This window comes from Pseudomonas resinovorans NBRC 106553 (assembly GCF_000412695.1).
In the GTDB taxonomy this organism is placed as follows: domain Bacteria; phylum Pseudomonadota; class Gammaproteobacteria; order Pseudomonadales; family Pseudomonadaceae; genus Metapseudomonas; species Metapseudomonas resinovorans_A.
In genome coordinates this window covers 2,031,373-2,089,043 of sequence record NC_021499.1, presented here as the reverse complement: position 1 = coordinate 2,089,043, position 57,671 = coordinate 2,031,373, and the positions used below count along the sequence as shown (strand labels likewise).

Here is a 57,671-nt window from a genome sequence, read left to right as displayed (position 1 = left end):
CGACGCCGTGCTGCTGGAAACCCTGCCAGCCCCGCTGCGTCCCAAGGACGACTGGCGGCTGTCACGGACCACCAGGCCACTGCGTAGCTGGAGATTGAGCAAATGAGCTGGATCAGCGCCCTCGCCGACCTGCAGCAACGCGGTGAACCCTGCGTGCTGGTGACCATCATCGAAGAGCGTGGCTCCACGCCGCGCAACGCCGGTTCGAAGATGGTGGTCACGGCCGAGCGGATCTTCGAGACCATCGGTGGTGGACACCTTGAGTTCAAGGCGATGGAAATCGCCCGGCAAATGCTCGAAGAGCGCACCCAGGACACCCGCCTGGAACGTTTCAGCCTGGGCGCCAGCCTCGGCCAATGCTGCGGCGGCGCCACCGTGCTGCTGTTCGAACCCATGGGTCAACCCCAGGCGCACATCGCCGTATTCGGCGCCGGCCATGTCGGCCGCGCCCTGATGCCGATCCTCGCCAGCCTGCCGTGCAAGGTGCGCTGGATCGACTCGCGGGAGAACGAATTCCCCGAGCAGATCCCGGCCGGCGTGGAAAAGGTGGTCAACGAAGAAGTGATCGACGAGATCGCCGGGATGCCCCGGGGCAGCTACTTCATCGTCATGACCCACAACCACCAGCTGGACCTGGAACTGACCGCCGAAATCCTCAAGCGCAACGACTTCGCCTACTTCGGCCTGATCGGCTCGAAGACCAAGCGCGTGAAGTTCGAGCATCGCCTGCGCGAGCGCGGCTTCGCCGCGGATACCGTGCAACGCATGCGCTGCCCCATGGGCATCAGCGAAGTCAAAGGCAAGCTGCCGGTGGAGATCGCCATCTCCATCGCCGGCGAGGTGGTCGCCACCTATAACGCCAGCTTCGGCAACGAAGTGAAGAAAGGAGAAACGGTGGCCAGACTGCTGCCCTCCTCCCGCCGCGAACAGGCCTGAACAACGCGTTCCCGGAACGAGGCAACGAGCAGTGCCGGGTGGGGGGAGCCGGTGACAGGGCGCCCCCCATTCCGGCCCCTTCCGGGAGCCAGAAGCCGCAACATCAATGAACGAGACTGATATGACCAGCCACGTAACCGCCTACCGCTCCGCCATCCTGCACAGCATCGCCGACCCCGCCCTGGTGGGCGTCGAGCAGTCCTATCAGTATTTCGAGGACGGCCTGCTGGTGGTGGAAGATGGGCGCATCAAGGCCCTGGGTGACGCCAAATCGCTGCTGCCGAGCCTGGATTCCGGCGTCAGGGTGCAGGAGTACCGCGACGCCCTGATCACCCCTGGGTTCATCGATACCCACATCCATTTCCCCCAGACCGGCATGATCGCCTCCTACGGCGAGCAGCTGCTGGACTGGCTGAACACCTACACCTTCCCCACCGAGCGGCAGTTCGCCGACAAGGCCCACGCCGCCGACGTCGCCGCGATCTTCCTCAAGGAACTGCTGCGCAACGGCACCACCACCGCCCTGGTGTTCGGCACCGTGCACAAGGAGTCGGTGGACGCCTTCTTCGAAGCGGCCCACGCCCTCGACCTGCGCATGATCGCCGGCAAGGTGCTGATGGACCGCAACGCCCCGGACTACCTCACCGACACCGCCGAATCCGGCTACGCCGACAGCAAGGAACTGATCGAACGCTGGCACGGCAAGGGCCGCCTGCACTACGCGGTGACCCCGCGCTTCGCCCCCACCAGCACCCCGGAACAGCTCGAGCTGGCGGGCAAGCTCTATGGCGAGTACCCGGGCCTGTACATGCACACCCACCTGTCCGAGAACCGCAAGGAAATCGAATGGGTCAAGGCGCTGTTCCCCGAGCGCACGGGCTACCTGGACGTCTACGACCACTTCAAGCTGATCGGCCAGCGTTCGGTCTTCGCCCACGGCGTGCACCTGTGCGACGAGGAGTGCAAACGCCTCGCGGAAACCGGCTCGGCGGTGGCCTTCTGCCCCACCTCCAACCTCTTCCTCGGCAGCGGCCTGTTCGACCTGGAGAAACTCGAGGCGCACGGCGTGCGCGTGGGCCTGGGCACCGACGTGGGTGCCGGCACCAGCTTCTCCCAGCTGCAATCCCTGAACGAGGCGTACAAGGTGATGCAGCTGCAGGGCAAGAAGCTCGACCCCTTCAAGTCCCTTTACCTCGCCACCCTGGGCGGCGCCCGCGCGCTCTACCTGGACGAGCGCATCGGCAACCTGCAGGTCGGCAAGGACGCGGACTTCGTGGTCCTCGACTACAAGGCCACGCCCTTGCTGGACTACCGCCTGCAGCAGGCCAGCACCCTCGCGGAGAAACTCTTCGCCCTGACAATCCTCGGCGACGACCGCACCGTGAAGGAAACCTTCGCCGCCGGCCGCAGCGTGCATCAGCGCGGTTGAACCGCAAGATGGATAGAGACCGTAGGATGGGTAGAGCGAAGCGAAACCCATCGCTTGCGCCGTCGGGTTGATGGGTTTCGCAGGCTCTACCCATCCTACGAGTTCCATCGCGCCCAGCCTCGCAAAACAAAAAGCCCCGCATTCGCGGGGCTTTTTTCATCCGAGCCGATCAGGCGCTGCGGGGCGTGCCGCGGCCGGGCTTCTTCTTGGTCTGCAACAGGTGCGAGAACACCGCGTGCAGGTCGTCCGAAGCGCCGCCTTCATCCAGGTTCAGCTTGTCGTCGATGTGGTCCATGTGATGCATCATCAGCATCACCGCGCGCTCGGCATCGCGGGACTCGATGGCGTCGATCAGGCGATTGTGCTCGTCGAAGGAACAGTGGGAGCGGCTTCCGCTCTCGTATTGGGCGATGATCAGCGAGGTCTGGGACACCAGGCTGCGCTGGAAGCTCACCAACGGCGCATTCTTCGCGGCCTCGGCCAGCTTCAGGTGGAACTCGCCGGACAGACGGATGCCCGCGCCTCGGTCGCCACGGGAGAAGCAGGCCTGCTCCTCGAGGACCATCTGCCGGAGTTCCTGCAGCTGCTCGGCGGTGGCGTGCTCGACCGCCAGCTCGGTGATGGCGCGCTCCACCAGACGGCGGGCGTAGAAGATCTGTCGGGCTTCCTCGACGCTGGGGCTGGCCACCACGGCGCCGCGATTGGGCCTCAGCAGCACCACGCCTTCATGGGCGAGGCGCGACAAGGCACGGCGGATGATGGTGCGGCTGACGCCGAAGATCTCGCCCAGGGCCTCCTCGCTCAGCTTGGTGCCGGGCGCCAGGCGCTGCTCGAGGATGGCATCGAAAATATGCGCATAGACGACGTCGTCCTGCGTGCCGCTGCGGGTGCTTTTGGCGGTGCGCGGCTGCTTCTTGAGTGGCTGCAACTGTTCGTTCATGAGGGCTCGCGTCAGTGGGGTCGGCGGTCTTCCTGGGCCCTTTTTGCCCTTCTCCGCCGCACGGAACGGGTAGCTCAGCGAGGGAAAACAGGTAAAAAGCAACGGATATTGTACACAATCATCCCATCTTGAACAGTTTCGCTGCAGCTCAATGCCCATTCCTGACCAGTTGAACAGGTTTCAAGTCGATTGGTTTTCGCCCGGTCCCAATAGAGGAAACAGGACCAAAGGCCGAATCTCCCTACATTTTTTTGGCATAAACACGGCTTTCTCTGCTCCATCAGGTGCTTTAGGCACCCCGCCTCGGTTTCCCCGCGACTTCCTGCAAAAAACTTAACTCATTGTTTTTAAACAAATTACCAGATGAAAATTTCTGAAAATTGTCTCGCCAAAAGCTGTCTTTATGGTCAGATTTTTCCGATTGGTGCGTTTTATCGAACATTTAAAACATTATTTGTTTTTTTTGTATACAAAGGCATAATCGCGCCGTGACTTCCTGACCCATAGGTCAAGTATTTGGGGAGTGCACCACTCACGCCATCCGCCTCAGTCAGTCCGGAGCCCACTCCAGGCCCTGGGTGAACAAAACAAAAGAGATGAGGAGTACCACGCTGTGGAAAGCATCAAACAACAAGAACAAGGAACGTACGCCGCAACACCGCCCGCCAAGGGCCTGCTGGAACGTCTCTTCAAGCTCAGCCTTCACGGCACCACCGTGAAAACCGAGCTGGCTGCAGGCCTGACCACCTTCATCACCATGGCCTACATCATTTTCGTCAACCCGAACATCATGGCCGATGCCGGGATCGATCATGGCGCGGCCTTCGTTGCCACCTGCCTTGCCGCCGCGTTCGGCTGCTTCCTCATGGGGCTCTACGCCAACTGGCCGGTGGGCCTCGCCCCAGGCATGGGCCTGAACGCCTTCTTCACCTACACCGTGGTCAACACCATGGGCTACAGCTGGCAGATCGCCCTCGGCGCGGTGTTCCTCTCCGGCGTGCTGTTCATGATCCTCACCTTCTCGCGCATCCGCGAATGGTTGCTCAACAGCATCCCCAGCAGCCTGCGCTTCGCCATGGGTGCGGGTGTCGGCCTGTTCCTCGGGCTGATCGGCCTGAAGACCGCCGGTATCGTGGTTGCCCACCCGGCCACCCTGGTGCACATCGGAGACCTGACCTCCCCCGGCCCGCTGCTGGCCGCCATCTGCTTCCTGATGATCGCGGTCCTCGAATACCGCCGCGTCTTCGGCGGCATCCTCATCAGTATCCTCACCGTGACCCTGGTCGGCGTGGGCCTGGGCATCGTCAAGTTCGGTGGCGTGTTCTCCATGCCGCCGAGCCTGGCCCCGACCTTCATGGCCATGGACATCACCGGCGCCTTCAACGTGACCATGGTCAGCGTGATCCTGGCCTTCCTCTTCGTGCACATGTTCGACACCGCGGGCACCCTGATGGGCGTGGCCCAGCGCGCCAACCTGGTCCAGGAAGACGGCCGCATCGAGAACCTCTCCCGGGCCATGAAGGCGGACAGCGCCTCCAGCGTCTTCGGGGGCGTGCTCGGCGTGCCGCCGGTGACCAGCTATGTGGAAAGCGCCGCAGGCGTGGCCGCCGGTGGCCGTACCGGCCTGACCGCGGTGACCGTGGGCGCGCTGTTCATCGCCGCGATGTTCTTCGCCCCGCTGGCCGGCATGATCCCCGCCTATGCCACCGCTGGCGCGCTGATCTACGTCGCCATGCTGATGATGGGCGGCATGGCCCACATCGACTGGAAGGAACACACCGAGACCATCCCGGCCATCGTCACCGTGATCATGATGCCGCTGACCTTCTCGGTCGCCGACGGCATCGCCCTGGGCTTCGTGACCTACGTGGCGATGAAGGCCTTTACCGGCAAGTACAAGGAAGTGTCGGTAAGCCTTTACGCACTCTGCGCGATCTTCGTGGCCAAGTTCATCTTCCTCTGATCCCATCCCCGCTCCACCAGGGCCCTGCCGCTATGCGGCGGGGCCTTTTCGTTTTTGGGGTTTCGCGGAAAGACTGGGAGATAGTGTTCATGCCGGAGTGGCGATGCGTTGCAAGGAACGGGCCTGGCGTTCTCTTTCAGCTCATTGCCGAGTGCGCTGAGGAGTTCTGTTTCGCCCCCCCCGTGCGACTTCCTTTGGCAGTCGTCGGAATGCCGCACCACCCAAAGGAAGCAAAAGGCTTGCCCCGACATCCGGGTTTGGCTACGCCAAACTCCCCTCCTGAAGGGGCGGTTTGCGCGGCGTCATCTTCTCTGTTTCGTTTCAGGCCAGTTTGGGCATCAGCCCGTAGGATGGGTTGAGCTTGCGATACCCATCAGCTCTGCCCGCATGGGGGATCGCTTCGCCCAGCGGAACGCCACCCACCCTACCCTACGCGGCTCCCAAAGCTACTCGCCCGGGAAGGCGAAACAGAAACCCGCAGCCCACTCGGCATTGAGCCAGGCTTCCAACCCCCCACCCCAGCTAGCCACTTTCCCGCAGGCATAAAAAAGGCCCGCAGTGTGAACGGGCCATAAGGACTCAGTGAGTCGAGGGTAACGAGAATCGGAAAACTAGCTGCCGCGATAGGTGGAATAGCTGTAGGGAGAGATCAACAGCGGCACGTGGTAGTGGTCCTGCTCGGCGGAGATGCCGAAGCGCAGCACCACCACATCGAGGAAAGCCGGCGCGGGCAGCGCGACGCCACGGGCGCGGTAGTAATCGCCGGCGTGGAAATGGATCTGGTAGACGCCGCTCTGGTAGTCGGCGCCTTGCAGCAACGGCGCGTCGCAGCGGCCGTCATCGTTGGTGGTGGCGGTGGCGACCAGCTCCAGGCCCGCGCCTTCCACGCGGTAGAGCTCGATCTTGATGTCACGGCCAGGGCAGCCGTGGGCGGCATCCAGTACATGCGTGGTCAAACGTCCCATTGCTCGCTGGGCGCCCGCCGGGCCGTTGTACTGGCCGCGTTCGGAACGCCACACCTCCTCTGCTTGTTCATATTGGTGCGTGGTAGGGCCTGGGCCCCGGTATGGAGCGCAGAATAACATGCGACCGGAAGAATGTAAGACATAAACACTAGAAATTGTACACAATATGCAGGACGCATTCGTCGACGATGGCCAGAAGCCAGGCCTGACGCTGATTTGTACACCAGCCTGCCACCGGGCCTTCCGTGGTTTTTACTTGACCGAATGGGCAGATTTCTTGCTTGGCCGCGTAATGATGATCCAGGCAATTTTTTGATTTACAAAGTGCACGACGTTTTGTATACAATTGCCCCATCCCCGGTCGCGCACCATCTCCCAGGCTGTCGCAGATCGCCCAACACACAAGAAGGAAGACTGCAGTGAGCGCTGAGTACCCACGCGACCTGATCGGTTACGGCAACAACCCTCCCCATCCGCACTGGCCGGATGATTCCCGCATCGCCCTGTCGTTCGTCCTCAACTACGAGGAAGGCGGCGAGCGCAGCGTGCTCCATGGCGACAAGGAGTCCGAAGCCTTCCTCTCCGAGATGGTCGCCGCCCAGCCCCTGCAGGGCGTGCGCAACATGAGCATGGAATCCCTTTACGAATATGGCAGCCGCGTCGGCGTATGGCGCCTGCTGAACCTGTTCAAGAAGCACGATATCCCGATGACCATCTTCGCCGTGGCCATGGCCGCCCAGCGTCATCCGGACGTGATCCGCGCCATGGTCGAGGCCGGCCACGAGATCTGCAGCCACGGCTACCGCTGGATCGACTACCAGTACATGGACGAGGCCCAGGAACGCGAGCACATGCTCGAAGCCATCCGCATCCTCACCGAACTGACCGGCGAGCGCCCGGTGGGCTGGTACACCGGCCGCACCAGCCCCAACACCCGGCGCCTGGTGATGGAGGAAGGCGGCTTCCTCTACGATTCCGACACCTACGACGACGACCTGCCCTACTGGGAGCCCAACAACTACACCGCCAAGCCGCACCTGGTGATCCCCTACACCCTGGACACCAACGACATGCGCTTCACCCAGGTGCAGGGCTTCAACAAGGGCGACGACTTCTTCGAATACCTCAAGGACGCCTTCGACGTGCTCTATGCAGAAGGTGCCGCCGGCGCCCCGAAGATGCTGTCCATCGGCATGCACTGCCGCCTGCTCGGCCGCCCGGCACGCCTGGCTTCCCTGGCACGCTTCCTCGACTACGTGAAGGGCCACGAGAAAGTCTGGTTCGCCCGCCGCGTCGACATCGCCCGCCACTGGCAAGCCACCCACCCCTTCAAAGAGCAAGCGAAATGAGCCGCTTCCAGACCCTGACCCCGTCCACCCTGTCCCGCGCGGCCTTCGTCGAGTCCTTCGCCGATATCTACGAACACTCGCCCTGGGTCGCCGAGAAAGCCTTCGACCTGGGCCAGGATGACGCCATCAACGAAATCGACGGCCTGCACCAGCGCATGGCCGACATCCTGCTCAGTGCCAGCCACGACGCCCAGCTGGCACTGATCAACGCTCACCCGGACCTGGCCGGCAAGGCAGCGGTACGTGGCGAGCTGACCGAAGCCAGCACCAACGAACAGTCCGGTGCCGGCATCCATGAGTGCACGGCTGAAGAGTTCGCGCGCTTCACGGAGCTGAACGACGCCTACAAGGCCAAGTTCGGGTTTCCCTTCATCATGGCGGTGAAAGGCAGCAACCGGCACCAGATCCTGGCGGCCTTCGAGGAGCGCATCCACAACGCCCCCGAAGCCGAGTTCACCCGGGCCCTGGCCGAGATCAACAAGATCGCGCTGTTCCGCCTGCAGCAGCTGTAAGCCGCAGGCACACCGCCGAATCGCAACGACCGAACGGCTAGCCCCGTCCATCGGCGCCCCACCGATCCGGAGCGCCAGGGGGGAGGATGGAACGACCACCTCCCCGCACGGCCCCTCCCCTCGCGGGACGGGAACCAGCAACGAACAAGTAGAACAGCCATGCGTACCCTGAAGATCGAGCCCCTGACCAAAGAAGCCTTCGCCCCCTTCGGAGATGTGATCGAAACCGACGGCAGCGAGTACTTCATGATCAACAACGGTTCCACCCGCCGTTACCACAAGCTCGCCACCGTCGAGACCGCCCAGCCGGACGACAAGGCGATCATCAGCATCTTCAGCGCCGAATCCCTCGAGATGCCCCTGCGCATCCGCATGCTGGAACGACATCCGCAGGGCAGCCAGGCTTTCATCCCGCTGCTCGGCAACCCCTTTCTGGTCGTGGTCGCGCCCGTTGGCGACGTACCTGTACCGGGCTTGGTCCGCGCCTTCATTTCCAATGGCAGGCAGGGCGTTAATTACCATCGCGGCGTCTGGCACCACCCGGTGCTGACGATCGAAAAGCGGGATGACTTCCTGGTGGTTGATCGCAGCGGTTCCGGCAACAACTGCGACGAACATTACTTCACCGAGGACGAGCAGCTGCTCCTCGCCCCCAACCACTAATAAGAGAAGCCCAACGATCGGCGTGCCGGTCGGCGGGAAAGAGGTAAGAAACTGTGGAAGCACATCTGACCGAATGGCTGAACCTGGGCATTCGCTGGGTTCACATGATCACCGGCATCGCCTGGATCGGCGCGTCCTTCTATTTCGTCTGGCTGGAAAACAACCTCAACCGCAGCAACCCGCGTGACGGGCTGTCGGGTGACCTCTGGGCCATCCACGGTGGCGGCATCTACCACCTGGAGAAATACAAGCTCGCCCCGCCGAAAATGCCGGACAACCTGCACTGGTTCAAATGGGAAGCCTATTTCACCTGGCTGTCGGGCGTCGCCCTGCTGACCGTGGTGTTCTACCTGAACCCGAGCCTGTACCTGATCGCCCCCGGCGTGGACATCTCCCCGGCCGCCGCGGTCGCCATCGGCATCGGCTCCCTGATCGCCGGCTGGTTCATCTACGACTTCCTCTGCGACTCGCCGCTGGGCAAGACGCCCGCCCTGCTCGGCCTGGTGCTGTTCGTGCTGGTGGTCGGCGCCGCCTGGGGCTTCACCCACGTGTTCAGCGGCCGTGGCTCCTACATCCATGTCGGCGCCCTGATCGGCACCATCATGGTCGGCAACGTGTTCCGCATCATCATGCCGGCCCAGCGCGCCCTGGTTAAGGCCATCGAAGAGAACCGCACCCCGGACCCGGTCCTGCCGGCCAAGGGCCTGCTGCGTTCGCGCCACAACAACTACTTCACCCTGCCGGTGCTGTTCATCATGATCAGCAACCACTTCCCGAGCACCTACGGCAGCCAGTACAACTGGCTGATCCTGGCCGGGATCGCGGTGATCGCGGTACTGGTGCGCCACTACTTCAACACGCGCCACGACAGCAACAAGTACGCCTGGACCCTGCCGGCCGGCGCCCTCGGCATGATCTGCCTGGCGTTCGTCACCGCGCCGAACTACAAGGCCGCCGAACCCACCCTGGCAGTCGAACCCGCTCACCAGGAGCAGGCCGCCCCCGCCAGCACCGCTTCGTCAACCGCGCCGGCCACCAGCGAAAGCAAGCCTGCCGCCACCGAACCGGCCGCCGCCCCGGCGCAACCCGCCCAGGCCAGCGCCGCCGGCGGTTTCGACAAGGTCCACAGCGTGATCCAGGAACGCTGCACCGTCTGTCATTCCGCCAAGCCCACCAGCCCGCTGTTCACCGCGGCGCCGGGCGGCGTGATGCTCGACACCCCGCAGCAGATCCAGATGCTCGCACCCAAGATCCAGGCCCAGGCCGTCGCCAGCCAGATCATGCCGCTGGGCAACATCACCCAGATGACCCAGGAAGAGCGTGACCTGATCGGCCGCTGGATCGCCCAGGGCGCGAAGACCAACTGAGCATCGGCGAGGGCCCAGCACCCGCTGCCCCTCGCGCACGCCCACGGCGGACGGTGCCCCCAAGCACCGTCCGCGTTCAAGCCTGCCACCAGGTGGGCTTTTTTTTCATCCAGGCATTACCCGGTCGAGTGTCCCGACCCGACCCGCAACATGAATACCCGGCAGGCCGCGCCCACGAGGTGCGGCATTGCCAAGCGACTTACAAGAACAAAAGCGCCCGAGGTGTTGCATGACCACTCCGACAGAGCGGACTACCGCCCTTTCGCCCGCTGACCAGCGCCTGCCCCTGATGCAATTGCTCCTGGTCGGTTTCCAGCATGTCCTGTTGATGTACGGCGGCGCCGTTGCCGTCCCCCTGATCGTCGGCCAGGCCGCCGGTCTCTCCCGTGAAGAAATCGCCTTCCTGATCAACGCCGACCTGCTGGTGGCCGGTATCGCCACCATCGTGCAGTCCATCGGCATCGGCCCGGTGGGCATCCGCATGCCAGTGATGATGGGTGCCAGTTTCGCCGCCGTGGGCAGCATGGTGGTGATGGCCGGAATGCCCGGCGTCGGCATCCAGGGAATCTTCGGCGCCACCATCGCCGCCGGCTTCTTCGGCCTGCTGATCGCCCCCTTCATGTCGCGCGTCGTGCGCTTCTTCCCGCCTCTGGTGACCGGTACGGTGATCACCTCCATCGGCCTCACCCTGTTCCCGGTCGCGGTGAACTGGGCCGGCGGCGGCAACGGCGCGACCCACTTCGGCGCCCTGGAGTACCTGTCCATCGCCGCACTGGTACTGGGCACCATTCTCCTGGTGAACCGTTTCCTCAAGGGTTTCTGGGTGAACGTCTCGGTGCTGCTCGGCATGGCCCTGGGCTACCTGCTGGCGGGCGCCAGCGGCATGGTCGACCTCACCGGGCTGGATGAGACGCCCTGGTTCCAGCTGGTCGAACCCATGCACTTCGGCATGCCCAGGTTCGAGCTGGCCTCGGTGCTGTCCATGTGCCTGGTGGTGGTGATCATCTTCGTCGAGTCCACCGGCATGTTCCTCGCCCTGGGCAAGATCACCGGCCGCGAGATCTGCCCCAACGCCCTGCGCCGCGGCCTGATGTGCGACGCCGGCGCGTCCTTCCTGGCGGGCTTCTTCAACACCTTCACCCACTCGTCCTTCGCCCAGAACATCGGCCTGGTGCAGATGACCGGCGTGCGCAGCCGTTACGTGACGGTCGCGGCGGGAAGCCTGCTGATCATCCTCAGCCTGCTGCCGAAGGCGGCCTTCCTGGTGGCCTCCATTCCGCCGGCGGTACTGGGTGGCGCGGGAATCGCCATGTTCGGCATGGTGACCGCCACCGGCATCAAGATCCTCCATGAAGCGGACATCACCGATCGCAGCAACCAGTTGCTGGTGGCGGTGAGCATCGGCATGGGCATGGCGCCGGTGGTACGGCCCGATCTCTTCGCCCAACTGCCCCACTGGATGGAGCCGATCACCCACAGCGGTATCGCCATGGCCACGGTCAGCGCCCTGACTCTCAACCTGCTGTTCAACATCTTCGGCGAGAAGAACCGCAGCCAGCAGTGCACGGCGCATTGAATCGGCTCTGACCCGTTTTGCTCCCATCCGGCCCCGCCCAAGAGGCGCGATCGGAATTCCACAGCCCGCCTATCCGGCGGGCTCTTTTAAACCCGCCCCCAGGACGGCCGACTCCGCGCGCAGCCGTTCAGGTCGCGCTCATCCGGCTTTTTTTGCACAACAACAAGAAGGAGTACCTGATGCTTCGCCGCACCCACCTGGCGCTCGGCGCCGCTCTGATCACCCTCGGCACTTCGGCTTCCGCCGCCGAGGACGGCAAAATCTTCGAGTGGATGAACAACAGCGTCGGCTTCCGTTATGGCCAACAGTTCACCAACCCCAACAACCCGGACAAGTTCGCCAAGCGGATCTACAGCTTCACCCACGCCAACGGCTATCGCTACGGCAGCAACTTCTTCAACCTCGACGTGTTCCTCTCCGACAGTCGCGACCCGCGCAAGGGCACCGACAACGGCGGCAGCGAGGTCTACGCGGTCTACCGCCACCAGCTGTTCGCCTCGCGGGTATTCGACCAGCCCCTGGGCACCGGCCTGGTCAAGGACTACGCCTTCACCTTCGGCTTCGACGCCAACCGCAACAACAACCTGGCCTCGGCGAAGAAGCGCGCGCTGGTGTTCGGCCCGACCTTGAAGCTCAACGGCGCCGCCGTGCTCGATCTCAGCCTGATGTACTACCGCGAGCGGAACCACTCGGGCATTCCCAACGCCAAGCACCCGAACCACACCTTCGACGCCACCTACATGCTCAACCTGACGTGGCTCAAGCCCTTCCAGCTGGGCGACCACGACGCCAAGCTCCAGGGCTTCGTGAACTACGTCGGGGAAAAGGGCGAGGACTACTTCGACAAGGACACCGCGCCGGAAACCCTGATGCGCACCTCGCTGATGGTCGCCGCGATGCCGGGCGCCAAGCGCAAGCCGAACCTCTGGCTGGGGGTGGGCTACGAGTACTGGCACAACAAGTTCGGCGTCGACGGCGGCCGTGGCAGCCGCACCTCGACGCCGACGGTGAACCTGGAATTCACCTTCTGACTTCACTCGCAAGAACACTGTAGGGGCGAATTCATTCGCCAAGCAGGCCGGAGGCGTGCCCGTCATGCCGTGGCAATCGCGAATGAATTCGCTCCTACCTGACATGCACTACCTCCCCTTCTAGCCGTGGGGAGGGCGGTTTGCGCCCGCCCTCCCCCGGCCTTTTTCCGCTGGATCAGAAGTGCACCTTCACCAGCAGGCTGGCGGTGTTCTGGTTGGTGCCATCGAGGATCTCGTCGCCGAGGAAGCTGTCGTTGTCGATGCCGTACTTGTTGCGCCAGTAGTCGTACTCGAAACCGACATAGAGCTGTTTCTCACCCCAGCCCATGGCCTTGCCCAGGTCGTACTTCACCTGCGGGTTGAAGTGCAGGTTGGCGTGGTAGGTGCCACGACGGTTCTCGTCGTTGTCCACGACCCAGTCCATGAAGCCGTCGATGCGGATGTCGGAATTGCCCACCGGAATCGTGTAGCTCCACACCGGGGTGATCTGCCAGACGTTGTCGCCAGGGCGGCTGCCGTCGGTGCGGCGGTTGTAGAAGTTCAACTGGAAGAAGTCGAAGCCGGGGATCGCCAGGTCGAAGCCCGGGCCGATCAGGTAGGACTCCACGTCACCCTCGCCGAACTCGTAGGTCATGGCCAGCAGCACGTCGGTCACCGGGCCGAACTGGATCTTCTGGTCGAAGATCTTGCCAACCGACAGGCGCGGCTGGAACTCGCCGTAGTAGGTGTTGCTGCCCACCTGCGGGTCGTCGGCGCCGTTGAAGAAGGTCTTGTCCACGAAGAAGAAGGTATCGCCGTACTTCCAGCCGTTGGCGTGCTCGAAGGTGACGGTCTGCTGGATAGGCGGGTTGATCTTGTAGTTCTTGCCGTAGAGGTAGCTCAGGCTGTTGTCTTGCCAGAACAGCAGGTCACCGGCGCCGGCCTGCCCAGCCGCGAGCAGGCCGGTCGAGAGGGCGAGGCAGTGCGGCAGATACTTGGCTTTCATGGTTTTTCCTTGTTGTAGTGGGTTTCAGGTTTTTCCGTCTCGCGCCCACCGGCAACCCGCCCGGTATCGGGGCAGGTAACAGAAGGGCTCGGGAGTGGAGAGCGGTGCGCGCCAGGCCTCAGCCGGTCAGGCCAAGGCAGCTCTGACGGGCGGAACTGGACGGGCTGTCTTCAGCGTTGCGCTGTTCGGCTGCATCCAGGAGGCCCTGCAGGACCTCGACGAGAGAAATGGCTGTGGGTTGTGCAGTGGATACCGACGCGGCGGTCGGCGCCGGGTGGAGTCGGAACGTCTCGGGACGGGTCCCGGGGCTGTCGAATGAAGTCATGCTCAAAGCCTGCCTGTTGTTCTTGTAGGTCGTGGGCTCGCAGGGTGGCGTCATGCACCCCTTGCAGTTGCTTCGCCGGAAAAGCTGATCCAGCGGTCAGGATTTTCCGAATTATATACACCCTGTAAACAGCGGTAACAACACTTTCTTTCAGAATTGTGTACAAAGTTTCAGGACGATTCCTACGCACCCGTACCCGACGGCTCTGCCATGGGGTTCAGGGCCAGCACCGTCACTGCTGGGCCTTGGCCTTCTGCCGCTCGAGGAAATCGATCTTCCACTGCTCCATGCCCAGGTACTCGGAATCCAGGTTGGCCTCCACCCGGTAGCGCGCCTTCAGCGCCTCGACTTCCTGGCGATGTTCGGCGAGGAAGCGGTCGAAGCGGGCGATCAGCTCCGGGTGACGCAGGCTGGACAGGTTGAAGGTGCCACGGGTGTGCGGCAGGGACGGATCGAACACCAGGGCGCCGGGACGGGCGCGGATGTTGTCCAGGTAGTAGGTGGCGACCACCACGTTGTAGTAGGCGCCATCGGCCTCCTGCTTCAGCGCCTGCCTGACCATCCGTCCCAGGTCGTCGCTGCCCACCACTTGGGTCTGGCCGTCATCGATGCGCTCCTGGTAGGTCCAGGGCGTCCAGCCATCCACCACCGCCAGCCGTCGCAGCTGCTCGACGCCCTGCCCCAGGCGCTTGGGCGCCACCAGCACGCCGTCGACGTAGTTCACCACCGGCTGGCTGTAGACGATGTCCTTGCCCGCCTTGAGGTCGCCGGCCCAATTGGCGTTGTCCGGGTACTTGAAGTCGATGCCGCCGTCCAGCAACTGCCCGGTGAGCTGGTTGACCGGCAAGGGCCGGTACTGGATGTCCAGGCCGGCATCCCGGGCGAACAGGTCCAGCAGGTCGCGGGCGAAGCCCTGGTACTCCCCCTGCTCGCCGAGCCAGTAGTGGGGCTGGAAGGACTGCTTCTCCACGCCGACCACATAGCTCTGCGCCAGGGCGCCGTTTGCACACAGCAGGCCGGCAGCGAGCCAGCCGAAAACCCGAGGCTCCATGACCTCCTCCTTGTTCTGCGTTGGAACGGGGGGAACGGAGCGGGATCGCCCCGCTCCACTGACCACTTACTCGCCGGTGACCAGCTGGCGCGCCAGCTGGTTGTGGCGCTCCAGCACCCGTGGCAGGTCGATGGTCACCAGTTGGCCGTCGCGGACCACCACCTTGCCGTTGATCACGCTGGTGGAGACCTGGGTCGGGGTGCAGAAGACCAGCGCCGCCAGGGGGTCGTGGTGGGCGCCGGCATAGGCGATGTGGTTCAGGTCGAAGGCCACCAGGTCGGCGGCCATGCCCGGCTTGAGGGCACCGATATCGTTACGGTTGAGTACCTTGGCGCCGCCCAGGGTGGCGATCTCCAGGGCCTCGCGGGCGGTCATGGCGTCCGGACCGAAGCCGACCCGCTGCAGCAGCAGCGCCTGGCGCACTTCGCCGATCATGGTGGCTCCGTCGTTGGAGGCCGAGCCGTCCACCCCCAGCCCTACCGGTACCCCGGCATCGCGCATGCGCCGCACCGGGGCGATGCCCGAGGCCAGGCGCATGTTCGAGCAGGGACAGTGGGCGACGCCGGTGCCGGTACGGGCGAACAGCTCGATCCCGTGCTGGTCCAGTTGCACGCAGTGGGCGTGCCAGACGTCATGGCCGACCCAGCCCAGGTCTTCGGCATATTCGGCCGGGGTCATGCCGAACTTCTCTCGGCTGTAGGCGATATCGTTGACGTTCTCCGCCAGGTGCGTGTGCAAGGACACACCGTACTGGCGCGCCAGCACCGCCGCCTCGCGCATCAGGTCGCGGCTCACCGAGAACGGCGAGCACGGCGCCACCACCACCCGCAGCATCGAGCCATGGGACGCATCGTGGTAATCCTCGATCAGGCGCTGGGATTCCTTGAGGATGTCGGCCTCCTTCTCCACCACCGAATCCGGCGGCAGGCCACCCTGGCTACGGCCGACGCTCATGCTGCCGCGCGCGGCGTGGAAGCGCATGCCGATCTCGCCGGCGGCATGGATGCTGTCATCCAGCTTGCAGCCGTTGGGGTAGATGTAGAGATGGTCGCTGGAGGTGGTGCAGCCGGAAAGGATCAGCTCGGCCATGGCGGTCTGGGTGGAGACGCCGATCATTTCCGGCGTCAGCCGCGCCCAGATCGGGTAGAGGTTGGTCAGCCAGTTGAACAGCTCGCCGTCCTGGGCCGCCGGCACCACGCGGGTGAGGCTCTGGTACATGTGATGGTGGGTGTTGACCAGGCCGGGGATCACCACCTTGCCCTTCATGTCGATGACTTCGTCGGCGGTCTGCGGCAGCTCGCTGCTCGGGCCAACCTGGGTGATGCGGTTGTCCTCGATGAACAACCCGCCCTGACGGATTTCCCGGCGCTGGTCGTCCATGGTCACCAGCAGGTCGGCGTTCTTGATCAAGAGTGTCTTGGCCACGCGTCTTCTCCTACGCCCTCGGGGGCGCTCTTGTTTTCTGTTTGTGATCAGGTGGGGATCGGGGTGCTCGGGGACGCCATGGCAAGGCGCTTCATCGAAGACAGTAGGTCTCCTACGGCGAGATGAAGCAACGCGGCCAGGGCTAACCCGAGCGCCTCGATCAGCCGCCGGTCATGCTCATGAAGCGGACGACCTGAACTTGCTGGTCGGCCTCGAAATGGTGCCGCTCGGGCTTGAGCCGGAGGGCCTCGATCAGCGCCGCGCGCAATCGCTGGCTATCGCCGGGGTGACGACGGAGCAGCGCCTTGAGGTCCAGCGCGCCTTCGTGGCCGAGGCAGAGCACCAGCTTGCCTTCGGCGGTGACGCGCACGCGGTTGCAGTCGCCGCAGAAGTTGCGGCTGTGGGGCGAGATGAAACCCACCTGGGTGCCGCTGCCGACCACCTGGTAATAGCGCGACGGCCCGCCGCTGCGGTAGCTGCTGGGCAGGAGCTGGAATCGCTGCGCCACACGCTCACGCACCTCGTCCGAGGTACAGAGGGTGACCTTGCGCTCGTGGCTGGAGACGCTGCCCAGCGGCATCTCCTCGATGAAGCTGATGTCCAGGCCGCGCGCCACGGCAAAGCCCACCAGGTCCTCGACCTCGTCGTCGTTGCGGCCTTTCTGCACCACGGTGTTCAGCTTGATCCGACTGAAACCCGCGGCGCGCGCTGCGTCGATCCCGGCCAGTACCTGGTCGAGGCGGTCGCGGCGGGTGAAGGCGGCGAAGCGCTCGCGCTGCAGCGAGTCGAGGCTGATGTTCAGGCGGGTGACCCCGGCGCCGCGCAAGTCGGCGGCCATGTGCCCGAGCTGGGAGCCATTGCTGGTGATGGAAAGGTCTTCGAGTTCCTCACGGGCACCCAGGCGGGCCAGCAGCGAGGTCAGGCCCTTGCGCACCAGCGGTTCGCCGCCGGTGACCCGGATACGCGTGACACCGAGCCCGATAAAGGCATCGGCGACGGTATAGAGCTCTTCGAGACTGAGGATCTGCGCCCGGGGAGCGAAGACCATGTCCTCGCTCATGCAATAGGTGCAGCGGAAGTCGCAACGGTCGGTGACCGAGAGCCGCAGGTAGGAAATTCGGCGCCCGAAAGGATCGAGCAACTGATTGTCTTGCATGGGGTGCAGTCTGCCGCAACACGCACCGGACAGGACGCCGGGGACATGGACGGATGCCGAATGGAAACAGAAGCGATTGATTTTGTATACAGGAAATTCATCCAGTGGCTCGCTTGAGGGGCCTTTGATGCGGGTGATACCATGCCCGACCTCTCGCCGGCCGGCCTTCCTGGCGCCCGGGCGAGCCAACGAAGGAGCCGATGTGAGCAGCATTCGCGAGCGCAACAGAGACCTGATCCTGCGCGCGGCCAGCGAGGAATTCGCCGACAAAGGGTTCGCCGCCACCAAGACGAGCGACATCGCGGCCAAGGCCGGCCTACCCAAGCCCAACGTCTACTACTACTTCAAGTCGAAGGAGAACCTCTACCGCGAGGTTCTCGAGAGCATCGTCGAGCCGCTGTTGCAGGCCTCCTCGCCGTTCAACCAGGCGGGCCACCCCTTCGAGGTGCTCACTGCCTACATCCGCTCGAAGATCCGCATCTCCCGCGACCTGCCCTACGCCTCCAAGGTGTTCGCCAGCGAGATCATGCACGGCGCGCCGCACCTATCAAAGGAACAGACCGAGCAGCTCAACCTTCAGGCCAAGCACAACATCGAGTGCATCCAGCACTGGATCGACCAGGGCCTGATGGCCAAGGTCGACCCCCATCACCTGCTGTTCAGCATCTGGGCCGCTACCCAGACCTACGCCGACTTCGACTGGCAGATCTCCACCGTCACCGGCAAGGCCAGCCTCAGCGACGCCGACTACGACGCCGCCGCGGAAACCATCATCCGCCTGGTGATCAAGGGCTGCGAAGTGGACGAGAAGGCCCCCGCCAAAAGCGCTTGAATCCCGCCCTCATGTAGGAGCGAATTCATTCGCGAAGGGCCGCGCAGCGGCCCGTGGGTCCGCTTCGCGAATGAATGAATCCGCTCCCACGACAAGCCGATTGCCATCATTCCGGGCAGCCCTTCGGGCTTCTTGGCGAATGAATTCGCCCCCACAAAAGCAATTCGCCCCTTGCAAGGCCGGCACCAATCGGCACTGACCCTGCGGGGGCGAATTCATTCATCAAGGGCCGCATAGCGGCCCCGACCGACCTCACGCCGCGCCGGCGTCCGCCTTCAGTCCAGCGGCTTCCACTGCGCTCACCGCGCACTGTTCATCGATATCCGAGGTATCGCCACTGATGCCGATGGCGCCGATCACCTGGCCCTGGCCATCGCGGATCAGCACGCCGCCCGGTGCCGGCACCAGGTTGCCGTCGGCCAGGTTGTTCACCGCGCCGATGAACGCCGGACGCTGCTGGGCGTCGGCGGCGATCAGGCGCGAGCCCTTGCCCAGGGCCACGGCGCCCCAGGCCTTGCCGATGGCGATCTGCGGCCGAAGCATGCTGGCGCCGTCCTGGCGCTGCAGGGTGATCAGGTGTCCGCCGGCGTCCAGCACGGCAATGGTCAGCGGCGCGGTGCGCAGGTCGCGGCCAGTGGCCAGGGCGTGATTGGAAATGCTCACAGCGGTTTCCAGGGTCAGGGTGGTCATTTTCAAGCGTTCCTCGTGAGTGGTTGAACCTTGTGCGGCGTCGTCCGGGGAAGGATTGGAGCGCTCCTACGACCACGCGGGCATTTTCCAGCCCGTCCTGCGACGCATCGAAAAGCTTTAGCGCACTATCTCACCGAACACAAAAAAATCAACATATAGATACAATCACATTGTCTTTTGTATACAGTATTTCCGTCAGCGTGCTGAACAGCTATTCGGACGCCCATGAAACGGGCGTTTTAAAAGAGTCTACCGCCTGCGACCTTTGGCCTCACAAATGGCCTTGACCCTTCGGTCAGCAGCTGAATAGAATCCAGTCACGTCGCTTGTATACAATTTTCACAAGAAAGAGGCACAAAACATGGCCAAAATGAGAGCAATCGAGGCTGCCGTCCTGGTGATGCGCCGCGAAGGCATCGACACCGCGTTCGGCATCCCCGGCGCCGCCATCAACCCGCTGTACGCGGCCCTGAACAAGATCGGCGGCATTGACCATGTACTGGCCCGTCACGTCGAAGGCGCCTCGCACATGGCCGAGGGCTACACCCGCACCAACCCGGGCAACATCGGTCTGTGCATCGGCACCTCCGGCCCGGCCGGCACCGACATGGTCACCGGTCTGTACTCGGCCTCCGCCGACTCCATCCCGATCCTCTGCATCACCGGCCAGGCGCCGCGTGCCCGTCTGCACAAGGAAGACTTCCAGGCCGTCGACATCACCAGCATCGTCAAGCCGGTGACCAAGTGGGCGACCACCGTTCTGGAGCCGGGCCAGGTGCCCTACGCCTTCCAGAAGGCCTTCTATGAAATGCGCAGCGGCCGTCCCGGCCCGGTACTGATCGACCTGCCGTTCGACGTGCAGATGGCCGAGATCGAATTCGATATCGAGGCCTACCAGCCGCTGCCGGTACAGAAGCCGTCCGCCAGCCGCATCCAGGCCGAGAAGGCCCTGGCCATGCTGAATGACGCCGAGCGCCCGCTGCTGGTCGCCGGCGGCGGCATCATCAACGCCGACGCCTCCGACAAGCTGGTGGAATTCGCCGAACTGACCGGCGTACCGGTCATCCCGACCCTGATGGGCTGGGGCACCATCCCCGACGACCACCCGCTGATGGCTGGCATGTGCGGCCTGCAGACCTCGCACCGCTACGGCAACGCTACCGTGCTGGAGTCCGACCTGGTGTTCGGCATCGGCAACCGCTGGGCCAACCGCCACACCGGTTCGGTGGACGTCTACACCCAGGGCCGCCGCTTCATCCACGTGGACATCGAACCGACCCAGATCGGCCGTGTGTTCACCCCGGACCTGGGCATCGTCTCCGACGCCGGTTCCGCCCTGGACGCCTTCCTGGAAGTGGCCCGCGAGTGGAAAGCCGCCGGCAAGCTGAAGGACCGCAGCGCCTGGGTGGAAGCCTGCCGCGAGCGCAAGCGCACCATGCAGCGCAAGACCCACTTCGACAACGTGCCGGTCAAGCCCCAGCGCGTCTACGAAGAGATGAACGAGTTCTTCGGCAAGGAGACCTGCTACGTCAGCACCATCGGCCTGTCGCAGATCGCCGGCGCTCAGTTCCTGCACGTCTACAAGCCGCGCCACTGGATCAACTGCGGCCAGGCCGGCCCGCTGGGCTGGACCGTTCCGGCGGCCCTCGGCGTGGTCAAGGCCGACCCGAGCCGCCAGGTCGTGGCGCTGTCCGGCGACTATGACTTCCAGTTCATGATCGAAGAGCTGGCCGTGGGCGCGCAGTTCAACCTGCCCTATATCCACGTGCTGGTGAACAACTCCTACCTGGGCCTGATCCGCCAGGCCCAGCGCGGCTTCGAGATCGACTTCTGCGTGCAGCTGTCCTTCGAGAACGTCAACGCGCCGGAACTCAACGGCTACGGCGTGGACCACGTCGCGGTGGTCGAGGGCCTGGGCTGCAAGGCGATCCGCGTGTTCGACGCCAACGACCTGCAGGCCGCCTTCGCCCAGGCACGCAAGCTGATGGAAGAGTTCCGCGTACCGGTAGTGGTCGAGGTCATCCTGGAGCGTGTCACCAACATCTCCATGGGTACCGAGATCAACGCGATCAACGAGTTCGAGGACCTGGCCCTGACCGGCGCCGACGCCCCGACCGCCATCTCGCTGCTGGATTGATTGCCGTCTCCCCTCTCCCATTCGTGGTGGGAGAGGGGCTTTCACCTCCCCCTCCCGCGTGCGGGAGAGGGGAATCAGAAGGAGACATTCATGCCCCGTTTTGCCGCCAACCTGTCCATGCTGTTCACCGAGGTGGACTTCCTGGACCGTTTCGCCGCTGCCGCCGAAGCCGGCTTCAGCGGAGTCGAATACCTCTTCCCCTATGACTTCCCGGTGGAAGAGATCCGCGCCCGCCTGGACGCCAACAAACTGGAACAAGTGCTGTTCAACCTGCCCGCCGGTGACTGGGGCAAGGGTGAGCGCGGCATCGCCTGCCATCCCGACCGCGTAGAGGAATTCCGCGCCGGCGTGGACAAGGCCATCGCCTACGCCAAGGTCCTGGGCAATACCCAGATCAACTGCCTGGCCGGCATCCGCCCCCAGGGCGTCGACTGCGCGACCGTCGAGAAGACCTTCGTCGAGAACCTCAGGTTCGCCGCCGACAAGCTCGCCGCCGCCGGCATAAAGCTGGTGATGGAAGCCATCAACACCCGCGACATTCCCGGTTTCTACCTGAACAACACCCGTCAGGCCCTGGAGATCCGCGAGAAGGTCGGCAGCGCCAACCTGTTCCTGCAGTACGACATCTACCACATGCAGATCATGGAAGGAGACCTGGCGCGCACCGTCGAGTCCAACCTGGCCGCGATCAACCACGTGCAGCTGGCCGATAACCCGGGCCGCAACGAGCCGGGCACCGGCGAGATCAACTACCGCTTCCTCTTCCAGCACCTGGACCGCATCGGCTACCAGGGCTGGGTCGGCTGTGAATACAAGCCGGCTACCACTACCGTCGCTGGCCTTGGCTGGCTGAAAACCCATAACGCCATCTAAGAACGAGGTATTCCACATGGCCAAGATCGGATTCATCGGCACCGGCATCATGGGCAAGCCCATGGCTCAGAACCTGCAGAAAGCCGGCCACACCCTGTTCTTCTCCGAACACTTCGACAAGGCTCCGGCCGACCTGCTGGGCGACAACGGCGTCGCCCTGGCCAACCCGAAAGAGGTTGCCCAGGAAGCCGAGTTCATCATCGTCATGGTTCCGGACACCCCCCAGGTCGATGACGTCCTGTTCCGCAAGGACGGCGTGGCCGAAGGCGTCGGCGCCGGCAAGGTCGTGATCGACATGAGCTCCATCTCCCCCACCGCCACCAAGGCCTTCGCCGAGAAGATCAAGGCCACCGGCGCCGCCTACCTGGACGCCCCGGTTTCCGGCGGCGAAGTGGGTGCCAAGGCCGCGACCCTGAGCATCATGGTCGGTGGCTGCCCGAACGCCTTCGAACGCGCCCTGCCGCTGTTCCAGGCCATGGGCAAGAACATCACCCGCGTCGGTGGCAATGGTGACGGCCAGACCGCCAAGGTCGCCAATCAGATCATCGTCGCCCTGAACATCCAGGCCGTCGCCGAAGCCCTGCTGTTCGCCGCCAAGAATGGCGCCGACCCGGCCAAGGTACGCGAGGCCCTGATGGGCGGCTTCGCCGGCTCGAAGATCCTCGAAGTCCACGGCGAGCGCATGATCAAGGGCACCTTCGACCCGGGCTTCCGCATCAGCCTGCACCAGAAGGACCTCAACCTGGCACTGTCCGGCGCCCGCGAACTGGGCCTGAACCTGCCCAACACCGCCAACGCCCAGCAAGTGTTCAGCACCTGCGCGGCCATCGGCGGCAGCAACTGGGACCACTCCGGTCTGATCAAGGGCCTGGAGCACATGGCCAACTTCTCCATCCGCGAGGAGTGATGCATTACCCACTGCAAGGTTGAACTGCAACACCGTAGGTTGGTGCAGAGCGAAGCGAAGCCCAACATTATCGAGCCGGCAGCTCCGAGCGTTGGGCCTCGCGGGCTCGGCACCAACCTACAAGGTTCTCCCTGCGGTGGGCCCCTTTCGACCCTCCTGGCCGGCGGCGACACGGCGCCAAAGGCCAGGAAGGTCGATTCCAGTCCCGAACCGCTGCGTGCGGCGGCTCCGGACTGTAATCGGCCTCGGCACCGGGCACGCCCGCCCGGACACCAGCCCATAACAAGAATCCAGCGCCCCGGAGCCTGCCATGTCCCTCGATCCCAAAGCCTTCCTGCGCGACCTGTTCGCCACCGCCATCGCCGCCGCCCACCCACGCCAGGTACTGGCCGACCACCTGCCCGCCGACCGCTCCGGCCGGGTCATCGTCATCGGCGCCGGCAAGGCCGCCGCGGCCATGGCCGAAGTGATCGAGCGTGAATGGCAAGGCGAGATTTCCGGCCTGGTGGTGACCCGCTACGGCCATGGCGCCGACTGCAAGAAAATCGAAGTGGTGGAGGCCGCCCACCCGGTACCGGATGCCGCCGGCCTGGAAACCGCCCAGCGCGTACTGAAGCTGGTCAGCGGCCTCTCCGAGTCCGACCGGGTGATCTTCCTGCTCTCCGGCGGCGGCTCCTCCCTGCTGGCCCTGCCGGCGGAAGGCCTGACCCTCAAGGACAAGCAGGCGATCAACAAGGCCCTGCTGAAATCCGGCGCCTCGATCTCCGAGATGAACTGCGTGCGCAAACACCTCTCGGCGATCAAGGGCGGCCGCCTGGCCAAGGCCTGCTGGCCGGCCACCGTCTACACCTACGCCATCTCCGACGTACCCGGCGACGAGGCCACCGTGATCGCCTCCGGCCCTACCGTGGCCGACCCGACCACCTCGGCCGAAGCCCTGGCGATCCTCGCCCGCTACGAGATCGAGATACCGACCAACGTCCGCGCCTGGCTGCAGGACCCGCGCTCCGAAACCGTGAAACCGGGCGACCCCCACCTTTCGCGCAGCCACTTCCAGCTGATCGCCACGCCCCAGCAGTCCCTCGACGCCGCCGCAGAGAAGGTCCGCGCCGCCGGCCTCACCCCGCTGATCCTCGGCGACCTGGAGGGTGAATCCCGCGAGGTGGCCAAGGTCCATGCCGGCATCGCTCGCCAGGTGGTGCTCCACGGCCAGCCGATCAAGCCGCCCTGCGTGATCCTCTCCGGCGGCGAGACCACGGTGACCGTGCGTGGCAATGGCCGTGGCGGACGCAACGCCGAGTTCCTGCTGAGCCTGACCGCCAGCCTCAAGGGCCTGCCGGGCGTCTACGCCCTGGCCGGCGACACCGATGGCATCGACGGCTCGGAGGACAATGCCGGCGCCATCATGACCCCCGACAGCTTCGCCCGTGCCACCCAGCTGGGCCTGTCCGCCAACAACGAACTGGACAACAACGACGGATACGGGTATTTCGCCGCCCTCGGCGATCTCATCGTCACCGAACCGACCCGCACCAACGTGAACGACTTCCGCGCCATCCTGATTCTCGAGAGCCCTGAAAAATGACGCCTGACAAGAAAGTAAAAATCCTCGCCACCCTCGGTCCGGCGATCAAAGGCATCGACGACATCCGCCAACTGGTGGAAGCCGGCGTCAACCTGTTCCGCCTGAACTTCAGCCACGGCGAACACGCCGACCACGCCCTGCGCTACCAGTGGGTCCGCGAGGTGGAGCGCCAGCTGAACTACCCGATCGGCATCCTGATGGACCTGCAAGGGCCGAAGCTCCGCGTTGGCCGCTTCGCCGAAGGCAAGGTCAACCTCGAGCGCGGCCAGGCCTTCCGCCTGGACCTGGACGCCACCCCTGGTGACGCCAAGCGCGTCAACCTGCCCCACCCGGAAATCATCGCCGCGCTGGAACCAAGCATGAACCTGCTGCTGGACGACGGCCGCCTGCGCCTGAAGGTCGTCGCCAAGCACGCCGACGCGGTGGAGACCACCGTGGTCGCCGGCGGCGAACTGTCCGACCGCAAGGGCGTCAACGTGCCGGAAGCGGTGCTGCAGCTCTCGCCGCTGACCGCCAAGGACCGCCGCGACCTGGACTTCGGCCTGGAACTGGGCGTGGACTGGGTGGCCCTGTCCTTCGTGCAGCGCCCGGAAGACATCCTCGAAGCCCGCGAGCTGATCAAGGACCGCGCCTTCCTCATGGCCAAGATCGAGAAACCCTCGGCCGTGGTGCACCTGGAAGAGATCGCCCGCCTCTGCGACGCCATCATGGTCGCCCGTGGCGACCTCGGCGTCGAAGTACCGGCCGAGAACGTGCCGCGCATCCAGAAGGACATCATTCGTACCTGCCGCCAGCTGGGTCGGCCGGTGGTGGTGGCCACCCAGATGCTCGAATCCATGCGCTTCTCCCCGGCGCCGACCCGCGCCGAGGTCACGGACGTGGCCAACGCCGTGGCCGAAGGCACCGACGCGGTGATGCTGTCGGCCGAGACCGCCTCCGGCGACTACCCGCTGGAAACCGTGCAGATGATGAGCAAGATCATCCGCCAGGTGGAGAACGGCCCGGACTTCCAGAGCCAGCTCGACGTCAGCCGCCCGCAAGCCGAAGCCACCGCCTCGGACGCCATCAGCTGCGCCATCCGCCGCATCACCGGCATCCTCCCGGTGGTCGCCCTGGTCAACTACACCGAGTCCGGCAGCTCCAGCCTGCGTGCCTCCCGCGAGCGACCCAAGGCGCCGATCCTCAGCCTGACCCCGAGCCTGACCACCGCACGTCGCCTGAGCGTGGCCTGGGGTATCTATTCGGTCGTCAACGAACGCCTGCACAAGGTCGAGGAAGTCACCAGCACCGCGCTGGAGATCGCCCAGGCCCAGGGCATGGCCAAACGCGGGGATACCGTGGTGATCACCGCCGGCGTGCCTTTCGGCCAGCCGGGCAGCACCAACAGCCTGCGGATCGAAACCCTGAACTGATATGAAACACCCGGGCGACGGGGTCCATAGAGAACCCGCGCCCCCGCACCGGCCTCGATGCCGGGCGGAACAGAATCCCATCTGGCTACCGCCAGTTAGTCGGCGCCCTCTCACCGGGGCGCCTCTTTTTTTGAAGCTGCCATGTACCGACTGCCTCTACGACCCGAAGTCCGTAGCTGGGCTTCCGCCCAACTCAACGGATTCAGCCAGATATTCCTCCAGCGCCATCCCGGCTGCGGCGCGCTGATTCTCCTCGCCATCGCCGTCGGCGCGCCCCAGTTGCTGGGCGGCGCGCTGCTCGGAGGTGCGGCCGCCTGGCTCACCGCCGTGCGCCGGCGCTACGCCCCCGCAGACATCGACGCCGGCCTCTATGGCTACAACGGCGTACTCCTCGGCCTGCTGCTCAGCGCCCGCTTCGAGCCCTCGCTCTACCTCGCGCTCCTGATCTTCTGCGCCGGCGGCCTGTCCAGCCTGGTGCTCAATCCCCTGCTCGGCGCCGCGCGCAAGCACAATTGGCTGCCGGCCTACACCTCGCCCTTCGTTGGCCTCGGTTGGCTGCTGCTGGCACTCGGCGGACCGCTGGAACTGACTCCCACCAGCGTGGCGGCAAGCGACCTGCAAATGGGCGGGATCGACACCGCGATGGCGGTGGTGCGCGGCATCGGCCAGGTGATCTTCCTCGACCAGCCGGTGGCCGGCGCCCTGGTGCTGGCCGCCCTCGCCCTCGCCGGCTGGAGGGTGGCGCTCTGGGCCTTGCTGGGCTCGCTGACTGCGATGCTGCTGGCGCTGCTCCAGGGCATGCCGGTGCAGGCGGTGCTGGGTGGCCTGTTCGGCCTGAACGGCGCACTGATCGCCCTGGCCCTGGGCAAGGACCTGCAGCGCCCCTGGTGTGCGCTGGCGGGCATCCTGCTGGGCGTGGCGCTGCAACCAGGATTCGCCGCGCTCGGCCTGCCGGCGATGACCGCGCCCTTCATCCTTGCCTGCTGGCTGGTGCTGGCGGCCAAGCGCATGTTCGGCCTCGCGCGGCCGGCGCGCTCCGTCATTCGCGATTGAAATAGCGGGCCTGGTGCACACGGCGCACCTTAGGCACGCCACTCGGTAGCCCCTATGTTCTTGCGCAAGCCTGTCGGCTAACGCGGGCGAGTTCATTCGCAAACCAGACCCACGGGCCTCACGGCCCTTCGCGATTGAAATCGCTCCTACATCAAGCCGACCGTGCCAGATGGCGCACCGAACTCGATCTCAGAATCGTAGGATGGGTTGAGCGGAGCGATACCCATCACCTCGGCCGATGGGTATCGCAGGCTCAACCCATCCTACGAAAGGCCGAGGCTCGCAGTTCGTAGCCCGGATGTAATCCGGGAGCGATGCCTGGGCCTTCCCCGGATTGCATCCGGGCTACGAAGCTACGGCTACCGAGACAGCGAATTCTTTTTCATGAAGATCAAGAACAACTTTCCCGGCAATCCGTGAAGAACCATAAAAAAACCCGAACCAGGTCCGGGCTTTCTCGTTCAGGCAGGGAACCTTCAGGCGATCCTGGCCAGCAGGTCCCGTGCTTCCTGTTTCTGCTGGTCGTCGCCGTCGCTGATCACTTCGTTGAGTATGCTGCAGGCCGCTTCGATATTGCCTTGCTCGATATAGGCCAGTGCCAGGTTGAACTTGGTGAGGTTTTCCTGGCGCGCATCCAGCTTGTCCAGCTCTTCCAGGCTGGCGATCGGGTCGATGAACTCGGCGGTGAGCTCGTCGAGGCTTTCGGCCTGGGGCAGCTCCGGCAGTTTGCCGAAGGGGCTCAGGGTATCGGCATCCAGGCTCAGCTCGAAGACTTCCGGCAGCTCCTGGAGATTGGTCGGGAATCCCAGGTCGTCTTCCACCGTCGGGAAAGCCTGGACCACGGTGGCCTTGCGCTTGGGCTCGGCGGTCTTGAAGGGGCTGACCTGATCCCAGTCGGCATCCAGCGGATAGCCATCGAAGTCCGCCTGCGCGCCAGCAAGGGATTCGTTGCTGGCGTCGGCCAGGGTCGACGGGGATTCGTCCAGGACGAATACCGGCTCGACGGGGGCCTGGGCGGCGCCCACGTCCACGTAACGGGCGCAGATGCCGGACAGACGAGCTTCATCGGCGTGCAGCTCGCGTAGTGCGGCCGCTTCCAGGGTGAAGGCGACCGAATCACGCAGCTCGCCGAGCACTTCCAGCAGCCGGTAGCGCAGTTCCAGGCGCTGGGGCTCCTGGGCGATAGCCGGGCGCAGCACGGCCAGCGCTTCGCGCCAGCGGCCATAGGCGATGTAGATGTTGGCGCCTTCCAGGGCATCGGAGCTGAGCTTGGAGCTGGGCGCCAACGCCAGCGGTGCCGCGGCGAGCTTGGCGGCAACCGGAGCCGGCTCCGGAATGGCCGGTGCGACAGGCTGCACGTCCTGGCGGCGATGCTGGAAGGCCACCTTGGCCTTGCCATTGAGCTGGGCGTCTTCCAGTTCCTGTTCCTGGGCTTCGCGGCGAGAACGACGCAGCAGTACCCAGTCCAGCAGGAACAGCAGCACAAGGCCGGAAACCATGATCGCCCACCAGAAGGCGCTGATGCCGGAACTGCCTTGCTGTACCCGTTCAGGCGCGGGTGCCTGTTCGGCGGCCTGGACGGCCGGCACCACCGCGGCGGGCGCGACGGGTTCCGCTTGCGGGGCGGCGGGAACGGCAGCCATCTGCTGGACCTGGGTCTGCAGCTCGGTCATCTGCTGGTCGCTGCCGCTCAGTTGTTGCTGCATGGCGTCCAGCTTGGCCTGGAGCTCGGCGATGTGTTGGCGCAGTTCGGCGCGCTCGGCTTCGCCTTGGGCGAGGCTCGAGTCCAGGCGTTGCTGGGCCGAATTCAGGTCGTCCAGGTTCGGGACAGGTACGGCGGCGACCGGAGCGGGTGCCTCAACAGGCGCGACGACCGGGGCGGCGGTTTCAGGGGCGGCGACGGCTGGCGTCGGCGCGCTGGCCTGCTGCGCCGCATCAGGCAGCAACAGGGATTGGCCCACGTGCAGGCGATTGATGTCGCCGCCGGGGAAGGCCTGGGGATTGAGGGCATAGATGCCGTCCAGCATCTGCTGCTGGCTGAGGCCGCTGCCGGCACTGAAGCGCTTGGCGATCGCCCAGAGGCTGTCGCCCCGTGCAACCTGGTAGCGCTTGCCGTCGTTGGCGGCGGGCGCCGGCTTGGGTTGCACCGGTGCCACCTCGCGGGTTGCGACCGGCATCTCGCGGGCTGCGCCGAGCGGGGCGGCGCTGGCGGTGTAGGCCGAACCGGGCGGGTCCAGCAACAGGGTGTATTCGCGCAGCAGCCGACCATTGGGTCGCGCCACTTCGACGATGAAATTCAGGTAGGGCTCGCGGACCGGCTTGTTGGACACCACACGGATGCGGCTGCTCGAACCGCGGATCATCGGGCTGAAACGAAGGTCGTTGAGGAAGATGAAGCGGTCGACGCCGGCCTGCTCGAAGGCATCGGCGGACGCCAGGCTGACCTTGATTTCGCTGGCGTCGAGGTCGCCAACCTCAAGCAGCTCGATCTCGGCATCCAGCGGCTGGTTAAGCGCGGAGTGCAGGGTGATTTCACCTAGCCCCAGTGCCGGTACCAGACCCGAATACAGTGCAGAGCCGGATGCAAGCGTCAGAAGGAGCTTGTGAACCCTTGCCATTTGTCCTCCCCGGCCACTCGTCTTCACTGGTCACGCCTCTGATGTCCCGCCCGGGCATCCTCGAAGCGACGTGAATCACCCTGGCCTAAAAACAACAATGATAGTGGGACATCGCTCCTTATTCATCCCACTCCAGATCCATGACACCGGGTTTTCCGTTCCCGTACTCGACGTACTGGCAGCTGGCCACAGACCTGCGTTGTAGCTTACTCCACAATCCGCCGTTTTTCGCTAGGGGACTTGACAAAATTTTCATCGTGCGAAATGCAAGTTCAACCTCGTGCAGGTCGCACGCCTCGGGCGGGTATCACCGCCAGCAGGAAGAGCAGTGCGACCAGCCAGAAACTCTGCTCGAAGGCCAGCGCTTCGGCTGCGGCATCACCGCCTGACGCGGCGTGGCGCCACTCCAGGAAGTAGGTCAGCAGGTTGACCCCGAAGGCGCCACCGAGCTGACGGACGAAGGTGATGGCGCCTGCGCCGAGGGCCAGCTCCTCGGGATTGAGGACATCCAGCGCGCCGGTGCTCATCGCGGGCAGGAGCAACCCGAGGCCCAGTCGGCCGACGCAGGCCCAGATGCAGAACACCAGGAAGGACGTCCCCTGCCCCGCCAGGCCGAGCGCCGCCGAGGACAGGGCGAACACCAGCAGGCCGAAAACCAGCATGGTGGCCGCCGACAGTCGATCACTCGCCCAGCCGCCGACAAAGGACGCCAGGCCAAGCACCACGCCGGTGGGCAACAACAGCATGCCCGCTTCGCCGGCGCTGTAGCCTTCCACCGTCTGCAGGAACAGCGGGATCAGGTAGGTCGAGCCGTACAGCCCCAATCCCAGCGCCAGCGCAACCCAACTGGCCTTGCGGAACGCCGCGTGGCGCCAGAGCTGCAGGGGCAACAACGGCCGTTCACAAGCGCGACTGCGCAGAAAGAACGCTACGGCGCACCCCAGGCCCAGCAGCCCCGGCACCCAGGTGCTCGGCGCCAGCCAACCGAAGCGCTGCGCCTCGGCAAGAGCGCCCAGCAGCGCGAACAGCGCAACGCAGAGCAAGCCGAAGGCCATCAGGTCGACGCCGGGGGTATCGCGATTGCGGTCGCTGGGCATCAGCCACTGGGCGCCGATCAGCGCCAGCAGGCACAACGGCAGCGGCAGCCAGAACACCGCGCCCCAGCCGAAATGGTCGATCAGGTAGCCGCCGATGGTCGGCCCCAGGGTGGGTGCCACCATGATGCCCAGGCCGTAGATGCCGAGCGCCAGGCCACGACCGCCAGATGAGTAGACGCGGAAGATCAGCACCATGGCCAGTGGCTGGATGATGCCGGCGCAGGCGCCCATGAGGATGCGCAGGCCGATCAGTTGCCAGGCCGAGGTGGCCACCAGGGCCAGGAGCGATGCCAGGCTGAACAGGCCGAGCCCGAGCTGCACCGTACGCCGCGCGCCCAGCCGCGCCTGGCACCAGGCGGCGAGCAACAGGCCGGCGGTCATGGCCGCGAGGAAGCCGGTAGCGAGCCATTGCGCCAGCGGACGGCCGATCTCGAAGTCGGCCATGATCGCCGGCAGGGCGACGTTGATGCTGGTGGAGGCAAGGATCATCGCCATGCTGCCGAGCATCAGCAGGCCCAGCAGCCATTGCGGGTAACGGGCCCCGAAGCGCTCGTGCAGCGCTTCCAGGTTCTGCCCCATCAGAGGCGATCCAGGTTCGCCAGAATCCGCTCGTGGACCTGCTGGCAACGGGCCAGCTCTTCGTCATCGATACCGGCGAAGAGCTCCTGGCGCAGTTGGCTGGAAATGGCTTCGATCTTCTCGATCAGCGGGCGGGCGGGCGGGCAGAGGTCGATCTTCTTGGCCCGGCGGTCCTCGGCCACCGCCATGCGGCGGATCAGCTGCTGCGCCTCGAGGCTATCGAGCAGCCGCGCCAGGGTCGGGCCTTCGACGCCAACGCTCTTGGCCAGCTCGCGCTGGGTGGGCGGCTCCTCGAAGCGGGAAAGATGCAGCAGGACCAGCCAGCGGGCCTGGGATAGCCCCATGCCGGCCAGGCGACGGTCGAGCTCAGCGCGCCATGCGCGGGACATCTGAGCGAGTTGCATGGCGAAACGGTGTTGATCGGGGTGCGGCATCGAATTGACTCGGACTTCTTATACTAATTATTAGCCAGCTAATCATAGCCTTAAGCCGCGAGCAAGCCCCCTCCCCCTACCACTTCACATACTGGTCCTCGACGAAGCCCCACATGCCGTCGATCGAAACCGGCGCACGGCCCGACGGCCGCAGGTTGCCGCTGAAACGGCCGAATACCTGCTTGAAATTGCTTGCAATGAAACCGAGGTTCAGCCGCTCTTCGTGCAACCCCTCGCCTTCGAAGCGCAGCTCCACCTGGCCGTCGTGGGAGCTGATGGTCCAGGTCTTCAGCGGTTGGTCGCGATTAAAAGCGAAACGCACGCCATCGACCTTGATCAGCTCGCCATCCAGCCAGAAGCAGTTCTCGCTGAAGCTGGTCTCGTTGACCCCGCAAGAGAGGTTCAGGCCAACCCGCAGCCCGCCGGCAAGGCCGGACAGGCAGGCCCAGTTCCAGTTGGTTTCCGGGCGCATGTAGCCAGCGGACCAGTCGTGGTGGGCAAAGGCGCCGATCTGGCCGAGGTCGAAATCCCCCAGTGCGCTACGCACCTGGCCCCGGCAGGCGACGCCCGCCACCTTCTGTGCGTAGACCCAGCCATTCACCGCCGTCGGCGTGCAGATGCACATTGGCTGGAAGGCCGGTTGCCGCTCGCTGAACGCCGCATCGATGCGGGTGCCGTCGTCCAGCTCCACCAGCAGGCGCTTCTCGCCGCTCGTCGTGCAGTTCTGAAGGCGCAGCAGGTTGCGTCCCTGGCGCAGCTCGCAGACCCCGTCGTCCGGCGTCTGCGAGAAGGAGGTGCCCAGCCCCAGCGGCAGCTTGAACTGGCGTTCGATCATGCGCCCGCTGGCCGGGTGGAACAGGTAGACGAAGCCGATGCCCACCAGGCTCAGGTTGGCCAGGGCACAGCCGCCGATCAGCTCGTTGCCCAGCAGGCCGAAGTACTGGAACTGGTGGAAGCGCCGCCACTTGGCCAGAGGCCCCAGGCGGCGGCCCATGGGCGAGCGGAAGTCGAAATCGCGATAATTGATGTGGCCCGGCGCGGCGGGAAAGATGCCGTAGTGCGGCTGGCCATCGGCCTGGATCAGCTTGTCCATGCGGATCGCTCGAAGCGGTAGGAGCGGCGATGCTAGCACCGGCCAGCGCCCCGGACAGTCACGCCACGCGCCATCCGGAGCGACGAATCGCGCCCGCCAGGGGCGCTACCCAGTCCGGATCAAGCCTCGAACTCCGCCGCCAGGGCGGCACGCACGCAGTGCAATACGCCATCGGGCACGCGGCCGGCGAAGAGTTCGGCGATCTGCGCCACCGGCGGCAGCTCGCCTTCGCCGTCGAGGAAGGCATCCTGGATCTCCCCCAGCAGGTCCTCGGGCAGGTCCAGCGCCTGCTCCAGGCTCAACTGCTGGTTGCCGATGGTCTCGGCCAGCAGGCTGTAGACGTTCTTCTCGCTGCATTCGAGCTGGCGGGCGATCTGCGCCGGGGTCATGCCGGCTCGGGCCAGGCTGACCAGTTCGTGGCGCAGGTCGGCGACCGCGCGCGGTGCTTCGCCGGCGCCGTTCAACACCTCGAGGAAGGCCTCGCCGTAGCGTTCCAGCTTGCGCGCGCCCACGCCGCTGACCTGCGCCATCTCGGAGAGGCTGCGCGGTTTGCTGCGGAGCATCTCCAGCAGCGTCGCATCGGGGAAGATGACGTAGGGCGGCACACTGTGCTCTTCGGCCAGCTTGCGGCGCAGCGTGCGCAGGGCTTCCCACTGCTCGCGCTCCTCGCCGCGCACCAGTTGGCTGGCGGCGCTGGCGGCGGGCTTGGGCGCCTTGGTCGACAGGTCGCGACGCAGCTCCAGGCTGACCTCGCCGCGCAACAGCGGGCGGCAAGCCTCGGTCAGGCGCAGGCCACCGAAACCCTCCAGGTCGACATCCGCCAGGCCCCGCGCCACCAATTGGCGATAGAGGGTGCGCCAATCGGCTTCGGAGAGGTTCTTGCCCTTGCCGAACACCGACAGGTGCTGATGGCCGGAAGCACGCACCTTCTCGTTGTCGCGACCCAGCAGCAGGTCCACCAGATGGCCGACGCCGTAGCGCTGGCCGCTGCGATGGATGGCCGAGAGCGCCAGGCGCGCAGGCTCGGTGGCGTCCCAGGTCTGCACGCCGTCGGTGCAGATGTCGCAGTGGCCGCAGGGCTGCAGCAGCTCTTCGTCGAAATAGGTCAGCAGGGCCTGGCGCCGGCAGCGGGTCTCTTCACAGAGCGAGAGCATGGCGTCGAGCTTGTGCTGCTCGATGCGCTTGTGGCGCTCGTCGCCCTCGGAGTTGCTGAGCATCTGCTTGAGCAGCAGCACATCCTGCAGGCCATAGGCCATCCAGGCGTCCGCCGGCAGGCCGTCACGACCGGCGCGGCCGGTTTCCTGGTAATAGGCTTCCAGGGACTTGGGCAGGTCGAGGTGGGCCACGAAGCGCACGTTGGGTTTGTCGATGCCCATGCCGAAGGCGATGGTGGCGACCATGATCAGCCCTTCCTCATTGAGGAAGCGCTTCTGGTTATGTGCCCGCAGGTCGTTGGACAGGCCAGCGTGGTAGGGCAGCGCCGGGAAGCCCTGGTCCGAGAGGAAGGCCGCCACCTCCTCCACTTTCTTGCGCGACATGCAGTAGACGATGCCGGCATCCCCGCGCCGCTCGGCGAGGAAGCCCAGCAACTGCTTGCGCGGCTGATCCTTGGCGACGATGCGATAGAAGATGTTCGGCCGGTCGAAGCTGGAGAGGAAGCGCTCGGCGTTCTGCAGGTGCAGGCGCTGGACCATCTCCTCGCGGGTACGCATGTCGGCGGTGGCGGTCAGCGCCACACGCGGGACATTGGGGAACAGCTCGGCCAACTGGCCCAGCTGCAGGTACTCGGGGCGGAAATCGTGGCCCCACTGGGACACGCAGTGGGCTTCGTCGATGGCGAACAGCCCGATCGGCAGGCGCTGCAGGAAGGCCAGCATGCGCGGCTGCACCAGACGCTCCGGGGCGAGGTAGAGCAGCTTGATCTCCCCTTGGCGCAGACGGTCGGCGATTTCCCGCTGGGCCTCGGCGGTCAAGGTGGAGTTCAGCGCCACGGCCGCCACGCCCAGCTCGTCCAGGGTGGCCACCTGGTCGTCCATCAGCGCGATCAGCGGCGAAACCACCACCGTCAGGCCATCGCGCAGCAATGCCGGCACCTGGAAGCAGAGCGACTTGCCACCGCCGGTGGGCATCAGTACCAGGGCATCGCCGCCCGATGCCACACGGTCGATGATCGCGGCCTGGTTGCCGCGAAAAGCGTCGTAGCCGAATACGTCTTTGAGGATGCGCAGTGCCTGGTCGAGCATGGGGGTCTCCGGAGCAAGCCGGGCATTATACGTCAGCCGCGCCGGCAAGTCGGCCACGCCCATCGCCGCGCCTTTTGCCGCAGACCTCGCACTCGACTAGAATTCAGCGTCGTTTATCCCTCAAGGTAGTCCCACGATGTCCTTCGCTGAGCAACTGTCCCGCCTGCAAGCCTTTCTCGACGCCGATGATCTGCACGAGGAGGCTCTGGACTATGTGGCCGCCCACGGCTACCTGACCGCCCTGACCATCTGCCCGGACCAGGTGCCCGAGCGCGAATGGATCGACGCGCTGTTCGCCGAGCCGCCGCACTACCGCAGCGACGCCGAGCGCGAAGAGATCGAAGCCTCCCTGCTGGCCCTCAAGGGTCACATCGCCCGCCAACTGGCCAGCGACGAAGACCCCGAGATGCCCTGCGACCTGGATCTGGGCGAAACCCCGGACGATTCCGACCTGCGCGGCTGGTGCATCGGCTTCATGGAAGGCGTCTTCCTGCGTGAGGAAGCCTGGTTCGAGAACGCCGAGGACGAAGTCAGCGAACTGCTGCTGCCGATCATGGTGGGTTCCGGCCTGTTCGACGAGCAGCCCGAGTTCGCCGATATCGCCAAGGACCGCAACCTGGTGGACGAAATGGTCGAGCAGATCCCCGAGCTGCTCACCGCCCTGTTCCTGCTCTGCAACGCCCCGGAAGAAAAACCGGCCCTGCTCAAGCCCCGCCACCACTAAGGCCAGGCGCGAATGGCGCACAGCGATATTCAGCAGCAGCGCCACCCGGCGCTGCGCATGATTCTGCTGGCCATCGGCTGGCTCAGCGTCGCCCTGGGGGTGATCGGCATCTTTGTGCCGGTGTTGCCCACCACGCCATTCCTGCTGCTCGCCGCGGCCTGCTTCGTACGCAGCTCGCGGCGTTTCTACCTCTGGCTGGTGGAGCATCCACGGCTCGGGCCGTGGATTCGCGACTACCTCGAAGGCCAGGGCATTCCGCTCAAGGGCAAGGTCTATGCCCTGGTCCTGATGTGGGCCAGCATCACCCTCTCCTGCTTCCTCGTCCCCCTGCCCTGGGCCCGTGGATTCATGCTCACCAGCGCCGTGCTGGTAAGCATCTACATCCTTCGTCAGAAGACCCTGCACAACCGCTGAAATCCCCGGCAAATCGCCGATGGCGCGCCTATGCTCTGAGCAACCTGGGCGGAGAGACGGCCGATGCGGCTACGTTGGGTGGCAACGGGACTGCGAAACCCTTCGTGGCCGGCATGGCAAGGCAGCTGCCTGCTCGCCGGGCTGTTCCTGTGCCTGGCCAGCGTCCTCGCCAATTGGGACTTCGACCTGATCCTGCAGAACGCCAGCAAGCGCTACGGCGACCTCGGCCCGGCGAAGGCGCGCATCCTCGCCTGGAGCGAGCTGATCCAGTCCAGCGTCGACCTGCCCGAAGCCGAGAAGCTCAAGGCGGTGAATCGCTTCTTCAACCGCGAGCTGCGCTTCACCGACGACATCCGCACCTGGCGCGACAACGACTACTGGGCCACGCCCATCGAGGCGCTGGTCAAGGGCGCCGGCGATTGCGAGGACTACGCCATCGCCAAGTACTTCACCCTGCGCCGCCTCGGCATCCCCGCCGAGAAGCTGCGCATCACCTACGTCAAGGCCCTGCGCCAGAACCAGGCGCACATGGTGCTCACCTATTACAAATCCCCCAGCGCCGATCCCCTGGTCCTGGACAACCTGATCAGCGAGATACGCCCGGCGTCCCAGCGTGACGACCTGCTGCCGGTGTACGCGTTCAACGCCGAGGGGCTCTACACCGGCGCCAAGCGCGCCGGGGATACCAAGAAACTGTCGCGCTGGCAGGACCTGCTGAAAAAAATGCGCGCCGAAGGCTTCGCCATTGGAGAGGGTTAGTCGATGTCGTTACTCAAGCAGCTGTTCCTGGCCATCTGCCTGCTGCTCGCACTGGCCTTCGCCGGCAGCTTCCTCGCGGGCGTGGAGAGTTCCCGCGAGCAGTTGCTCAGCCAGTTGCGCTCCCATGCCCAGGACGCCGCCACCGCCCTCGGCCTGTCGATGACGCCCCACGTGGACGACCCGGCGATGATCGAACTGATGGTCAGCTCGATCTTCGACAGCGGCTACTTCGCCAGCATCCGCGTGGTGCGCATCGCCGACGGCGGCGTGATCGCCGAACGCCGCACCACCACCACCAGCGAGCAGGTGCCACGCTGGTTCGCCCACCTGGTCGACCTGAAACCCCAGGGCGGCGACGCCCTGATCATGCGCGGCTGGCAGCAGGCGGCGCGGGTGGAAGTGCTGAGCCATCCGCAGTTCGCCCTGGCCAAGCTCTGGGACAGCGCAGTCGGAAGCCTGGTCTGGCTGCTGCTCTGCGGCCTGATCAGCGCCCTGCTCGGCGCCTGGCTGCTGCGCACCCAGCTCAAGCCCCTGGACAACATGGTGCAGCAGGCCGAGGCCATCAGCCGCCGGGAATTCCTCGCCCTGCCCAAGGTGCCGCGCACGCCGGAACTACGCCGCGTGGTACTGGCCATGAACCAGATGGTGGACAAGCTGCGCAACCTCTTCGCCGAGGAAGCCGCCCGTAGCGAACGCCTGCGCGAGGAGGCCTACCAGGACAGCCTCACGGGCCTGGCCAACCGCCGCCAGTTCGACATTCGCCTGGCCAACCAACTGGTGCCCAACGACCAGAACGCCGCCGGCTACCTGCTGCTGCTGCGGGTCAACGACCTCGGCGGGCTCAACCAGCGTTTAGGCGGCCAACGCACCGACGCCCTGATCCGCGACATCGGCGAGCTGCTGAAAGGCCTGCTGGCGCGGCGCGGTGACCCCGACTGGCTGGCCTCGCGCAGCCGTGGCGGCGAATTCTCGCTGCTCGCACCCGGCCTCAATGGCGAGGACATCGAGCAACTGGCCGAAGAACTCACAGCCCAACTCGAAACGCTGCACGCCACGGGCGCCAGTGATCGCAGCCCGGTGGCCCTGATCGGCATCGCCGCCTACCGCCCCGGAGAAGCCATCAACCAGGTCATGGGCCGCGCCGACCAGGCCCTGGCCCAGGCCACGCAGAACACCAACCGTTCCTGGGAGCGCCTGGACGACTTCGACGCCGCGCCTGGCCAGAGCCTGCACGACTGGCGCGCCTGGATCGACGACGCCCTGGTCAAGGGCAAGCTGCGCCTGTACTTCCAGCCGGTCGGCCCCTGCACCAATCCAGAGGAGATCATCCACCACAAGGTACTGGCGCGCCTGCTCGACCCGGACGGCGAAGCCGTGCCCGCCGGCCGCTTCCTGCCCTGGATCGAGCGCCTTGGCTGGGCCGCCCGTTTCGACCTGGCGATGCTCGAGCATTGCCTGGCGCACCTGGCGCAAACGCCCTCTCCCCTCGCCCTCAGCCTGTCCGCCGCCAGCCTGCGCCAGGCCGACAACCGCGAACGCCTGCTCGGTATGCTCAAGGCCCATCCGCAACAGGCGACCCTGCTCACCCTCGAGCTGGACGAACGCCACCTGCCACCGGCCAGCGAACTGGGCGAGGTCTGCCAGGCCATCCGTGAAACCGGCTACAGCGTCGGCCTGCAACACTTCGGCGGGCGCTTCAGCCTGATCGGCAACCTGGCCCACCTGGGCCTGGCCTACCTGAAGATCGACGGCACCTACATACGCGCCATCGACCAGGAAAGCGACAAGCGCCTGTTCATCGAAGCCCTGTTCCGCGCCACCAACAGCATCGACCTGCCGCTGATCGCCGAGATGGTGGAAACCCAGGGCGAACTCGAGGTGCTACGGGAACTGGGAATCAAGGGTGCGATGGGTCGACTAATTGGTGCGCCGGCGCCGTGGCATGGATAACGACCCCGTAAGAGCGAATTCATTCGCGAATCGGATCCACGGGCCTCGCGGCCCTTCGCGAATGAATTCGCTCCTACATCAAGCCGGCCCTGCCACAGGCGGTACCGAGCCCGGTTGTGAGGTTCTGCCGGTAGCCCGGATGCAATCCGGGAACTCCCTGCCGACATCCCCGGATTTCATCCGGGCTACGATCTGGCATGGATAACGACCCCGTAGGAGCGAATTCATTCGCGAAAAAGGCGCCATCCCACCTCAATAGGGCAACTGCGACTCATCCATCACCAGCCCACCCAGATCCCCCACCTGGGTACGGGTGTGCGCTCTGTGCTGGAGTTTTTGCCGGGCGGCTTCGGGCAGGTCGGTGTAGCTCATCACGCCGCGACTGACCAGGACGTGCACCAGGTCTTCGATCACCCGTACCAGTTCCAGGTCGGAATGCTGCAGGGACATCAGGTGGTCATGCAGGCTGCGGCTGGCGAACCAGGTCCGCACTTCCGGATCGTTGGCCGGCATGCTCTGGGTCATGTTCTCGAAGGGCTCGGGCTCCACCCGCAGGACCCGCCCCTTTTCATCCCGTTGCACATACACCATGGTTCCTTCCCCTCTCCCATCCACAACGACGCCCGCCTCGGGAGGCGGGCGTCGGCCAAGGCTCAGGCGTCCGCTTTCAGCGAGCCGTCATCGAGCATGTGCGAGATCACCGACGCCGCATCCGGCGCGTTATAAGCCGTCATCAGGTTCACTCCCTGCAGCACGATGGTCTGGCCACCGCCGCCTGCCGTCCCCGTTCCGTTGCTGTCCACCGTGATGGTGGTGCTCGCGCCGAAGGCCATGGTCAGGTAGTCGTCCAGGCTGCCCACATTGCTGTGCTCGCCAGTGAGCAGTTGCGACAGGTCCAGCTTGTCCATCCCCGGCGTGAAGTCGGTGATGGTGGTGACGCCGCTGTCCCCGGGCAGCCACTGGAAGGTGTCCGCACCGGCGCCGCCCGTCAGCAGGTCGTTGCCGCTGTTGCCGGCCAGGACATTGTTGCCGCCGTTGCCGCTGAGCACATCGTCCAGGCGCGAGCCGATCAGGTTCTCGATGTCGATCAGGGTATCCAGCCCGCCGCCACCGGTGTTCTGCTGCACGACCTTGGCCAGGTCCACCGTGACGCCGGTGCTGGCGTCATGGTAGGACGCGGTGTCCGAACCGCCGCCACCGCGCAGGATGTCATCGCCCGCACCGCCCACCAGCAGGTCGTCGCCGCCGTTGCCTTCCAGGGTGTCGTTGCCGAGGCCACCGATCAGCACGTCCTTGCCGCTGCCGCCCTGCAGCGTGTTGCCGTTGGCGCTGCTGTCGATGACGATCTGGTCGGTGCTGGTGCTGTTGCTGCCCAAGGGGCTGCTGGTGTCCGCGGTCACGGTGACGGTCGCGGCGTTGGCACTGTTGCCGCCGTCATCCGCGGCCCGGTAGCTGAAGCTGCCGCTGGCATCGCTGAAGGTGACATTGCCCAGGGCCCCGCTACCGGCGCTATGGGTTGCAGTGCCGTTGCTGCCCCCGCTGACACTGGTGACATCCAGGGCGTTGCCCTCGGCGTCGGTGTCGTTCCAGGTCAGTGCCCATTCGGGGATGGCCACCGAACCTGAGCTGTTGGTCACCACCCGGTCGGCCACCGCCACCGGCGCATCGTTCACCGCGTTGACCTGCACGATGGCGTAGGCCGTGGCGAGGTTCTGGCCGCCGTTGGCGGTGCCGTCGCCATCGTCCAGGGAGAAGCTCAGCGTGCGGTCGAGCCCGCTCGGGTTATCCGAACTGTTGGCGAAGGCGATCTGCTGGATCAGCGCCTGCACCGCCAGCAGGGTGGCCTGGGCGTTGAAGCTGATCACCAGCGCACTGCCGTTGCCGCCGCCCGTCCAGGTACCGATGGTGTTGCCGTTGTAGCGGACGTTCTGGCTGCCCTGCAGGGTGATGCCGCCGCCCGCCAGGATCGACAGCTGGTCCGCCGTGGTGCCGTTGTTGCTGAAGGCCACCGTCAGCTTGCCGGTATCGAAGTTGGGCGAGTCGACATCGCCCAGGCTCACGCTCGCGTCGATCACCTTGGCACTGGCGTTCTCGGTGTAGGCCATGCTGCCGCCCATCCCGCCCAGCATCGGCGCGTCGTTCACCGAGGTGACGTTGAAGGTGATGCGGTTGGCGCTCGCATCCAGGTCCACGCCGCCGTTGGCGGTGCCGCCATTGTCCTGCACCTGGAAGGAGAAGCTGGCGTACCCCGCGCCGTTGCCGTTGGCCGCCGGCACGAAGCTCAGCTTGCCGGCAGTGATGTCCGCCACGCTGACGCTGCTGCCGGCCACCAGGGCCGGGCCGCCGGCCAGCACCAGGCTACCGGCACCCGGCAGCGTGGTGATCTTCACCGCCAGCAGGCTGTCGCCGTCGGCGTCGCTGAAACCGAAGTCGGCGGTGTTCAGCACGCGGCTGCCGTCCTCCAGCAGGGTGATGCTCTTGTCCGCGCCGGTAGGCGCCATGTTCACGTCCACCACCGTCACGCTGAGGGTGGCCGAGTCCGGGGTACCGTCGGCGTCCACCAGGCTGTAGGTGAAGTGCTCGGTGATGTTGGCGCTGATGCCCTGGGGCGCCACGTAGCTCCAGGCGCCCGTGGCGAAGTTGAAGGTCAGCTTGCCGCCGGCCGCCGTACCGATATTGCTGAGGACACTGCCGGCGATGTCCGGCCCGGTGCTGGCGTCGATGACGTTGCTGCCGTTCCAGGTGTAGGTCACGTTGTTGATGACGATGGACTTGATGTAGCCGGGGCCGTCGGCACCGAAGCTGTCGTCGTCGGTGGTGCCCGGGATGTTGTCGCTGCCGTGCAACACATTGCCCGATACGTCGCCGCCGACGATCTGATTCTTCAGCGCATCGATCAGTTGCTCGAAACCGGACACGCTCAGCGGCGAACCCTGGCCATCCAGGTCGACATCCTGCAGGCGCGCCGTGTTGATGCCGTCGCCGATGCCCACGGTGGTGACATTCAGATGGTTGTTGTCGACGAAGTTGTTCCAGGCGGTGGCCGTGGCGTTGGCCAGGGAGTTGCCGTTGGTGCCGGTCTGCTCGTTGGGGTTGCCGTCACTGATGAACACCACCTGGTTGCTGTAGCCGTTCAGTGGCTGGTAGACGGCCATGGTTTCCTGGATACCGGCGGTGAAGTCGGTATTTCCATTGAAGGGCCGCGTACCGCCCTCGTTCGGGTTGATGGCGGCGATCTGCGCCGAGAAGGCGGCGAAATCGCTGACCACCGGATAAGAGGTGGCGGTGGACGAGAACGCCACGATCTGCAGCTTGACGTCCCCCGAGGTGCCATCGAACAGCGCCTGGCCCGCCGCGCGCACGGCAGTGAGCATCTGGTTCAGCTCGGTGTTGCTGATGCTGCCGCTGAAGTCCAGCACGAACACCAGGTTGAAGTCCTGCCCCTGCCCTTCGTTGACCGAGGCCTGGTCGTTCTTGGCGTCCGGGGCGTTGTCGACCGCTATCAGGTTGATCCGCGTCTCGGCGACGTTGGAGTTGAGGTTGCCGTCGTTGACCACCACCGTCAGGTTGCGCGGCGTGGTGTCCGGGGTGTTGCTGCTGTTGGAGAAGCGGATCGCCTCGATGGCCGTCTCGTAGCTGGCCTTGCTGGCCGAACCGTTGAGGGTGACGGTGATCTTGCCGGCCACGCTGGTATCCACCACGCCGCTGATGCCGCCGGGCAGGCCGCCCAGGGACAGCGAGTCGCCGGCCTTGGCGTTGGTGAGCACGATGGTGGCCGACTCGATATTGCTGTCGTCCACATCGGTCACGCGGGTATCCAGGTCGGCAATGGCCACCGCCGGGCCGCCTTCGGTGAAGCTGGTCTGGTAGTTGGCGCCGGTAGCGCCACTGCTGTCGTTGGCATCCAGGTCCAGCAGCGGCTTGTCGTTGACCTCGTCCACCTTGATGGTGACCGTGGCCTCGTTGCTGTACAGCGCACCGTCGCTGACCTGGTACTTGAAGCTGGCGTAGGGATTGCCGGCTTCGTCGGCATCGGGCACGAACTTCAGCTTGCCGGCGCTGATATCGGCCACCGAAATCTCGTCACCGATCCCTACGGACACGCCGTTGAGCTGCAGACTCCCCTCGTCGGGAAGCGCGGTGATCTTGATCTTGGTAAACGCCGCCGAGTCGATGTCGTAGTCATTGTTGCCACCGGTGCCGTCACTGCCAAACAGGCCGTTGTAGCTGATGGTGACGGCGGTGTCCTCCTGGGTGCTGAAGCTGTCGTCGCGGGCCACCGGCGCGTCGTTCTCCGGGGTGACGTCGATGGTCACGGTGGCCACGTTGCTGTAGCTGGTGCCGTCGCTGACCTGGTACTTGAAGGTGGCGTAGGGGTCGCCGTTCTCGTTGGCGTCGGGCACGAACACCAGGTTGCCGGCGTTGATCTGGGCCAGGGTGATCACCTGGTTCAAGGTCACCGCGTTGCCATTGAGGGTGAGCACGCCATTGCTGGCCAGCTGGGTGACGCGGATGCTGGTGAAGCTGGAGGAGTCGGCGTCGCTGTCGTTCAGCGGGCCGGTACCGTCAGCGCCGAACAGCTGCTGGGCGGTGATGGTCAGGGCCTGGTCCTCGGCCGTGCTCAGGTGATCGTTCACCGCCAGCGGTGCATCGTCCAGCGCCTTGACGGTGATGCTCAGCGCCGCGCTGGAGGGGTCGTTGTCGGCATCCACCAGGGTGTAGGTGAACTGTTCCAGCACATCGCCGCTGAGCCCGCTGGGCGCCTGGTAGCTCCAGGCGCCGGTGGCGAAGTTGAAGCTCAGCTTGCCGCCCGCGCCGGTAAGGACATTGCTCAGCTGTGCGCTGGCCGGGTCGCCGTTCCAGGTGTGCAGGGTGCCGTTGATGAGAATGGACTTGATGGCGCCCGGGCCGTCGGCACCGTAGCTGTCGTCATCGCCGCCGCCGCTCGCGCCGTCGTTGCCCAGCAGCACGTTGCCGCTGACCAGTCCGTTGCTGACCTGCTCGAGCAGCGTGGTGATCAAGCCATTGAAGCCGGACACGCTGATGGGGGTGCCGGAGCCGTCCAGGTCCACGTCCTGCAGGCGCGGAATGCTGATGTTTTCGCCGATGCCGATGGCGGTGACGTTCAGTCCGTGGGTGCCGATGAAGCTGGCCCAGTTGCTCGCCGTGCCATCGCTGAGAGAGTTGCCCCCCGTACCGGTCTGCTCGTTGGGGTTGCCGTCACTGATGAAGAACACCTGGTTCTTGTAGCCCGCCAGCGGCTGGTAGTCGGACATGACCTCCTGGATGGCGGCGGTGAAGTCGGTCTGGCCACCGAACGGACGGATACCGCCCTCGGCGGGGTTCAGGCTCTTGATCAGGTTGGAGAAGCTGGTGAAGTCGGCATTCACCGCATAGGAAGAGGCGGTCCCGGAGAAGGCGACGACCTGCACCTTCACATCGCCATTGGCGCCATTGAACAGCGCCTGGCCGGCCGCGCGCACCGCGGTGAGCATCTGGTTCAGCTCGACGTTGTCGATGCTGCCGCTGAAGTCCAGCACGAAGACCACGTTGAAGTCCTCGGTGCGGGCCTCGTTGACCGTGGCCGAGTCGTTCTTCGCCTGCGGGGTGTCGTCATCGACATCGATGGTCAGGCTGCCGGTGGCGCTGTCGCCGTCCTTGTCGGTGACCTTGTAGCCGATGGTGAAGCTGACATCGTTCTCGTCCTGGCCATCGGGATGCAGGATCGGCTTGTTGTGGATCACCTGGTAGGCGCCGTTGGACGGGTCGAGCTTCAGGGTGATCACGGTCTGGCCGCCCTGCTTGATCAGCAGGTTGTTGCCATCCTTCACATACTCGAAGCCATCCGGCGCGCCCGAGGCCAGCAGGCTGACGGACCCGGGGCCGTCGGCGCCGAAGCTATGGCCGAGGGTGCCGGTGAGGTTCGCCGTGTTCGGGTCCACGTCGCCGGTGCCACCGGCAATGCCGCCAGCGAGGGAATCGTCGTCCAGCTGCACCGCATGGTTGTAGGAAACGGTCGGAGTGTCGTCATTGACGTTGATGGTCAGGCTGCCAGTGGCGCTGTCGCCGTCCTTGTCGGTGACCTTGTAGCCGACGGTGAAGCTCAGGTTGTTCTCGTCATAGCCGTCCGGGTGCTGCAGCGCGGCATTCTGCACCACGCTGTAGGCACCGGTGGCCCAGTTCAGGGTGAGGGTGATGACGGTGACGCCGCCCTGCTTGATAAGCAGGTTGTCGCCGTTCTTCACATAGCTGAAGCCTGTGGGGGCGCCGCTGGTGAGCAGGCTGATGGAGCCGGCGCCATCGGCACCGAAGCTGTGGCCGAGGGTGCCGGTAAGGCTTGTGGTGTTCGGGTCGACATCGCCGGTGCCGCCGGGGTTGCCGCCCGGCAGGGCGTCGTCGTCGAGCTGCACGGCCTGGTTGTAGGTGACGGTCGGTGTGTCGTCGTCGACATTGATGGTCAGGCTGCCGGTGGCACTGTCACCGTCCTTGTCGGTAACCGTGTAGCCGAGGCTGAAGCCAACATCGTTCTCGTCGTAACCCTCCGGATGCTGGATGGCGGCGTTCTGCACCACGCTGTACACGCCGGTGACCGCATTCAGGGTCACGGTGATGACGGTCACGCCGCCCTGCTTGATCAGCAGGTTGTCGCCGTCCTTCACATAGCTGAAGCCACTGGGCGCACCGCTGGTGAGCAGGCTGATGGCGCCCGCGCCGTCGGCGCCGAAGCTATGTGCCAGGGTGCCGGTGAGGTTGGCGGTATTCGGGTCGACATCTCCGGTGCCGCCGGGGTTGCCGCCGTAAAGGGCGTCGTCGTCCAGTTGCACCGCCGCGTTCATGCCCACGGTGGGGGTGTCGTCATCGACATTGATCACCAGGCTGCCCTGGGCCGAGTCGCCGTCCCTGTCGGTGACCGTGTAGCCGAGGGTGAAGCTCAGGTCGTTCTCGTCATAGCCGTCCGGATGCTGGATGGCGGCGTTCTGCACCACCTCGTAGGCGCCGGTCAACGCGTTCAAGGTGACGGTCATGACCATGGTCGAGCCCTGCTTGATCAGCAGGTTGTCGCCGTCCTTCACATAGCTGAAGCCACTGGGCGCACCGCTGGTGAGCAGGCTGATGGAGCCGGCACCATCGGCGCCGAAGCTGTGGGCCAGGGTGCCGGTGAGGTTGGCGGTACTCGGGTCGACGTCGCCGGTGCCGCCGGGGTTGCCGCCCGGCAGGGCGTCGTCGTCCAGCTGCACGGCGTGGTTGTAGGAGACGGTCGGTGTGTCGTCGTCGACATTGATGGTCAGACTGCCGGTGGCGCTGTCACCGTCCTTGTCGGTGACCGTGTAGCCGAGGGTGAAGCTGACATCGTTCTCGTTGTCACCCTCCGGATGCCGGATGGCGGCGTTCTGCACCACGCTATAGGCGCCGGTAGCGGCATCCAGGGTCAGGGTAATGACGGTGACGCCACTCTGCTTGATCAGCAGGCTGTTACCCACATTCACATACTCGAAGCCGGCCGGGACACCACTGGTCAGCAGGCTGATGGAGCCCGCGCCATCGGCGCCGAAATTGTGGCCGAGGGTACCGGTCAGGTTGGCGGTATTCGGGTCCACATCGCCGGTGCCGCCGGGGTTGCCGCCCTGGAGGGCGTCGTCGTCCAGCTGTACGGCCTCGTTGGCATAGGCCTTGGGCACATCGTCGACGATCTCGATCACCACATTGGCCGAGGCACTGGTCGAGGCATCGCTCACGCTCACCTGGAAGCCGTCGGTTTCCGCCACGCCGGCCACGTCGGTGGTCGGCCCGGTCAGGGTGTAGTTGAAGCTGTAGCTGCCATTGCTGTAGCCGGTGATGCTCACCAAGCCATGGGCCGTGGTGAAGCTTTGCCCCACCAGGCTGGCGAAGCCGCTGGTGGTGAGGTCCAGGGTGATGCTGCCGACAGTCAGGGACTTGAGGTTGTCCAGGCCGTCCGAGTCCCCCACGGTGAAGCTGCCGGTGGTGGTCTCGCTGGTATCGGCCAGGCTGGTCAGGCCCTTCTCGTAGACCATCGCCATGTCGCCCTGGGCGTTCGGCGTGCTCACCACCACCGTGGGCACATCGTTGCTGCCGGTGATGGTGATGCTCAGGGTCGAGCTGCTTGGATCGTGGTCGCCGTCACGCATGGTGTAGGCGTACTGCAGGGTCACCTGCTCGTCCTGGTCGAGGCCTTCCACCGCCGCCGAGCCATTGGCCAGGGTGAAGCTGTAGCTGCCATCGGCGTTCAGGGTCACCACGCCGTAGGCGGTGTTCACCAGCAGGCTGCCATTCGGGCCACTGGTTGCCCCGGACACGCCGTTCCAGCTGCTGAAGGCCTTGGCCAGGTCGGCGCCGCTGGCGTCGTTGTCCAGCACGTTGCCGCTGACGTTGTCCGGGGTGCCGTTCTCGGTCAGGTAGCGGTGATCGGCGTACGCCTGCGGGGTATCGTCGTCGACCTTGATGTACAGCGAGCCCTCGGCGCGATCGCCATCGCGGTCGACGATCTTGTACTCGATCTCGAAGGTCAGGTCGTTCTCGTTGCCGCCATAGGGATGCAGGATCGGCGCGTTCTGGGTCACCGTGTAGGCGCCGGTGAACTTGTCCAGAGTGATGGTAATGACGGTCAGGTCGCCCTGCTTGATCAGCAGGCCGCCCTTGGTTTCCACATAGGTGAAGCCCTGTGGCGCACCGCTGTCCTGCAGCTCGATCTCGCCTGGGCCGTCGGCACCGAAATCATGCTCGATCACGCCACTGGTGTTGCGGGTGTCCGGGTCGTTGTCGCCAACGCCGCCGGGAATCCCGTGAGGCAGGGCGTCGTCGTCGAGGCTGACTTTCACATAGGGCTCGATGCAGGGGGCGTCATCCTTGAAGCTGATGGCGCCGCCCAGGTTTAGGCTGGCGCTGTCCTTGTCGCCATCGCCGTCGGTGATGGTGGCGGTCAGGCTGATCAGGTCGCCGCTGGCCAGGCCGGCCGACTGGTCCGGCCCCGTATTGGGGGTATGGAAGATCGCCCGCGACTGCACCAGGGTCACCAGGCCGTCGCCGTCCACGCTCAGGCGGAAGGCCACCTGCCCACCACCGATCACGCGCCCGACGATATCCGCGCCCTCCTTGAACAGGAGGATGCCGTTGCCGGTGGCGGTGTCCCGCAAGCCGCTGTCCACGCCCGGCGATTTCACCTCCAGGCTGTAGGTGGTGGCATTGGTATTGGCCGCGCCGTCCGCGCCGAACACTGGCGCAAAGGCTGCGGCGAAGCTGGTGCTGTCGGCGGTGCCCAGTTGGGTTTCGTCTACCTGCAGGTCGAGCCCGTACTGGCCCTTGACGCTGATGCTCGGCACATCGTCGAGGATGTCGATGGTCAGGGTGCCGCCCCCGATGTTGCCGTGGGCGTCGGTCACCTGGAAGGTGAAGGTTTCGGTGAACTGCAGGTTGTTGCCGTTATTGCCCGGATTGACCTTGGGCGCCGTGAGCAGGGTATAGCTGTAGTTGCCGGCGCTATCGACCACCAACTGGCCGTATTGGCCGTTGCCGGCACCCGCGCCCAGGCTGAAGCTGTAGGGACCGCTGCCGCCGCTGGCCTGCAGGGTGCCGCTGGCGAACTCATCATTGCTGCCCGGCTCGCTACCGAAGCCCAGCGCCGCTTCGCGCACATCGTTGTCGGAACCGGCACCCACGCTTCCCACCACAGTGATGTTGGACACATCGATGGTCAGGGTGGTGGTGCTGAGGTCACCGTCGGCGTCGACGATGGTGTAGGTGAAGGTATCGACGCCACCCGCCTGGCCAAGGCTGTTCGCATGGCTGGTATAGGTGTAGCTGCCGTCGGCATTCAGCAGCAGGGTTCCCAGGTCGCTGACGATGCTGGTGCCCACGCCGCCCGAGGCCGGGATCGCGGTATTGCCACCGGCACGCACGCCCACCACGCCGGACGTCGGCGTCGGCCGACCATCGGCGCCAAAGATATCAGCCGCCGAACCCAGCCCGGCACCCGTCACCACATTGCCGCCAACACTGCCGCCCTCGCTGACCGAAGCACTATCGGCCTTGGCCTGGGGCAGGTCGTCGACGATCTCGATGGTCACGTTGGCCGAGGCAGTGGCCAGGCCGTCGCCCACGGTAATAAGGAAGCCGTCCGTCTCCAGACCGGCGGCATCGGTGGTGGCGCCCGTCAGGGTGTAGCTGAAGCTGTAGGTGCCATTGGCGTAGCCGGTGATCAACACCGTGCCATGGGCAGCGGCGAAGCTCTGGCCCACCAGGCTGGCGAAGCCGCTGGTGGTGAGGTCGAGGTTCAGGCTGCCGACACTGAGAGACTTGAGGTTATCCAGCCCGTCGGAATCGGCGACGCTGAAGCTGCCATTGATGACATTGCTGCCATCGCCGGCACTGCTGCCGGCCGCCAGGCCTTTCTCGAACACCTGGGCCGCATCGCCCTGGGCATCCGGGAAGCTCACCTGCACCGTCGGGATATCGTTGCTGCCGACGATGGTGATGGTCAGGGTCGAACTGCTCGGGTCGTTATCGCCGTCGCGCATGGAATAGGCGTATTGCAGGGTCACCTGCTGGCCTTGCTCCAGCGCCTCCACCGCCGCCGACCCATTGGCCAGCACGAAGCTGTAGCTGCCATCGGCATTCAGGGTCACCACGCCGTAGGGCGTGTTCACCAGCAGGCTGCCGTTCTCCCCGGCGGTCGCCCCGGCTACGCCGTTCCAACTGGTGAAGGCCTTGGGTTGGTCGGCGCCACCGACGTCGTTGCCCAGCACATTGCCGGCCAGGCTGGAGGGTTGGCCGTTCTCCACCAGGTTGCCGCTGTCCGGGTTGGCCTGGGGCAGGTCGTCGACGATCTCGATGGTCACGGTGGCCGAGGCATGGGCCAGGCCATCGCCCACACTAATAAGGAAGCCATCCGTCTCCGGACCGGCGGCATCGGTGGTGGCGGAGGTCAGGGTGTAGCTGAAGCTGTAGGTGCCATTGGCGTAGCCGGTGATCAGCACCGTGCCATGGGCGGCGGCGAAGCTCTGCCCCACCAGGCTGGCAAAGCCGCTGGTGGTGAGGTCGAGGTTCAGGCTGCCGACGCTGAGGGACTTGAGGTTATCCAGCCCATCGGAATCAGCGACGCTGAAGCTGCCGTTGATGACGGTGCTGCCATCGCCGGCGCTGCTGCCGTCCGCCAGGCCTTTCTCGAACACCTGGGCCAGGCCGCCCTCGGCACTCGGGAAGCTCACCTGCACCGTCGGGATATCGTTGCTGCCGACGATGGTGATGGTCAGGGTCGAACTGCTCGGGTCGTTATCGCCGTCGCGCATGGAATAGGCGTATTGCAGGGTCACCTGCTGGCCTTGCTCCAGCGCCTCTACCGCCGCCGACCCATTGGCCAGCACGAAGCTGTAGCTGCCATCGGCGTTCAGGGTCACCACGCCATAGGGCGTGTTCACCAACAGGCTGCCGTTCTCCCCGGCGGTCGCGCCGGTCACGCCGTTCCAGCTGGTGAAGGCCTTGGGTTGGTCGGCGCCACCGACGTCGTTGCCCAGCACATTGCCGGCCAGGCTGGAGGGTTGGCCGTTCTCCACCAGGCTGCCGCTGTCCGGGTTGGCCTGGGGCAGGTCGTCGACGATCTCGATGGTCACGTTGGCCGAGGCATTGGCCAGGCCGTCGCCCACGGTAATAAGGAAGCCGTCCGTCTCCGGACCAGCGGCATCGGTGGTGGCGCCGGTCAGGGTGTAGCTGAAGCTGTAGGTGCCATTGGCGTAGCCGGTGATCAACACCGTGCCATGGGCGGCGGCGAAGCTCTGCCCCACCAGGCTGGCAAAGCCGCTGGTGGTGAGGTCGAGATTCAGGCTGCCGACCGACAGCGATTTGAGGTTATCCAGGCCATCGGAATCGGCCACGCTGAAGCTGCCGTTGATGACGGTGCTGCCATCGCCGGCGCTGCTGCCATCCGCCAGGCCTTTCTCGAACACCTGGGCCAGGCCGCCCTCGGCACTCGGGAAGCTGACGTTCACCGTCGGGATATCGTTGCTGCCGACGATGGTGATGGTCAGGGTGGAACTGCTCGGGTCGTTATCCCCGTCGCGCATGGAATAGGCGTATTGCAGGGTTACCTGCTGGCCTTGCTCCAGCGCCTCCACCGCCGCCGACCCATTGGCCAGCACGAAGCTGTAGCTGCCATCGGCGTTCAGGGTCACCACGCCATAGGGCGTGTTCACCAACAGGCTGCCGTTCTCCCCGGCGGTCGCGCCGGTCACGCCGTTCCAGCTGGTGAAGGCCTTGGGTTGGTCGGCGCCACCGACGTCGTTGCCCAGCACATTGCCGGCCAGGCTGGAGGGTTGGCCGTTCTCCACCAGGCTGCCGCTGTCCGGGTTGGCCTGGGGCAGGTCGTCGACGATCTCGATGGTCACGTTGGCCGAGGCATTGGCCAGGCCGTCGCCCACGGTAATAAGGAAGCCGTCCGTCTCCGGACCAGCGGCATCGGTGGTGGCGCCGGTCAGGGTGTAGCTGAAGCTGTAGGTGCCATTGGCGTAGCCGGTGATCAACACCGTGCCATGGGCGGCGGCGAAGCTCTGCCCCACCAGGCTGGCAAAGCCGCTGGTGGTGAGGTCGAGATTCAGGCTGCCGACCGACAGCGATTTGAGGTTATCCAGGCCATCGGAATCGGCCACGCTGAAGCTGCCGTTGATGACGGTGCTGCCATCGCCGGCGCTGCTGCCATCCGCCAGGCCTTTCTCGAACACCTGGGCCGGCCCCCCCTGGGCATCCGGGAAGCTCACCTCCAGGGACGGGACATCGTTGCTGCCGGTGATGGTTATGGTCAGGGTCGCCGTGCTCTGGTCGCCGTTGCTGTCCTGGATGCTGTAGCTGTAGGTCAGCTGCACGCTTTCCCCTTCATCCAGCCCTTCCACCGCAGCGGCACCGTTGGCCAGGACGAAGCTGTAACTGCCGTCCGGGTTCAGGGTGATCACGCCGAAGGGGCTGCTGACCAGCAGGCTGCCATTGGCGCCGCTTGTGGCCCCCGGTGCCTGCCAGGAAAGGAACTGGGTGGGCAGGTCCGGCCCACCGTCGTCGTTGTCCAGCACATTGCCCTGCACGCCTTCACCGCCCTCGGCGACGCTCTGCGCATCGTCCTGGGCCAGCGGCACGCCGTTGACCGGCGTGGCGGCGGCCAGCGGCACTGCGGGAATGCCGGTCTCCGGCGCGGGGAACTCGATGGCGGAACTGATGGGGCCGGTAGGGAAGCCGATGGTGGGGTCCACGGCGCCCCCGGTTTCGCCCAGCATCACGAAGGAGTGGCCGCCGCCGGCATTGCCGCCGCCACTGCCCGAACCGGGACCGGCTGCGGTGGCCTCGGCGGCCTGGGTCGGGTCCACGCCCGCCTCGATGGCGGCCTGCAGCTTCTCGACGTCGGTGAGGTCCTGCTGGCTCGGCGCGGCCGGCACGTTTTCGTTGCCGGACTGGCTGGAATCGGGGCTGCCGGCCAGCAGCGAGTTGTTCAGCGGCAGGCTGCTGTCACGGCCGAGCACCAGCTCCTGACCGTTGGCCAGTGCCACCGCCACCGCGCCCTGGGCGCCGGTAACCAGTTGCTCACCGGCGAACACCCGGTCGCCTTCGCTGAGGGGGCGGCGCGAGCCGTCCGCTGCCACCGCGAAGACTTCGCCCACGACCTGCCGAACGACCCCGATTGATCCCGCCATGATTCCTTCCTCCCGCACCGCGTGCTGCCAATCGGGCAGCGCCGATCCCAGACAATGAGGGCCAGAGCACGTCGGGTCCGAACCTGGAAAAGGGGAAGAAGAATCGAGAAAAGCAGCCGCGTCAGAAAAACAAAAACCACGCAATGTCAATAAAACGTCACGCGACCCGGCGCCCTACTACTCCTTCTGAATTGCCTCGCCCCAGCAGCTCGAGAAATGTGCTTGACCATGACCTCCCGCAGCAGAGGCGCCCTGGAAGCCCCAAGACATGCACCCTGCTGGCAAAAAGATGTCTTGAATATCCGACGAGTGCATAAGAATTTTTCCTGCTAACCCTTGTTCGAATTTCTTATTAGCCAAATTCGAAAGTTGCTCTTATCTCTGATGTTACAAGCCTGAAACGGTTTGCTATGGATATTCGCCAATTTTTCGGCGCCAGGAAGCAAAATTCCGGCATGGAGAACGACAAAAAATGCGCACTTTCACCCCCTTGTGGTCCAGCATCTTGCTGGCCATGGCTGCCACGCAAATCCAGGCCATGACCCTGACAGACGCGATTCAGAGCACCCTGGACAAACATCCGGAGCTCCTGGCCAACGCCCAGAATCGCCTGGTTGCCGACGAAGAGGTAAAAGTCGCCAAAGGAGGCTACCTACCGACTGTCGACCTGATCACCGGTGTCGGCCGCGAGCAAACCGACAACCCCACCACCCGGGCACTCGGCGATCACAACAAGGAGACCCTGAACTTCCGTGACGCCGAACTGCGACTGCGGCAGATGCTGTTCGACGGTTTCAACACGCCCAACGAGGTGGATCGCACCACGGCTGTGGTCAATTCCCGCGCCTACTTCACCCTGGGCACCGCCGAAAGCCTGGCGCTGCGCACCGTGGAGGTCTTCCTGGAGGTGCTCAAGCGCCGCGAGATGGTGACCCTGGCCAAGAACAACCTCATGGCCCACGAGCGCATCCACGACCAGATCGGTCTGCGCAGCGAACGCGGCGTGGGCAGCACCGCCGACTTCGACCAGGCCGAAGCGCGCCTGGCCCTGGCACGCAACAACCTCTACACCGAGGAAGTGAACCTGGCGGACGCCGAAGCCAACTTCTTCAGCGCCGTGGGCCTGCCGGCCGACCAACTGGTATCCCCGGCGACCATCAAGGGCGAAATGCCCGCCGACCTGCTGGCCGCGCGCCAGGGCGTGATGGAAGCCAACCCGCTGCTGAAATCGGCCCAGGCCGACGTGCAAGCTGCGGAGAGCCAGTACAAGTCGGCCAAGGCCCCCTTCTACCCGCGCCTTGACGCGGAACTGGCCACCACCGCCGACGACAACGTGCAGGGCGACGAAGGCCACTACAACACCTGGCGAGCCGGCGTCGTGATGAATTACAACCTGTTCAACGGCATGCGCGACAAGGCCCGGCTGCAGGCCGCCGCGCACCAGATCAACCAGTCCATGGACATCCGCAACAACGCCCTGCGGGTGCTCAACGAGAACCTCTCGCTGGCCTGGAACGCCATGGAAAACGCCCGCAAGCAGACCCCCGAGGCGCGCTCCTACGCCGATTACACCGCCCGCGTCCGCGAGGCCTACCAGCAGCAGTTCGGCCTCGGCCAGCGCACCCTGCTGGACCTTCTGGACAGCGAGAACGAACTCTTCACCGCCAACCGCCGCTACGTGGAAGTGCGCTACATCGAGGAGTTCTCCATGTACCGGGTGATTTCGGCCATGGGCGACCTGCTGCGTCGCCAGAAAGTCGTAGTCCCGGCAGAGGCCGTCGCCGTGAGTGAAGTGAAAAGCGATGCCCAACTGCCGGACATGAAATAGGCCTGAATGGGAGTCCACCGCCATGACCACCATGGAAAGGACTGACAGTCCCAGGGACCCGCGCCAGGGGCATGACGACCCGCTGCTCGACGGGTTGCTGATCCTCTGCCGGCTGCACGGCCAGGTGGCTAGCCGCGCCAGCCTGTGCAGCGGCCTGCCGCTGCCGGGCCAGCGCCTGTCCGCCGAGCTGCTGCCCCGCGCGGCGGCTCGCGCGGGCCTGCAGGGGCGTTTGCTGCGCCGCGACCTGGCGGCCATCTCGCCGCTCAACCTGCCGCTGCTGCTGTTGCTCAAGGGCGGCCGCAGCGCAGTGCTGACCCGCTTCGACGAGCGTGGCCAGGCGCTGATCCTGCCCTGCGAGGCCGATGGCGGCGAGCAGTGGGTCCCACGGGAGATCCTGGCCCTGGAGTACAGCGGCCAGGCCCTGTTCGCCCGTCCGCGCCACGACCTGGAGGCGGCCCGCAACCCGCTGCTGCCGAGGGTGAAATCCTGGTTCCGCGACACCCTCAAGCTGTCCCGCTGGCTCTACGCCGACGCCATGCTGGCGAGCCTGCTGATCAACCTGCTGGGCATGCTGGTGCCGCTGTTCGTGATGCAGACCTACGACCGCGTGGTCCCCAACCAGGCCACCTCGACCCTCTGGGTACTGACCATCGGCCTGCTGATCGGCACGGGGTTCGACCTGCTGCTGCGGGTCCTGCGCGCCAACCTGCTGGACAACGCCGGGAAGAAGACCGACGTCGTGCTCTCGGCCACCCTCTTCGAGCGCATCACCGGCATGGCGCTGAAGGCGCGCCCGGCCACCATCGGCGGCTTCGCCCAGAGCATCCACGACTTCCAGGGCCTGCGCGAATTCCTCACCGCGGTGACCCTCACCAGCCTGATCGACCTGCCCTTCTCGGTGCTGATGCTGCTGGTGATCGGCCTGCTCGGCGGCCCGCTGGTGGTCATCCCGATCCTCGCCTTCCCGCTGACCGCGCTGTTCGCCTACATCATCCAGGTGCGCCTGCGCGATACCGTGCAGCGCAGCCTGGCCCTGGGCGCCGAACGCCAGGCCCTGCTGATCGAAACCCTGTCGGGGCTGGAAACCCTCAAGGCCTGCGGCGCCGAAAGCGAGCGCCAGCACCGCTGGGAACACACCCATGGCGCCCTCACCCGCCTCGACAGCCACGCGCGCTTCCTCTCCGCGCTGGCCACCAACGGCACCCTGTTCATGCAGCAGTTCGCCGGCCTGGCGATGATCGTCAGCGGCGTCTACGCCATCATCGCCGGCAACCTCAGCGTCGGCGCCCTGGTGGCCTGCTACATGCTCAACAGCCGCGTGCTCTCGCCCCTGGGACAGATCGCCGGGCTGATCACCCGCTACCAGCAGGCACGCCTGACCATGACCTCCACCGACGCGCTGATGTCCCTGCCCCAGGAACGCGAGGAGGGGCAGCAGCCGCTGCGGCACCAGAGCTTCAAGGGCGACCTGGAAGTGCGCCAGGTGGACTTCCGCTATCCGGGCCAGACCAGCCTGGCACTGAACAAGGTCAGCATGCGCGTGGCCGCCGGCGAGCGTGTCGCCATCATCGGCCGCAGCGGCTCGGGCAAGAGCACCCTGGCGCGACTGATCCTCGGTTTCTACGCGCCGGAGGAAGGCCAGTTGCTGCTGGACGGCATCGACCTGCGGCAGACCGACATCGGCGACCTGCGCCAGCAGATCGGCTACGTCAGCCACGACTTGCCGCTGCTGGCCGGCAGCCTGCGCGACAACCTGACCCTGGGTGCGCGCTACGTCAGCGACGAACGCATGCTCGAAGTGGCCGAACTGACCGGCGTGGCCGAGCTCGCCCGGCAGCATCCCCAGGGGTATGACCGTCCCGTGGGCGAACGCGGCCAACTGCTTTCCAGCGGCCAGCGGCAAACCGTGCTGCTGGCCCGCGCCCTGCTGCTCGACCCACCGCTGCTGGTGCTGGACGAGCCCACCAGCGCCATGGACAACAGCAGCGAGGAACAACTGCGTCAGCGCCTGGCCAACTGGTCGGCGGGCAAGACACTGATCCTGATCACCCACCGCAGCTCGATGCTGGCGCTGGTGGACCGCCTGGTGGTGCTGGACAACGGCCAGATCGTCGCCGACGGGCCCAAGGACACCGTCATCGACGCCCTGCGCAAAGGCCGCATCGGATCGGGCGGCGCCTGAGGAGACCCATCATGGCCCACACCGACACGCCCAACCCCTATTTCGGCCGCCGCGACGGCGCCGACACCGAGTTCATGCCGGAGGTGGCCGGCGCCGTGCTGGAGGACTCGCCACGGGCCACCCGCGTCACCGTCTGGGTGGCCTGCATCGTGCTGCTGGTGGCGCTGGTCTGGGCGCACTTCGCGGTGCTGGACGAGGTCACCACCGGCGAGGGCAAGGCCATTCCCTCGAGCAAGGTGCAGGTCATCCAGAACCTGGAAGGCGGCATCGTCTCGGAGATCCTCGTGCGCGAGGGCCAGGTGGTGGACAAGGGCACGGTGCTGCTGCGCCTGGACGACACCCGCTTCCGCTCCAACAAGGGCGAGAGCGAGGCCGACCGCCTGGCGCTGACGGCCCGGGTCGAACGCCTCTCCGCCGAGGCCGAGGGTCGCGACATGCAGCTGCCGGAGGAAATCACCCGCGAGGCGCCGCAGCTGGCCGAGGACGAGAAAGCCCTGTTCCGCGCGCGCAACGAACGCCTGGACAGCGAGCAGCGCATCCTCAGCGAGCAGTTGCGGCAGAAGAAACAGGAACTCGCCGAATTCCGCTCCAAGAGCCAGCAGTACCGCTCCAGCCTCGGGCTGATCCAGCAGGAGCTGAACATGTCCCAGCCGCTGGTGAAGGCCGGCGCCATCTCCCAGGTGGAGATCCTCCGGCTGCAGCGCAGCGCGGTGGAAACCCGTGGCGAGCTGGAAGCCACCAACCTGGCCATACCCCGTGCCGAGTCGGCGATGGCGGAGATCGAGCGGAAGATGGAGGAGAGCCGGCTGTCCTTCCGCTCCGACGCCTTCAAGGAACTCAACGAGGTGCGCACCGAGCTGTCGAAGATCACCTCCACCGGCAAGGCCATCGACGACCGCGTCA

Annotated in this window: 38 protein-coding genes (2 of these 38 only partly in view); 24 read left to right on the top strand and 14 right to left on the bottom strand. The window is 65.4% G+C overall.

All coding sequences use genetic code 11. The features are described from left to right. From PCA10_RS30610 to guaD, 3 genes are all read left to right on the top strand, one after another. Window positions 1-106: the 3' portion of a hypothetical protein gene (locus PCA10_RS30610; RefSeq protein WP_158491040.1), read on the top strand. The gene continues 44 nt to the left of window position 1, outside the view; only the last 106 of its 150 coding nucleotides appear in the window; its start codon lies beyond the left edge, outside the window; it ends in the stop codon at window positions 104-106. Further along, on the top strand, window positions 103-936 hold the full coding sequence (gene xdhC / locus PCA10_RS09550) for a xanthine dehydrogenase accessory protein XdhC (protein ID WP_016491862.1): 834 nt from the start codon (window positions 103-105) through the stop codon (window positions 934-936). The genes PCA10_RS30610 and xdhC overlap by 4 nt, the downstream gene beginning before the upstream one ends. 121 nt (window positions 937-1,057) lie before the next feature. Then, window positions 1,058-2,365 (top strand): guanine deaminase, encoded by a 1,308-nt coding sequence (guaD, locus tag PCA10_RS09545; RefSeq protein WP_041770184.1) that lies wholly within the window; start codon window positions 1,058-1,060, stop codon window positions 2,363-2,365. A gap of 169 nt (window positions 2,366-2,534) precedes the next feature. Here the strand turns inward: guaD and PCA10_RS09540 are convergent, their stop codons facing one another. Beyond that, entirely contained in the window at window positions 2,535-3,305 is a 771-nt protein-coding gene (locus PCA10_RS09540; RefSeq protein ID WP_016491860.1) for a GntR family transcriptional regulator, read from the bottom strand. 613 nt (window positions 3,306-3,918) lie between these two features. Between PCA10_RS09540 and PCA10_RS09535 the strand changes: the two genes are divergently transcribed. Next, window positions 3,919-5,268: an NCS2 family permease gene (locus PCA10_RS09535; protein WP_016491859.1), complete on the top strand. Its 1,350-nt coding sequence runs from the start codon at window positions 3,919-3,921 to the stop codon at window positions 5,266-5,268. Window positions 5,269-5,879: 611 nt separating this feature from the next. On the opposite strand, the gene uraH is transcribed toward PCA10_RS09535, so the two are convergent. Then, window positions 5,880-6,233 (bottom strand): hydroxyisourate hydrolase, encoded by a 354-nt coding sequence (gene uraH / locus PCA10_RS09530; protein ID WP_041770604.1) that lies wholly within the window; start codon window positions 6,231-6,233, stop codon window positions 5,880-5,882. A gap of 419 nt (window positions 6,234-6,652) precedes the next feature. Between uraH and puuE the strand changes: the two genes are divergently transcribed. From puuE to PCA10_RS09500, 6 genes are all read left to right on the top strand, one after another. Further along, window positions 6,653-7,582 (top strand): allantoinase PuuE, encoded by a 930-nt coding sequence (gene puuE, locus PCA10_RS09525; protein WP_016491857.1) that lies wholly within the window; start codon window positions 6,653-6,655, stop codon window positions 7,580-7,582. Continuing rightward, window positions 7,579-8,094, top strand: a complete 516-nt coding sequence (gene uraD, locus PCA10_RS09520; protein WP_016491856.1) for a 2-oxo-4-hydroxy-4-carboxy-5-ureidoimidazoline decarboxylase — start codon at window positions 7,579-7,581, stop codon at window positions 8,092-8,094. The genes puuE and uraD overlap by 4 nt, the downstream gene beginning before the upstream one ends. A gap of 159 nt (window positions 8,095-8,253) precedes the next feature. After that, window positions 8,254-8,757 carry an ureidoglycolate lyase gene (locus PCA10_RS09515; RefSeq protein WP_016491855.1) on the top strand — a complete coding sequence of 168 codons (504 nt, stop codon included), beginning with the start codon at window positions 8,254-8,256 and terminating at the stop codon, window positions 8,755-8,757. A 53-nt stretch (window positions 8,758-8,810) separates the two neighbouring features. Beyond that, the gene (locus PCA10_RS09510) at window positions 8,811-10,124 is read left to right on the top strand and encodes a urate hydroxylase PuuD (protein ID WP_016491854.1); all 1,314 of its coding nucleotides are present in this window, start codon (window positions 8,811-8,813) and stop codon (window positions 10,122-10,124) included. A 229-nt stretch (window positions 10,125-10,353) separates the two neighbouring features. Continuing rightward, entirely contained in the window at window positions 10,354-11,700 is a 1,347-nt protein-coding gene (locus PCA10_RS09505) for a nucleobase:cation symporter-2 family protein (RefSeq protein WP_016491853.1), read from the top strand. Between the two features lie 179 nt (window positions 11,701-11,879). Then, window positions 11,880-12,731 (top strand): hypothetical protein, encoded by an 852-nt coding sequence (locus tag PCA10_RS09500; RefSeq protein ID WP_016491852.1) that lies wholly within the window; start codon window positions 11,880-11,882, stop codon window positions 12,729-12,731. A 175-nt stretch (window positions 12,732-12,906) separates the two neighbouring features. Here the strand turns inward: PCA10_RS09500 and PCA10_RS09495 are convergent, their stop codons facing one another. From PCA10_RS09495 to moaA, 4 genes are all read right to left on the bottom strand, one after another. Then, window positions 12,907-13,716, bottom strand: coding sequence for an outer membrane protein OmpK (locus PCA10_RS09495; RefSeq protein WP_016491851.1), 810 nt, complete (start codon window positions 13,714-13,716; stop codon window positions 12,907-12,909). 557 nt (window positions 13,717-14,273) lie between these two features. Next, the gene (locus tag PCA10_RS09490; RefSeq protein WP_016491849.1) at window positions 14,274-15,092 is read right to left on the bottom strand and encodes a substrate-binding periplasmic protein; all 819 of its coding nucleotides are present in this window, start codon (window positions 15,090-15,092) and stop codon (window positions 14,274-14,276) included. A 66-nt stretch (window positions 15,093-15,158) separates the two neighbouring features. After that, window positions 15,159-16,517, bottom strand: a complete 1,359-nt coding sequence (locus tag PCA10_RS09485; RefSeq protein ID WP_016491848.1) for an 8-oxoguanine deaminase — start codon at window positions 16,515-16,517, stop codon at window positions 15,159-15,161. A 160-nt stretch (window positions 16,518-16,677) separates the two neighbouring features. Beyond that, entirely contained in the window at window positions 16,678-17,673 is a 996-nt protein-coding gene (moaA, locus tag PCA10_RS09480; RefSeq protein WP_016491847.1) for a GTP 3',8-cyclase MoaA, read from the bottom strand. A 202-nt stretch (window positions 17,674-17,875) separates the two neighbouring features. Here moaA and PCA10_RS09475 point away from each other — a divergent pair, with 202 nt between their 5' ends. Next, window positions 17,876-18,505 carry a TetR/AcrR family transcriptional regulator gene (locus PCA10_RS09475; protein ID WP_016491846.1) on the top strand — a complete coding sequence of 210 codons (630 nt, stop codon included), beginning with the start codon at window positions 17,876-17,878 and terminating at the stop codon, window positions 18,503-18,505. Window positions 18,506-18,757: 252 nt separating this feature from the next. Here PCA10_RS09475 and PCA10_RS09470 read toward each other — a convergent pair whose 3' ends face one another. Then, the gene (locus PCA10_RS09470) at window positions 18,758-19,195 is read right to left on the bottom strand and encodes a GlcG/HbpS family heme-binding protein (protein ID WP_016491845.1); all 438 of its coding nucleotides are present in this window, start codon (window positions 19,193-19,195) and stop codon (window positions 18,758-18,760) included. 361 nt (window positions 19,196-19,556) lie between these two features. Here PCA10_RS09470 and gcl point away from each other — a divergent pair, with 361 nt between their 5' ends. The 6 genes from gcl (at window position 19,557) to PCA10_RS09440 (ending at window position 27,162) form a co-directional block, all read left to right on the top strand. Continuing rightward, entirely contained in the window at window positions 19,557-21,332 is a 1,776-nt protein-coding gene (gene gcl / locus PCA10_RS09465; protein WP_016491844.1) for a glyoxylate carboligase, read from the top strand. Between the two features lie 90 nt (window positions 21,333-21,422). Continuing rightward, the gene (gene hyi / locus PCA10_RS09460; protein ID WP_016491843.1) at window positions 21,423-22,205 is read left to right on the top strand and encodes a hydroxypyruvate isomerase; all 783 of its coding nucleotides are present in this window, start codon (window positions 21,423-21,425) and stop codon (window positions 22,203-22,205) included. A gap of 16 nt (window positions 22,206-22,221) precedes the next feature. Next, on the top strand, window positions 22,222-23,112 hold the full coding sequence (locus PCA10_RS09455; protein ID WP_016491842.1) for a 2-hydroxy-3-oxopropionate reductase: 891 nt from the start codon (window positions 22,222-22,224) through the stop codon (window positions 23,110-23,112). Window positions 23,113-23,422: 310 nt separating this feature from the next. Continuing rightward, window positions 23,423-24,697: a glycerate kinase type-2 family protein gene (locus PCA10_RS09450; protein ID WP_016491841.1), complete on the top strand. Its 1,275-nt coding sequence runs from the start codon at window positions 23,423-23,425 to the stop codon at window positions 24,695-24,697. Then, a complete protein-coding gene (gene pyk, locus PCA10_RS09445; protein WP_016491840.1) occupies window positions 24,694-26,109 on the top strand; it encodes a pyruvate kinase in 1,416 nt (471 codons plus the stop codon). Before PCA10_RS09450 ends, pyk begins: the two co-directional genes overlap by 4 nt. A 141-nt stretch (window positions 26,110-26,250) precedes the next feature. Next, entirely contained in the window at window positions 26,251-27,162 is a 912-nt protein-coding gene (locus PCA10_RS09440) for an urea transporter (protein WP_016491839.1), read from the top strand. Window positions 27,163-27,638: 476 nt separating this feature from the next. On the opposite strand, the gene PCA10_RS09435 is transcribed toward PCA10_RS09440, so the two are convergent. From PCA10_RS09435 to recQ, 5 genes are all read right to left on the bottom strand, one after another. Further along, window positions 27,639-29,780 carry a motility hub landmark protein FimV gene (locus tag PCA10_RS09435; protein ID WP_016491838.1) on the bottom strand — a complete coding sequence of 714 codons (2,142 nt, stop codon included), beginning with the start codon at window positions 29,778-29,780 and terminating at the stop codon, window positions 27,639-27,641. 272 nt (window positions 29,781-30,052) lie between these two features. Further along, window positions 30,053-31,456 (bottom strand): DHA2 family efflux MFS transporter permease subunit, encoded by a 1,404-nt coding sequence (locus tag PCA10_RS09430; RefSeq protein WP_016491837.1) that lies wholly within the window; start codon window positions 31,454-31,456, stop codon window positions 30,053-30,055. Then, window positions 31,456-31,890: a MarR family transcriptional regulator gene (locus PCA10_RS09425; RefSeq protein ID WP_016491836.1), complete on the bottom strand. Its 435-nt coding sequence runs from the start codon at window positions 31,888-31,890 to the stop codon at window positions 31,456-31,458. The genes PCA10_RS09430 and PCA10_RS09425 overlap by 1 nt, the downstream gene beginning before the upstream one ends. A 76-nt stretch (window positions 31,891-31,966) precedes the next feature. Beyond that, a complete protein-coding gene (locus PCA10_RS09420) occupies window positions 31,967-32,983 on the bottom strand; it encodes a DUF2804 domain-containing protein (RefSeq protein ID WP_016491835.1) in 1,017 nt (338 codons plus the stop codon). Between the two features lie 119 nt (window positions 32,984-33,102). Further along, on the bottom strand, window positions 33,103-35,226 hold the full coding sequence (gene recQ / locus PCA10_RS09415; protein ID WP_041770183.1) for a DNA helicase RecQ: 2,124 nt from the start codon (window positions 35,224-35,226) through the stop codon (window positions 33,103-33,105). 136 nt (window positions 35,227-35,362) lie between these two features. Here recQ and PCA10_RS09410 point away from each other — a divergent pair, with 136 nt between their 5' ends. The 4 genes from PCA10_RS09410 to lapD all read left to right on the top strand — a co-directional run bounded on the left by PCA10_RS09410 (window position 35,363) and on the right by lapD (window position 39,073). Beyond that, window positions 35,363-35,950: a UPF0149 family protein gene (locus PCA10_RS09410; RefSeq protein WP_016491833.1), complete on the top strand. Its 588-nt coding sequence runs from the start codon at window positions 35,363-35,365 to the stop codon at window positions 35,948-35,950. Window positions 35,951-35,962: 12 nt separating this feature from the next. Next, a complete protein-coding gene (locus PCA10_RS09405; protein ID WP_016491832.1) occupies window positions 35,963-36,364 on the top strand; it encodes a YbaN family protein in 402 nt (133 codons plus the stop codon). A 63-nt stretch (window positions 36,365-36,427) separates the two neighbouring features. Continuing rightward, window positions 36,428-37,123 carry a cysteine protease LapG gene (lapG, locus tag PCA10_RS09400; protein WP_016491831.1) on the top strand — a complete coding sequence of 232 codons (696 nt, stop codon included), beginning with the start codon at window positions 36,428-36,430 and terminating at the stop codon, window positions 37,121-37,123. Between the two features lie 3 nt (window positions 37,124-37,126). Continuing rightward, entirely contained in the window at window positions 37,127-39,073 is a 1,947-nt protein-coding gene (gene lapD / locus PCA10_RS09395; RefSeq protein WP_016491830.1) for a cyclic di-GMP receptor LapD, read from the top strand. A 252-nt stretch (window positions 39,074-39,325) separates the two neighbouring features. On the opposite strand, the gene PCA10_RS09390 is transcribed toward lapD, so the two are convergent. Together PCA10_RS09390 and PCA10_RS09385 are read right to left on the bottom strand one after the other, a co-directional pair. Further along, on the bottom strand, window positions 39,326-39,664 hold the full coding sequence (locus PCA10_RS09390; RefSeq protein ID WP_016491829.1) for a hypothetical protein: 339 nt from the start codon (window positions 39,662-39,664) through the stop codon (window positions 39,326-39,328). Between the two features lie 62 nt (window positions 39,665-39,726). Then, complete coding sequence (locus PCA10_RS09385) at window positions 39,727-52,758, bottom strand: retention module-containing protein (RefSeq protein ID WP_016491828.1); 13,032 nt, start codon at window positions 52,756-52,758, stop codon at window positions 39,727-39,729. Between the two features lie 472 nt (window positions 52,759-53,230). Between PCA10_RS09385 and PCA10_RS09380 the strand changes: the two genes are divergently transcribed. The 3 genes in view from PCA10_RS09380 to PCA10_RS09370 are tightly spaced (at most 22 nt apart) and all read left to right on the top strand, a layout consistent with a single transcriptional unit that may run on beyond the window. Beyond that, a complete protein-coding gene (locus tag PCA10_RS09380) occupies window positions 53,231-54,586 on the top strand; it encodes a TolC family outer membrane protein (RefSeq protein ID WP_016491827.1) in 1,356 nt (451 codons plus the stop codon). 22 nt (window positions 54,587-54,608) lie between these two features. Continuing rightward, window positions 54,609-56,768, top strand: coding sequence for a type I secretion system permease/ATPase (locus PCA10_RS09375; protein WP_016491826.1), 2,160 nt, complete (start codon window positions 54,609-54,611; stop codon window positions 56,766-56,768). A gap of 11 nt (window positions 56,769-56,779) precedes the next feature. Next, a protein-coding gene (locus PCA10_RS09370; RefSeq protein WP_016491825.1) for an HlyD family type I secretion periplasmic adaptor subunit crosses the window boundary here: on the top strand, window positions 56,780-57,671 show its 5' portion. It continues 461 nt past the right edge of the window; only the first 892 of its 1,353 coding nucleotides appear in the window; it begins with the start codon at window positions 56,780-56,782; its stop codon lies beyond the right edge, outside the window.

Coding starts and splice junctions, on each gene's coding strand:
- PCA10_RS09420 (WP_016491835.1), bottom strand. CDS start 32,983: ATGGACAAGCTGATCCAGGCCGATGGCCAGCCGCACTACGGCATCTTT.
- recQ (WP_041770183.1), bottom strand. CDS start 35,226: ATGCTCGACCAGGCACTGCGCATCCTCAAAGACGTATTCGGCTACGAC.
- PCA10_RS09390 (WP_016491829.1), bottom strand. CDS start 39,664: ATGGTGTATGTGCAACGGGATGAAAAGGGGCGGGTCCTGCGGGTGGAG.
- PCA10_RS09410 (WP_016491833.1), top strand. CDS start 35,363: ATGTCCTTCGCTGAGCAACTGTCCCGCCTGCAAGCCTTTCTCGACGCC.
- PCA10_RS09455 (WP_016491842.1), top strand. CDS start 22,222: ATGGCCAAGATCGGATTCATCGGCACCGGCATCATGGGCAAGCCCATG.
- PCA10_RS09450 (WP_016491841.1), top strand. CDS start 23,423: ATGTCCCTCGATCCCAAAGCCTTCCTGCGCGACCTGTTCGCCACCGCC.
- PCA10_RS09505 (WP_016491853.1), top strand. CDS start 10,354: ATGACCACTCCGACAGAGCGGACTACCGCCCTTTCGCCCGCTGACCAG.
- PCA10_RS09425 (WP_016491836.1), bottom strand. CDS start 31,890: ATGCCGCACCCCGATCAACACCGTTTCGCCATGCAACTCGCTCAGATG.
- PCA10_RS09440 (WP_016491839.1), top strand. CDS start 26,251: ATGTACCGACTGCCTCTACGACCCGAAGTCCGTAGCTGGGCTTCCGCC.
- pyk (WP_016491840.1), top strand. CDS start 24,694: ATGACGCCTGACAAGAAAGTAAAAATCCTCGCCACCCTCGGTCCGGCG.
- guaD (WP_041770184.1), top strand. CDS start 1,058: ATGACCAGCCACGTAACCGCCTACCGCTCCGCCATCCTGCACAGCATC.
- PCA10_RS09515 (WP_016491855.1), top strand. CDS start 8,254: ATGCGTACCCTGAAGATCGAGCCCCTGACCAAAGAAGCCTTCGCCCCC.
- PCA10_RS09490 (WP_016491849.1), bottom strand. CDS start 15,092: ATGGAGCCTCGGGTTTTCGGCTGGCTCGCTGCCGGCCTGCTGTGTGCA.
- PCA10_RS09540 (WP_016491860.1), bottom strand. CDS start 3,305: ATGAACGAACAGTTGCAGCCACTCAAGAAGCAGCCGCGCACCGCCAAA.
- uraH (WP_041770604.1), bottom strand. CDS start 6,233: ATGGGACGTTTGACCACGCATGTACTGGATGCCGCCCACGGCTGCCCT.
- PCA10_RS09380 (WP_016491827.1), top strand. CDS start 53,231: ATGCGCACTTTCACCCCCTTGTGGTCCAGCATCTTGCTGGCCATGGCT.
- PCA10_RS09375 (WP_016491826.1), top strand. CDS start 54,609: ATGACCACCATGGAAAGGACTGACAGTCCCAGGGACCCGCGCCAGGGG.
- PCA10_RS09500 (WP_016491852.1), top strand. CDS start 11,880: ATGCTTCGCCGCACCCACCTGGCGCTCGGCGCCGCTCTGATCACCCTC.
- PCA10_RS09405 (WP_016491832.1), top strand. CDS start 35,963: ATGGCGCACAGCGATATTCAGCAGCAGCGCCACCCGGCGCTGCGCATG.
- hyi (WP_016491843.1), top strand. CDS start 21,423: ATGCCCCGTTTTGCCGCCAACCTGTCCATGCTGTTCACCGAGGTGGAC.
- xdhC (WP_016491862.1), top strand. CDS start 103: ATGAGCTGGATCAGCGCCCTCGCCGACCTGCAGCAACGCGGTGAACCC.
- moaA (WP_016491847.1), bottom strand. CDS start 17,673: ATGCAAGACAATCAGTTGCTCGATCCTTTCGGGCGCCGAATTTCCTAC.
- PCA10_RS09430 (WP_016491837.1), bottom strand. CDS start 31,456: ATGGGGCAGAACCTGGAAGCGCTGCACGAGCGCTTCGGGGCCCGTTAC.
- PCA10_RS09435 (WP_016491838.1), bottom strand. CDS start 29,780: ATGGCAAGGGTTCACAAGCTCCTTCTGACGCTTGCATCCGGCTCTGCA.
- uraD (WP_016491856.1), top strand. CDS start 7,579: ATGAGCCGCTTCCAGACCCTGACCCCGTCCACCCTGTCCCGCGCGGCC.
- lapD (WP_016491830.1), top strand. CDS start 37,127: ATGTCGTTACTCAAGCAGCTGTTCCTGGCCATCTGCCTGCTGCTCGCA.
- PCA10_RS09385 (WP_016491828.1), bottom strand. CDS start 52,758: ATGGCGGGATCAATCGGGGTCGTTCGGCAGGTCGTGGGCGAAGTCTTC.
- lapG (WP_016491831.1), top strand. CDS start 36,428: ATGCGGCTACGTTGGGTGGCAACGGGACTGCGAAACCCTTCGTGGCCG.
- PCA10_RS09470 (WP_016491845.1), bottom strand. CDS start 19,195: ATGACCACCCTGACCCTGGAAACCGCTGTGAGCATTTCCAATCACGCC.
- PCA10_RS09495 (WP_016491851.1), bottom strand. CDS start 13,716: ATGAAAGCCAAGTATCTGCCGCACTGCCTCGCCCTCTCGACCGGCCTG.
- gcl (WP_016491844.1), top strand. CDS start 19,557: ATGGCCAAAATGAGAGCAATCGAGGCTGCCGTCCTGGTGATGCGCCGC.